Below are 53,915 nucleotides of genomic sequence, written 5' to 3'. Positions count from 1 at the left end.
TTCAGCGGCCGCTTCGACGGGGTCTCGGCGCTGATCGCCATCGGCGCGGGCATCGCGCTGTTCCGCTTCAAGCTGGGCGTGATGCCGCTGCTGGCGCTGTGCGCGGTGGTGGGCCTGGGTGCCACCGCGCTGGGCTTGCGCGGCTAAGCCGTCTGGCCCGCCTCGCGGTCGGGTCCCGGGATAGCGGGCAGCGCCAGGCGCCTGTCGTTGATGGGCATAGCTGGCATCGTGTGCCGCCCACCGGCGCGGCGATCCACGAGGCCTTCGCGCCACAGCTTGGTCAGCGCCGGGATGAGTTCGATGACCACCAGCAGCCAGAACGTGGCCGAGATCGGGTTGCGGGACATCAGGCCCGCATGGCTCTGCTCTATCGTCGCGTTGTCTCGGTAGTACTGGGCCTCGAGGCGGTTGAGCCCGGTGGCCGCGGTGAGGATGTCGATGCTCGAAGGATCCTTGACCTCTTCGTAGGCCTTCTTGGCCTCGGCGATGGCGGTCGTGAGCTGCGCCTCCTCCGAGGGCGACAGCGCACAGTCTGTCGTGACCGAATGCTTGGCCTCGCTGAGTAAGGCCTTGATCCGCTCCGTCTGTGGTCCCACACAGACCTTGCCCGGACAGCCCTGGCTGATGGCCACGTCCAGCTTGGCGCGCAGATCCTCCACGGCCGTCTTGGCTGTCAGGCAAAGCGTGGCGCTCTGTCGATGCGCCTTCGCGTCGTCTAAGCGCTGGCGAGAAACGCTCAGCTGCATCTCGCGCGTGGCACGGGTCTGCTCCTGCTGCTGGACCAGGTCACGCTTGATGGCCCCGTGCATGATCAGCGCCGCGATCGGCACGGCGGTGAACTTGGCGACGATCAGCGCAATGACGATGCGCGCCAACGTCCGCACGTAGAGCGGCGTACGCCGCAGCCAGCTGTGCATGTCGTTGCCAACAACCGCCGCGACGCCATCCGGCGTGAACGGCGCGACGATCGACCGGTCCAGCGCCAGCACCAGCAGGCCATACAAGACAGCACCGACCACGGCCACCAGGACGAGCGCGATACCGTCCGAGCCGAACCCGGCGCCCGAGCTCAGCACCGCATAGCAAAACGCCATCGAGGACCAGATCGACACCGCGATCACCGCCAGCCCCATGTTCAGCTGGTACTTGGCCTGGATCGGGCCGTCCTTGTAACCGGTCTGCAAGCGGCTCAGATCACGCTGGTCGCACAGCGCGCACCACATCAGGATGGCATTCGCCCACCCAACGTGAGCGGCATCGTGAGCATGGGCAGCAACAGGGCCGGCCGGCTTGACGGGTTCGCCAGGCGGCTGTTTCCACTGCCGCCCGACCAGTTCGACCAGTAGTCGCAACAGCGAATTGCCAATCGAGCGGCTCCCAAACATGACCTTCAGCGACGCCGCGAGCGACACCGCCACGAGACCCACGAAAAGCACCGCGTTGGGCGCAAACGGCTTGGCCGCGTCCCAGCCGTCAGGAATGCTGCTGAAGAAATCTCCGGTGTCGCGGACCAGCACGACGAACCACGGCGGAGCGGTGATCACTTCACCGCCCCGCGCCGCTGAATCACCCATGATTTCCCATGGTCTCGCTTGTCGCAGAGCCATGCCCACAGCCCACCTGTCCAGCCCGAGAACTCACGCTTCGCGAGCTACCCGGGGTGAATGGGAACCCAGGCCGCGAGCGCGGGCAACCACGATTTTGTGGAGCAGGCCTACAGCGCGCTCAGCTGTACCAATACGACGGATATGCCCTGCGGCAGGCGCGGTGATACAGCACCGCTACCGCCACCATCACCAGCGCGCCAGACAGCGTCGGGAAGAACAGGAAGCCCCACTTGGGTGCCACCAGGAACACGATGACCGGGTTGGAGCCTGCCGGTGGGTGCATGGTGCGGGTCAGCATCATCACCGCCACCGACGCCGCGGCGGCCAAGGCGAGCGCCCACCAGGCGGGCCCGAACAGCGCCAGCGCCGCCAGGCCCACCGCCGTGCAGATGAAGTGACCGCCGATGACGCTGCGCGGCTGGGCGAAATGGATCTCCGGGAAGGTGAACACCATCACCGCGCTGGAACCGAAGGAGCCGAGCAGCAGCAGCACACCCAGGTTGAACGAGCCGATCGCCAGCACGCCAATGATGATGAACACGCCCACGCAGGCCATGACACCCTGGCTCAGCGTGTAGGTCGGTGCCCGAGTGGGCGGATGCGCGACGGGCGCCGGCGCGGGTGCGCGGGCCACGGCGCCGGGAGCAAGCTCGCTCATGGATGTCCTCGGCAGGTCAGACAGTCCCAGCAAGGAACGCGCCCGACCCAGGGCATAAAAAGAGGGGCAGGCCCGCGGGCTTGCCCCTGACAACGCCACCGACACCTCACAGCGGCGGCGTGGAGATCGTGAAAAGGGTGGGCAGCAGGCCTCAGGCCGGGTTGCTGGCCGGCGTGCCGGGGATGGCGCCCAGTTCGCCCGACTCGCGCGCCTTGCGGCCGTAGAAGAGTTCGAACAGCGGGCTGGCCATCATGGTCGTGACGACGGCCATCAGCACCAGCATGGAGAACAGGGCCGGGCCGATGATGCCCTTCTGCAGGCCGATGTTGATGATGATGAGCTCCATCAGGCCGCGCGAGTTCATCAGCGCACCAATGCCCAGCGCCGTGCGGTTGTCTTCTCCCGCCATGCGTGCGGCCAGGTAGCAGGCGCCGAACTTGGCCAGCACCGACGCAGCCAGCACGCCCAGCGCGATCAGCAGCAGCTGGACCGAATTGATCATGTCCAGCCGCGTGTTCAGGCCCGAGTAGGTGAAGAACATCGGCAACAGCAGGACGACGGCCAGCGGCTCGACCTTCTTCTTCAGCTCCGCAGCGAACAGGCCGCGCGGCATGACGGCGCCGAGGATGAAGCCGCCGAAGATGGAATGGATGCCGACGGCGTCCATGATGAAGGCCGACAGGCAGAACAGCGCCATCGTGATGCCCAGCACCGTCGTGCTCATCTCGCCCTCGCGCTCGACGATGCGGCCCAGCGGCGCCAGCAGCCTGCGGCCGAACAGCAGGATGAAGGCGGCGTAGATGACGCCACCACCGATGGCCAGCACGGCCACGCCGGGACCGGCACCGAAGGCGGCGAGCACCAGCGCCAGCACGCACCACGAGCAGGCGTCGTCGAACGCGCCCGCCGTCAGCGTCAGCGTGCCCAGCGAGGTGTTGGCCAGGCCGCGCTCGTTGATGATGCGGGCCAGCATGGGGAAGGCCGTCAGCGCGATGCAGGCGCCCATGAACAGCGTGGCGTTCGTCGTCGAGATGCCTTCGGCGAACAGCCCCGGCACGGTCAGCAGCAGCGGCGTGATCAGGAAGGCGATGAAGAACGGTGCGGCGATGCCGGCCATGGACACGCCGATGGCGCTCCTGGCCTTGGTCGCGAAGTGGTCCAGCCGCAGCGTCGTGCCGACCAGGAACATGTACAGACCCACGCCCAGCTGCGCGCCGGCGTACAGGACGTTCTTCATCTCCTTGGGGAAGATGGTCGCCTGCGCCTCGGGGAAGAACAGCCCCAGCAGCGACGGCCCCAGGATGACGCCGGCAATCATTTCGCCGACCACCTGAGGCTGCCCCAGGAACTTGCGGCCGGCCCAGCCGACGACGCGGCAGGCCAGCAGGATGATGGCCAGCTGCAGGAAGAAATGGACGCTGAAGTCCGCCGGCGAATAGGTCTTGGCGACCGCCGCAGCCGCGGGGCCGTGCTTGGCGAAGACGTCGCCGAGCAGGTCCAGCAGGTTGATGTCCAGAGCCATGGGTTGTTCCTCTTGATGTTCGCTGTCGTCGTCATCGCCGCCCTGCGCGGGCGTGCTGTACAACGTTGTCTCCGCAGATTGGTGAAAGCGCTGCCAATCTCGCAATGCACTGTGCCAGCAGTGTTTTCTCTGTCCATCCGGACGAGCAGTTGCGAGCCGACGTACCTACATCCCAATTGCAGACTTGCAGGTAGGTAGGTACATTCGCAAGCCTGATGAAGCTCCTCAGCAGCCGCGATTTCAACCGGGACGTCAGCCACGCCAAGCGCGCGGCGCAGGCCGAACCGGTGCTCATCACCGACCGTGGCCAGCCCACCCATGTGTTGATGAGCATTGCCGAGTACCGCCGCCTGACCGGCGAGGGCGAGAGCATCCTGGAGCTGCTGGCCATGCCCGAACCCGTGGCGCTGGACGCCACCGAGGCGGCGGCGGACGGGGCCTGGGACCACCGCGAGAGCGTCGACTGATGTACCTGCTCGACACCGGCATCGTGCTCGAACTGCGCAAGGCCCGCGCCGGCCAGTCCGACCCCGGCCTGGCCGCCTGGGCCGCGGGCATCGCGCGCCAGAAGCTCTTCATGTCGGCGCTCAGCCTGCTGGAGATCGAGAACGCCGCCGCGCGGCTGGGGCGCAAGGACCGCACCGCCGGCCTCGCCATGCGCGACTGGATAGACAACCGCGTGATGCCGGCCTTCGAGGGCCGCGTGCTGCCGGTGGATGCGGCGGTCGTGCGCCGCCGCGCGCAGCTGCCCTACGCCAACACGCGCGACGGCCTGCTGGCCGCGACCGCGCTGGAGCAGGGCCTGACCTTCGTGACCCACCGCGTGTCGGCCTTCCGCGTCGGCCGCGTGAAGCTGCTCAACCCGTCAGGCTATGTCGCCCAGGCCGCCGCGGAGGAGGACGAGGACTGGAGCCACGGCGCCCAGACCGGCCACCAGTGGCTGAAGAACCTCTATACCCGCGCATGACGAACAAGCGACGCATCCTCATCGTCGGCGGCGGCACGGCCGGCTGGCTGACCGCGGCCTACCTGGCCAAGGCCTTGAAGCTGTCGGAGCGCAGCCACCTCGAGGTGACCGTGCTGGAGTCGCCCGACATCAGCAGCGTCGGGGTTGGCGAAGGCACCTTCCCCACCATCCGCACGACGCTGCAATTCCTGGGCATCGACGAGGCCCGCTTCATCCGCGAAACCTCGGCGACGCTCAAGCAGGGCATCCGCTTCGTCGACTGGGCCCGCACGCCCACCGGCGGCCGGCACCAGCAGTTCTTCCATCCCTTCGAGGCGCCCTTCTACGCCGAGGACCTCAACCTCGTGCCCTATTGGCTGCTGCAGGACGAGGCCGGGCGCCTGCCCTTCGCCGAGGCCATGACGCTGCAGGCCCGCGTCGCCGAGGCGCACCGCGCGCCCAAGCGCGCCGGCGAGGCACCCTATGCCGCGCCCTTGAACTACGCGTATCACTTCGATGCCATCAAGCTCGCCAAGCTGCTGGCCGCGCGCGCCCGCGAGCTCGGCGTGCGCCATGTCGAAGGCACCGTGACGGACGTGTCGCTGGACAGCGCGGGGGCGATCGCCCACCTCGACACGGTCCAGCATGGCCGTTTCGAAGCGGAGCTCTACATCGACTGCACGGGCTTTCGCGCCGAGCTGATCGGCCGGGCCCTGGGCTCGACCTTCAAGTCCGTGCGCCACCAGCTCTTTGTCGACCGCGCGCTGGCCTGCAAGGTTCCGCTGGACGACCACGCAACGATGGAGAGCAGCACCATCGCCACCGCGCACGAGGCGGGCTGGCTGTGGGAGATCGGCCTGAACGGCGCGCGCGGCATCGGCTGCGTCTACGCCAGCGACCACCTCAGCGACGATCGCGCCGCCGACATCCTGCGCGCCTACTGCGGCGCGGGCCAGGAAGACCTCGCGATGCGCAGCATCCCCTTCACGCCCGGCTACCGTGAGCAGCAGTGGGTGAAGAACTGCGTTGCCGTCGGGCTGTCGGCCGGCTTCCTGGAGCCGCTGGAGGCGACCGGCCTGGTCCTCATCGAGGCGGCCGTCGGCATGATTGCCGAGATGCTGCCGCACAGCGGCCCCATCCACGCGCCGGCGCGGCGCTTCAACGAGCTGATGACGGCCCGCTTCGAGAACATCATCAACTTCCTGAAGCTGCACTACTGCCTGAGCCAGCGCACCGAACCGTTCTGGCGCGACAACGCCGTCGAGGCCTCCATCCCGGACCGGCTGGCCGGGCTGCTGGAGGAGTGGAAGATCCGGCCACCCGGGCGTTTCGACTTCGTGCTGGACACCGAGACCTTCGCCTTCTTCAACTACCAATACATCCTCTACGGCATGGGCTTCGCGACCGACCTCAGCGCCGGCCGCGACGATTTCCCGCAAGTGGAAGAGGCGCACAAGCTGTTCGCCAAGATCCAGCGCTTTGCGGACCGGGCGGTCGCTGACCTGCCCAGCCACCGCGCGCTGATCCAGCAGATCAACGCGCTGGCGGCGCGCTGAACTGGCGCGCCGCGAAGCGCCACACCATGCGCGACGCATCCGGCCCGTTGGCATCGCTGAAGCGCTGCCGCGCCGCGCCGCCGCTCCACGCATGGCCCAGGCGGTCGACCTGCACCAGCGTCGCGACGAGTTGGCGCGAGCGCTTGAAGTGGGTCACCTGCATCGGGTAGCGCTTGCCGCGCACCTGCGCCTGCGGCTCGCCTTCGCGCGCACCGCCGGCGGCCGACCACATCTGCGCGGCGGCACCCGCGTTGCGGGCCGACACGATGCCGTCGGCGTCGCCATGGATGACCATCAGCGGCGGCCAGGCCACGGCCGGCTCATCGACTGCCTGCGGCAGGCGCCGCCCCTGCATCGCGCCCACGGCGGACACCGGTGAGCTGGCCGTGCCGGGCGGGATGCCCGAGTGCATGGCCAGCGCCTTGAAGCGCTGCGGGTAGCGCGTGGCCAGAAGCGCCGCCATGCTGGCGCCCGCCGACAGGCCGGCCACCGCCACGCGCTCGCGGTCGGCCGCGTACAGCACGCAGACTTGATCGATGGCCTGCATGATCCAGGCCGCCTCGCCGAAGGCGCGACCCGACTGCGTGTCAAACCAGTTCCAGCAACCCTGCGCGTTGGACAGGCGCGGCTGCTCGGGGTACAGCACCAGGAAGCGCTCGCGCGCGGCGACCGCGTTCATGCGCGTGCTGTCGGCAAAGCTCTTGGCGTCCTGGTGGCAGCCGTGCAGCATGACCATCAACGGCAGCCGCTCGCCGAAGCGCGCGCCCGCGGGGCGGAACAGCCAGTAGCGCCGCGGCCCGGCCGGCGCCATGACGACGCCCATCAGCCAGCTGCCCGCGCCGGCCGGTGGCTTGCGATGCTCGCGCAGCGGCTTGGTCGCGCGCTGGAACAGCGCGGCGTTGCGCCTGAGCAGCGACGCCCACGAGGGCTGCTTCATTGGCAACTGGGGTCGTCAGGGGACTGCGAGCAGTCGACCTGCTCCAGGTCACCCGTCGTTGGGTGCTCGCGCAGCATCGCGTTGAGCTGGTCGATCTGACCCACCCAGTCGCCATCGTCCTGGTGCCACTGCTCGCGCAGGAAGGCCACCTGGCTCGCGCTCCAGAACGGCGCCTCCGACAGGTTCAGCGTCTGCGGCAGCGGCCGGTGCTGGCGGATGAACTGGCGGATCTGGGCGGGCGAATCCGGCAACCCCAACTGGGCGAAGAGTGCGGCCAGGTCGTGGTGGGTGGTGGTGTCCATAGCGCATCCTTTCAAGCCATGCCCAGGCGCGCGACGCGTATGCGCCGGCCGGGGCAAGGGCTTCACCTTAGGGCGACGAGGCGGCGCGCGGTGTCAGCGGAAGCCTCGTCCCGCTGCAGTGGCCGTCGATTCAGCGCCCCGTGGCCGTGTCGCGCGGCGCTGCGAGCGACTGCATGTCGGCCTGCGTGACCAGGCTGCCCGGCGCGACGCTGTGGGTCAGCCACACGTTGCCGCCGATGACCGCGCCGCGGCCGATGGTGACGCGGCCCAGCACGGTGGCGCCGGCGTAGATGACGGCACCGTCCTCGACGATGGGGTGGCGCGGCTGGCCCTTGAGCGCATGGCCGTCGCCATCGGTCGGGAAGCTCTTCGCGCCCAGCGTGACGTTCTGGTAGATGCGCACGCGCTCGCCCAGCACCGCCGTCTCGCCGATGACGACCCCGGTGCCGTGGTCGATGAAGCAGCCCGCGCCGATGCGCGCGCCGGGATGGATGTCGATGCCGGTGTCGGCATGCGCCAGCTCGGCGATGACGCGCGCGATCAGCGGCAGGCCCAGGCCGTATAGCTGGTGCGCAAGGCGGTGGCTGATCAGCGCCCGCACGCCCGGGTAGCACAGCAGCACTTCGTCGACGCTGCGCGCCGCGGGGTCGCCCTGGAAGGCCGCGAGCACATCGCTGTCCAGCAGCTCGCGCACGGCGGGCAGCGTGCGCAGGAAGCGGCTGGCCAGCTCGGTGGCATCGGCCGCTGGCACGCCGTCGCCGCGCTGGCGGGCGTCGTGGCGAAGCTCCAGCGCGGCCTGCTGGCGCAGCGTGGCCATGGCCGCGCCCAGCGTGTGCCCGACGTAGAAATCCTCGCCCTCGGGCTGCAGCGTGGGCGGGCCCAGGCGCATCGGGAACAGCGCGCCCGCCAGGCTCTGCACCATCGCGGCCAGCAGCTCGCGTGACGGCAGTTCGCGGCCGTCGTCGCCGCGGCGGTGGGCGTCCCGCCAGCGGCGGCGCGCGGCACGCAGTGCCTCGACGACGGCGGCGAGGTCCTCGCCCGTGGCGGGCGGCGGGGCGGGCGGTGTGGCTTGGGTCATGCGGGCCTCGGAATCAGGCTTGCAATATGCACGAAGTCCGCTCGTCCGTCAGCGGGCCGGGGTTCAGAGGACTCACGGCCCGGCGCGGCCTTGTCCGACAGGCAATCCCCGCTCGCGACCTAAGTTAGGGAACGCGGACACGACAAGCGTGGCCCGCGTTCTCTCAAACTTCCAGGAGCCATCCATGTCGAACATCAATCGAACGGGCAGCAACCAGAACAACCAGAGCCAGCAAGGCGGCAACGCCAGCAACAGCGAGCGCAACCCCAACCGCCAGCAGGAGCAGTCGGGCTCGCCGAGCCACCGCCAGGACCAGCAGGGCAGCGGCAACCAGGCCTCCCGCGAGGCCTCGCCACAAAAGCCGCCCAAGGCCGACCAGCAAAGCCGCAAGGGCAGCTGAGCCCCGAAGGGCTGATGCCTCGTGAACGCCATGGCGCTCGCCCCCGCGGGCGCCATAGCGTTTCTCGAAGGGTCGCGCCGCGACATGTAAGCAGCGCGACCTCCTACAGCCCCGGCCACGTGCAGGGCGCATCGTGGCCCTGGCCTGGCAGCAACCGCTTCGGGCAAGCCGCAACCCATTCCCCAAGCCCCCCGCAGGAGATACACCCATGCCCACCGCACCCCGTTCCAGCACCACGAAGACGACCGGCCGCACGACCACCGCGCCCCGCCGCACGGCCGCCCCCAAGGACGCCGTGGCCATGCTGCGCGAAGACCACAAGACGGTCAGTGCGCTGTTCGAGGAGTTCGAGAAGGCGCGCTCGGTCAGCCGCAAGAAGCAGATCGTCGCCACCATCTGCCACGAGCTCACCATCCACGCGACGCTGGAGGAAGAGATCTTCTATCCCGCGTTCAAGGCCGCGCTGAAGGACAAGGAGCTGGTGCCTGAAGCCGTCGTCGAGCACGCCTCCGTCAAGGAGCTGATCGCGCAGGTGCAAGACCAGGAACCCGGCGGCGAGGACTATGACGCCAAGGTCAAGGTGATGGGCGAGTTCGTCAAGCACCACGTGAAGGAAGAGCAGAACGAGATGTTCCCCAAGGCCAAGAAGGCCAAGCTGGACCTGGTGGAACTGGGCCAGCGCATGGCCCAGCGCAAGCAGGAGCTGCTGCTGGTGCATTGAGTGAGCGGCGGCCCCTGCCGGCCGTCCGGATCACCTTCCCTCGTTGGAGTTCTCATGTCAGACGACAAGTCCAAGAGCGGCGGCCAGGACCGCCAGCGCATCAACGTGCACGAGGCCTATGAGCTGCGCGACTGGGCCGCGAAGTTCGGCGTCACGCAGGAGCAGCTCAAGGCCGCGGTGGCCCGAGTGGGCGATCGCGCCGACGAGGTCGAGCGCTTCTTGAAGCACCCGGGCGGCTGAGCTAGCGCTGTTCCGCCAGCGCGCCGCTCAGGTGGCTCGCGGTGCGGCTGCCTGCCGCGCGCGCGACCTGCTCGGGCGTGCCGCAGGCCACCAGCCGGCCGCCTTCGGCGCCCGCGCCGGGGCCGATGTCGATGACCCAGTCGCAGGCGGCCACGACGCGCATCTCGTGCTCGACGACGACCACCGTGTTGCCCGCGTCCACGAGGCTGTTCAGCTGCACCAGCAGCTTGTCGACGTCGGACGGATGCAGGCCCGTGGTCGGCTCGTCCAGCACGTAGAGCGTATGGCCGCGTTGCGCGCGCTGCAGCTCGGTCGCGAGCTTGATGCGCTGCGCTTCGCCGCCCGACAGCTCCGTGGCCGGCTGGCCCAGCCGCAAATAGCCCAGGCCGATCTGCTGCAGCAGCGCCAGCGGCCGCGCCAGCGCGGCGTCCTGCGCGAAGAAGGCCAGCGCCTCGTCCACCGTCAGGCGCAGCACGTCGGCAATGCTGTGCTCGCGCAGGCGCACCTTCAGCGTCGCTTCGTTGTAGCGCGCGCCGTGGCAGGCCGGGCAAGGCGCGTAGACGCTGGGCATGAAGAGCAGCTCCACGCTGACGAAGCCCTCGCCCTCGCAGGTCTCGCAGCGGCCCTTGGCGACGTTGAACGAGAAGCGGCCGGCGTCGTAGCGCCGCGCACGCGCCGCCGGCGTGGCGGCAAACAGCTTGCGCACATGGTCGAACAGGCCCGTGTAGGTCGCCAGGTTGGAGCGCGGCGTGCGGCCGATGGGCTTCTGGTCGACCTGCACCAGGCGGCGGATGTGCTCGGCGCCGGCGCTGATGCGGCCCTGCGTGACCTCGCGCGACGCGCCCTCGGCGTCGTCCTCGTCGTCCGCCTGCGGCGCCGGCGGCTCGTGGCCCAGCGCCTGGCCGACCAGGTCCACCAGCGCCTGGCTGACGAGGCTGGACTTGCCCGAGCCCGAGATGCCGGTCACGGCCGTGAAGCCGCCCAGCGGGATGTCCACGTCGACCTGGCGCAGGTTGTTGCGCGTGACGCCCGCGAGCGTCAGCCAGCCCTGCGGCGCACGGCGCGGCGGGCGCGCGACCTGCTCGCGCGGGAAGAGATAGGCCGCCGTGCGCGACGCGTGCACGGCCGCGAGGCCTGCGGGCGGGCCGCTGTACAGCACATGGCCGCCCAACTCACCGGCGTCGGGGCCCACGTCCACCAGCCAGTCGGCCTCGCGCATCAGGCCCAGGTCATGCTCGACGATGAGCAGCGAGTTGCCGGCGGCCTTCAAGTCCTTCAACGCCTTCAGCAGCGCCTCGCCGTCGGCGGGATGCAGGCCGGCGGAGGGCTCGTCCAGCACGTAGATGACACCGAACAGGTTGGAGCGGATCTGCGTGGCGAGGCGCAGCCGCTGCAGCTCACCGCTGGACAGCGTGGGCGTGCCGCGGTCCAGTGACAGATAGCCCAGGCCCAGCTCGTTGAGCGTCGTGATGCGCGCCAGCATGTCGTGGGCGATGCGCTGCGCGGCGATCAACTTTTCCTCCGACAGGTTGGGCGTGCGCCGCACGTCCGGCGCGGCCGCATGCGCATGGCCGCCGGCCGCGACGCGCTGCGCCGTGTGCGCCCGCGACGTCGCGCGGCTGACGCCGTGCCCCTGCGCGGCTGCATGCGCCGCGCCGGCCGCCGTGGGGCGCAGCACATCGGCCAGCTCGCGCAGCGGCATGCGCGAGAGTTCGCCGATGTCCAGGCCCTCGAAGGTGACCGACAGCGCCTCGCGCTTGAGCCGCTTGCCGTCGCAGGTCGGGCAGTCGCTGGCCACCATGTAGCGCGCGACACGGCGCTTCATCAGCGCGCTCTGCGTCGTCGCGAAGGTGTGCAGCACGTACTTGCGCGCGCCCATGAAGGTGCCCTGGTAGCTCGGCTCCGTCTTGCGGCGCAGCGCATCGCGCGTCTCGGCGGGCGTGAAGCCGGCGTAGACCGGCACCGTGGGCTGCTCGTCGGTGAACAGGATCCAGTCGCGCGTCTTCTTCGGCAGGTCGCGCCAGGGCTTGTCGACGTCGTGCCCCAGCGTGACGAGGATGTCGCGCAGGTTCTGCCCATGCCAGGCCGGCGGCCAGGCGGCGATGGCGCGCTCGCGGATGCTCAGCGACGGGTCCGGCACCATGGACTGCTCGGTCACCGCGTAGACCCGCCCCAGGCCATGGCAGGTCGGGCAGGCCCCCTGCGGCGTGTTGGGTGAGAAGTCCTCCGCGTACAGCATGGGCTGCCGGGCCGGGTAGTGGCCGGCGCGCGAATACAGCATGCGCAGCAGGCTGGACAGCGAGGTGGCGCTGCCCACCGACGAGCGCGTGCTGGGCGTGCCGCGCTGCTGCTGCAAGGCCACGGCGGGCGGCAGGCCGTCGATCGAATCGACCGCCGGCACGCCGACCTGGTCGATGAGCCGGCGCGCGTAGGGCGCGACGGACTCGAAGTAGCGCCGCTGCGCCTCGGCATAGAGGGTCGAGAAGGCCAGCGACGACTTGCCCGAGCCCGACACGCCGCTGAACACCACCAGCGCGTCGCGCGGGATGTCCACATCGACGTTCTTCAGGTTGTGCTCACGGGCGCCGCGAACGCGGACGAAGCCCGAGGCGAGGGGCGGCTGCTTTTTCAAGATGCCACGAATATGCGCCGTGCCGCACAGCGGGCCTGTAGGACGACGGCGTCAGCGTGACGAGGGCCTGGTCGCCTACGCCAAGGTCCGCGTTGTCCCACCGGTGCGCGGCCCGGGACGGGCGAGCATGTCGCCACTGCCCACCGGAGAACGTCATGTCCAACCCTTGGCTGAAGAAAAACCCGTTCATGAGCATGTGGCTCAGCGCCGCGAACTCGGCGGCGAACACCGCGCGCGGCCACGTCGCTGCCAGCGCCAAGCGTCAGTCCCAGGCAGTGGTGGCCCAGGCCACCCAGGATGTGATGAGCTTCTGGACGGATGCGCTGACCGCCCCGCCCAAGGCGCGGGCGAAGCGCAAGGCCAAGCGCTAGCCGTGGCTGGGCCGCCTCGGCAGCCGACACGGCGTTGGCGCACCTGAAGGCACTGCCCGGGAAGCCCTGAACAAGCCCGCGGCCCCCAGCAGGATGGCGGCCGCGCCCAGCCATTGCAGCGGCGCCAGCTCGTGACCCAGCGCCAGCCAGTCCACGCCGATGGCCACGACGGGGTAGAGAAACGACAGCCCGCCCTGCAGCGCTGTCGGCAGGCGCTGTACGCCGGCATACATCAGCGCGTACATCAGGCCGGTGTGCACGACGCCGAGCACGACCAGCGGCATCCAGCCCAGCGCCGTCCGCGGCAACTGGCCGAACTCGGCAAAGGGCGCCAGCATCAGCACGCCCACGGCCACCTGGATCAACGCGATCAGCGGCGCGGGCATGCCGCTCAGGCGCTTGGCGACGACGGCCGCCACGGCCCACAGCGCCGCAGCGGCGAATGCCATCGCCACCCCCAGCCCGAAGTTGCCGCCGACATAGCCGGCATTCGGGCGCGCCTGCACGATGAGCACCATGCCCGCAAAGGCCAGTGCCACCCAGGCCAGCCGCGCCATGCTGAGCCGCTCGCCGAAGAACACGACGCCCAGGCCCATCAGCATGAAGGGCTGCAGGTTGTAGACCGCCGTGGCCACGGTCACCGAGGCCCGGCTGTAGGCGCCGAACAGCAGCACCCAGTTCAGCACGATGGCCACGCCGCCCAGCGCGGCCAGGCCCAGCTGCCGTGCGCTGGGCCGGCGCCACAGCCCCAGCACCGTGCAGATCAGCGCCAGGGTCAGCAGCCCGAAGCCGCACCGCCAGAACACGACGTCCAGCGGCGGGAGGCCGGACAGCAGCACGAAATAGCCAATCGAGCCCAGCAGGCTCATCGCGCCGCCCATCTCGAGCGCGCCGCGGGTGGTGGGAGACACGGTGCTTCCTTGCCATGACAACGGACGTCATTGTTCCAAGGACATGTCCGCCGCAACATGCTTTTGAAACGGCGAAATAATGGCTAGGCAGAATTAACAACGGCGAATCTCAACTTCCACCGAATCATGATCGACCCCATCGACCGCTTGCTGCTGGCCGCCCTGGCGGCCGACGCCCGCGCACCGCTGAAGGACCTGGCCGAGGCCATCGGCCTGTCACCGCCTGCCACGTCGGAGCGGCTAGCGCGGTTGCGCGAGCGCGGCGTCATCCGCGCCTTCACCATCGACATCGACCCGCTGGCCCTGGGCTTCACGCTGCAGGCCATCGTGCGCGTGCGGCCCATGCCCGGCGCGCTGGCGCTGGTGCAGCAGCGCATCGAGGAGATGCCCGAAGCGCTGGAATGCGACAAGGTCACCGGCGACGACTGCTTCGTGCTGCGCCTGGCGCTGCGCGACATCGAGCACCTCGACCAGGCCCTCGATCGCCTCGCCGACTGCGCCCAGACCAGCTCCAGCATCATCAAGGCCCAGCCCTTGCGCCGCCGCGCGCCGGCGCTGAAGCTGGCCGGCTGAGCCGTTCAGGGTCGGCCAAGGGCCAGGTTGGCCGTGTGGCTGAAGCTTGCGGAATCGTCCATCGTTCGCCTGACGCAGGGCGTCACTGCAAGTCAAACTTCCGGCTCGCCCGACGCTGCCGCGCAGCAGGTGGCGGCGCTCTGCCCGGGCGTCACGACAGGCAAGGCCAGGTCTTCGAGGATGGTGCAATCGAGGGCGGCGCCACCGGCGCAGGCGCTGTCACAGCGACCAACGAACGCGGCCACGCTGCTTTCGAGGGCCTGCAGCGCCGCCAGCTTTTGCCGCAACTCCACCAGGTGCCGGGCAGCCACGTCGCGCACCTCGACGCACGGCCGTTGCGGCTCGTCGACCAGGCCGACCAGCTCGCGCACCTGTTCGATGGAGAAACCGAAGTCGCGGCAATGCCGGATGAAGGTCAGCCGACGCACCGCCGCCTGGCCATAGACCCTGCGCCCGCCCTCCGTGCGCGGGCCCGCAGGTACAAGGCCGATCTCTTCGTAGTAGCGAATGGTCGGCACCGAACATCCGGTCCGTTGGGCGATCACGCCGATGGACAGTGGCAGCGAGGCGTTCATGCGCAACAGCTTATAGGTCAAAGGAGGCCTGAGTCCTCCAGTCGTTCAGCACGCAGTTGCCGGCGCGGCAGGCTGCAGATCCGGGCCTGCCGTCAGGCAGAGGCATCGCGGACCTCCACAGAGCAACGGGTCGGGCAGGCGCATGCGGCGCGCCGAGATGCCCGCCGCCGACGAACCCACCCGACGCTGCCCAGGGCCAGCGCGATGACCAGCAGCACCGTCGCTGTCGGAACCAGCTCATCTGCACACGCGGCCAGCGCAGACCCGAAAGCGGCCAGGCCGGCCGACATGCCCAGCAAGGGAATTGCGCAACAGGCCGCGCAGGCGACCCCCAATCCAACAACGGCTTTCCAGGATTTCATCGGCGTTCCTCGGGGTGGCGATGCACGAAGGATGAAACCTCAAGCCACTTGAGGAGCAAGCGCTTTTCGCTTAGGCCGGCGTCACCACAATGACGGTCATGGAAATCATCAAGACCTTCAGCCTGTTCGTGGCCACCGCGCTGGCTGAAATCGTCGGTTGCTACCTGCCCTACCTCTGGCTGAAGCAGGGCAAGTCGCCCTGGCTCCTCGTGCCCGCAGCCGTCAGCCTGGCGCTTTTTGCGGGGCTGCTGTCCCTGCACCCGACGGCGGCCGGTCGCGTCTACGCCGCCTACGGTGGTGTCTACATCGGCGTGGCCATCTTGTGGCTTTGGCTGGTCGACCAAGTGCCCCCGTCACCGAGCGACTGGGTCGGCGTCGCCGTTTGCTTCCTGGGCATGGCGATCATCATGTTCGGTCCGAAAGTCCAGGGCTAGGTGTCGGTTAGGGCGGCGCGACATGTTCGGCGTGGCGGCAGAGCCAGGCGACATAGGCGATGTTGCCGAGGGGTCTGCTGTAGCGCTGCTTCCTGAACGTCAGCCGCACGCGTCCCGTGTGGGCGGCATCGATGTCGACGCACATTTCGTCGTCGACTGCGCAGGCCGGGTCTGGCAGGGCTTTGCACGCCTGGGCGACGTACAGGCCGGGCACGCGGGCCAGGATGCCGTTGTCGGCATGGGCGCATCGTGACGGCGCGCTGTGGTCGAGGACTTCAATCATGTTCCCCATCGTGCCGCCGGGGAGGCTCACCAAGTGAGCCTCCCGCAAGCGCAACAGCTGCCATGCAGTGAGCGCATGAGCTGTCGCTATCTCAAGGCCTTCGTCGTCAAGCGCGGGTGCGACGCCGTGCGACCAGCCCCATCAGGGCCAGGCCGCACATCAGCAGCGCACTGCTGCTGGCCTCGGGGACTGGGCTCGCCGCGACGGCGCCGGCGACGCGCGCGTTGAGCGTCCACAGGCCCTCCAAGGTCACGTCAGACTCGTTGGGGAGGGTCAACGACAGTAGGCGCCCGTTCGCATCGCTGCACGCGTTGGTGCACGCCATCTGGAACACATCGAAGCGCTCCATCCCGGTGCTCGTGTTCAGCGACAGTTCAAAGACGATCTCGGCATGGTCGCCGGGCCGCAGCGTGGACAGCGCCCCACTCACGTCCACGTGCAGCGACATGGCAGACCACGGCGTGAGTGCAAAGCTCAGCATCTGTCCGTCGGCCAGCATCGCTGCGTGCGCGGCGTACGCCGAGGAAGCGACCGAGGGGCTGTTGACGTCGTGCACGACGCCCGACAGCTGCATCGTTGCACCCAGCGGACTGTTGGCACCGCCGCCGGTGATGGCCGCATGGACTTCGGTGCGGCTCGCGGCCATGTCGACGCCGGTGCCCTGCCACGATCCCGTCCTCGAGCGCCACTGGACGTCGAAGGGGCCCGTCTCCTCGACGGTCGCGGAGACGGCGGCGCCGAACGCCTGGCTGGCGAAGCTGACGTTCGCCGCGACGCCGTCCTCGGGTCGCAGATCGAACACCTGCGCAGTCACCGGACCGGCCGCGGCCGTGGCGCCGCTGCGGACTGCCGCCCACGTCGGCAGCGCGACAAGCAAGGCACAGAGAGCGACGGTGCGTCGGCAAAATTTTGTGGAAATCAGAGACATGGAATTACTCCTTGGGTTTGGGGATCACATTCGGGGCGTGCGACGCCGCCCCAGGGGGGGTCGGGTTGCCGCCATCGCGCGGCAGATGAAATCGTTGAAGGGCTGCTTGGCCGCGCAGGGGCTAGCGCGGCCTGCGGTCGGTGTCGCCGCAGGCGATCACAGACTCGATGTCGCTGCGATCGAGGCCCATGTCCTTGAGCGCCTCGTTGCTCAGCGCGTGAAGCACACGGCGCCTGGCCGCGGCATGGCGGGCTTGCCGCCAGGCGTCGAGGCGCGCGCTCATCCAGTGCCGACACAAGCGTGCTGCCCGCTTCAGGCGTGACGCAGCCGACGGTCGGGTCGGATGGCAAGTTGAAAGACAACTGGCTTGCATGGTTTGCTTCCGGTGGAAAGGGTGGTTCAGTCCGGCTGCGGCCATGACCGGGACAGGCCGGCGTACGCCGATGGCGAGATGCGGCGCCGCGCGATGCCGCGTGCGGCGCTGCGGGCTCGGGCAGACTGGTTCAGATGCGCCGTCAGGTGCCCGACCAGCTCGTCGACGTCCTGGCCAGCGCCGTGGATGAAGCTCGACTTGCGCCGCCGCAGGAAGGGCAGGCCCAGCACGTACAGACCCGGCAGATCGGCCACGCCGCCCTCGTGCCGCAACGTGCCGGCCCGGTCGCGCAGGGAGGCGTCAAGCCAGCCATGGTCGGGACGCATGCCGGTGGCCCAGATCACCGAGCGGAAGTGGCGCTTCAGGTCGAGGACCGTCGTTGCGGTATCGGGCAGACGGGTGGGCGCCGGGCGCGGCTCCACGGCGTCAACGTCTGGCCGCATGCCGTCACCGAGCGCCCAGTCGTCGAAAGTGTCGAGCAACCGGTTCATCTTCAGATCGGCCAGCGCGCAGGCGTTGCGCAGCGAGCCCGAGAACAAGGCGCGCCCGTCGCGGACCTGCGCCAGCCGGCCCGCGACACGCACACCGCCGCGCTGCAGCACGTTCAGGTCCAGCGTGCCGCGCTCCGGCGTGCCGACGAGCTGTGGCGACGGCAGACGCCGGACGCGCCCGACGTCATCGACATCCGCCAGCCGCTGGTCGAGCACGCCGGCGGCGAGCAGCCACCACTGGATGTCACGGCCGCGGTACAGGCGCGGCATGCGCACGTGTTCGCCAACCGCCAGCGTCACCGCGCGCCCGCTGCGCTGGATCTCCTGCGCCAGCTGCAACCCGGTGGCTGAAGCGCCGACGATCAGCACGCCGCCGTCGGGCAACTGGGCCGGCCGGCGGTAGTCCAGCGCACTGAACTGCGCGACTTCGCCGGGCACGTCCGCCGCCGCGGCGGGGACGACCGGGCGTCCCGCCGCGCCGGTCGCGACCACGAGCGCCCGGCACTGCCAGTCGCCCTGCGTCGTCTCGACCCACCAGCCGTCCCCGGTCGGACGGGCACCGAGCACCGTCGTCGCCGTGCGCAGTGGCGCGGCAGCCGTCGCCGCATAGCGCGACAGGAAGCCCGCCACCTCGGCCGACGTCATGTAGCCGTCGGGATCGGCGCCGTCGTAGGCCTGCCCCGGCAGTCGCGTCATCCAGTTCGGGGTGAGCAGGCGCAGCGAGTCCCAGCGCTCGGTACGCCAGGCGTTGGCCACCTCGCCGCGCTCCAGCACGACGTGCCCAATGCCGCGCTGCGACAGGGCCCGGCTCATCGCCAGGCCGCAGTGGCCGCCGCCGACGATGACGACGTCGACGGCATTCGCCCGGCGGCTTGCGTTCACTGCGCCACCTTGTGCACGGTCACGTGCACGTCGGTCGGGTTGGTCAGCGTGTCGAACACCGCCGAACGCTTTTGCGATTGCGCCACCAGCGCGGCGATCTCGTCGGCCGTCGCATCGGCATCGACCTCGAAGTGCACACGCACCGCGCCGAAGCCGTTGCGCACGTCGTCGGCGATGCCCAGGATGCCCTGGATGTCCATGTCGGCCTCGACGCTCGCCGCCACCGCGTGCAGCTGGATCTTGCGGTGCTGCGCGACGGCGGCGATACCGGCCGACAGGCAGCCGGCGAGGCCCACCAGCAGCATCTCGACCGGCGTAGGGCCCTGGTCTTCCGACGCGAAGATTTCCGGGTGGTCGGTGTCGAAGGCGAAGGCCTGGCGGTGCTTCTGCTCGCCGCCCAGGCCGTGGAAGTCGTCGATGGTGGTGCGGCTGTGGGTGCCGTTCATCCAGCGGCTGGTGGCGCGCCAGCGAAAGCGGGCCGCCTGTGGCGCTTCAGTGAGTGCGGCGCGGGCGCCGAGCAGGGCTTCGACGTTGACGCCGTTGTCGATGGGGGTGGATTGCGATTGCATGAGCAGGCTCCAGAGGTTGAGAGAACAGCCGGCATAACCCGGCCCAGCCACTGTGCGCAGCAGGCGTGGATCTCAACGTGGGAACCAGCGTGGTATCGGCGGGGTTCGCGCCCCGGCGCCGATCACCGCCCCCGTGGGGTCAAGGGGCGTAGCGCCGCACCGACACGACGCGTTCGGGCGGCAAACCCGCCTCGCGCTGCGCGGCGCGGATGGCCTCGGCATCCGGCGCCTCGTACAGCGCGATCAGCCTGTGCCCGTCACCCGGCAGATAGCTGCGCAGCAGGCGCACGCCGTGGGCGCTGAGCGCGCCGGCGTCGAGCGCCTGGCGCAGCTCTCGCGCGCCAAACGTGGCGGGCTCGGCGAAGGTGTGCACGACGAGGGCCGTGACGGTGGACGGGTCGCCGTCGCCCTGCACTTCACAGGCCCAGGCAATGCCCGGCGGGGCGCCGGACTGGCGCATCGCGATGCGCACCGACTCGACATCCACGCCGCGGAAATGGCAGAACATCTCCGTGCCGTCTTCCGACAGCAGGCTGCCGCACCACGTCACGCGGTGCAGGCCCAGGCAGCCGTCCAGCATGATGGCGGCGACGCCGCGCATCTCGGCATCGGTCACCTGACGGGGCAGGCGACGCTCGACAAAGACATCACGCATACGCCTCCAGCTTCGCCACGATCTCCTGGGCCCACAACGCCGCGCCCTGGCCGGCCAGCCGCCGCACTTCGCCGAAGTGGTCCTTGGCGCCGCGCCGGTCGCCCTCGCGGGCGCAGTCGCGTGACAGCACCGCGTTGGCCAGCAGCATCTCGGTGGGCCGCTCCAGCAGCCTGGCGTAGCCCAGCGCCTCGGTGGCCCGTCGTTTCGCGGCGGCCGCACGGCCGCGCTCGCAGTCCAGCAGCGCGGCGCGCGTCAGCACGTAGGCCAGCCGGTGCTTGGCATCGGCCAGGCGCAGGTCGGCCAGCGCGGCGTCCAGCCGCTGCGCGTCGTCGTCGATCGTGTAGTCGCACAGGCCGGCCATGGCGCGCGCAAAGGGCTCCTCGCTGCCTTCGCGCAGCTTGTCGCCAAGCGCCAGCAGGTCGCCGCTGCGGGCGCGCGCGTCGTCGAGGCGGCCGCGCTGCAGATGCAGCATCACGAGGTATTCGGTGGCCTGGTACTCGGCAAGCCGGTCGCCGGCCGCCTTGCACATCGTGCGCGCCTCGTCGAAGAAGTCGGCCGCCTCGTCCAGGCGGTTGCCGTGGAAGCGCAGCATGCCCAGACCCGCGGCGATGGCATGGTGGCTGAAGCCCTTGCGCGCCGCCAGCACGCTGGCCTCGGCCAGCATGGCGTCGGCCTGCGGCACGTCTCGCTCGATCATGGCCAGGCACTTCGCGGTCTCGGCCATGCCGACGATCTGCGCGTCCTCCTGCCCGCCACGCACCGCGCGCACCGCCTGCAGCGTCTGCTCGCGGGCCGCGCTCCAGTGGCCTTGCGCCCAGCGCACCGTGGCCGCCATGTGATAGCCCAGGCGGGCATGGGCCAGCGCGCCGTGGTCCAGCGCGCGCTCGGCGAGGCGGGTGTATTCGTCGGCCGCCGCGGGGTCCAGCGGGCGGGCCGCCAGCAGGATGTCGTGCAGGTCGATCTCGACGGCGATGCGCTCGGCATCGCGCAGCGAAGCCGCCAGCTGCAGGCCGCGCCGCGCGATGGCCGCCGCTTCATCGTTGGCGAAGAAGCGCAGGCTGAGCCGGCCCGCGGCGACCAGTGCCCGCGCCGCCAGGGCCGGCTCGGCGCTTTGCGTGGCGTGGTGGGCCAGGTCGGCGGCGCGCGCCAGGTCCTGCGCGGTGTCGCGCTCCAGATGCTCGGCAATGCGCCGATGCATGACCTGCCGACGCAGCGGCGAGATGTCGGTGTAGATGGCGCGGGCGATGAGGTCGTGCGCGAAGTGCAGGCCGCGCTCGCCGCTGCGCAGCATGCCGTGGCGCTCGGCGAGGTCCAGCCCCGCGGCCACTTCCGTCGTATCGATGCCGGACACGCTGGCCAGCAGGCCGAACTCGATGCGCGGGCTGAGCACCGCGGCCCAGCGCAGCACGTCGACGCCGGTGCCGCAGTGCAGCGCCAGGCGGTCGCGCACGAGTGCATCCAGCGGCCCGGCCGCGCTGCCGGCCCGCTCGGCGCGCGCCAACTCCAGCGCGAGCAAGGGGTTGCCGCCGCCGTCCGCGCTCAGTCGCTGTCCATCCGCACCCGGTACTTGCAGTTCGATCAACCGCGCGAGATCGGCTTCGGGCAAGGGGCCGAGCGTGATCTCCTGCAGCAGGCCGTCGCGGGCCAGCCCGCGCCGCACCTGCTGCAGCGGCAGGCTGTCGCGCAGCTCGGCATCACGGGCGGCGAGCACGGCGAGGACGGGCCGACCCCGGTTCATGCGCGCAACGTAGAGCAGCGCGGCGGCGCTCGATTCGTCGCACCACTGCGCGTCGTCGAGCAGCAGCACGACCGGGCGCTGCGCGGCCTCGTCGGCGACCAGCTGGCTCAGCTGCGCGAACAGGCTGTCGCGGTCGTTGGCCGCGGCGCCGCGGAAGACGGCGTCATGGCGGGCGGCGCCCTGCTGGCGCAGCGCATCGGTCCAGAACGCGAATGGGCGGATGACATCCGACTCGTAGGCGCTTGCCTGCAGCACGAACGCCCCGCGTGCGCGCGCCAGCGCCAGCGTGGCCTCGAGCACGCGGCTCTTGCCGATGCCCGGTGCGCCGACCAGCAGGACGACCGCCGCCCGCGGCCCCTGCTCGACATCGCGCAGCGCCTGCTCGATCTGCGCCATCTCGGCCTCGCGGCCTACCAGCCGGCGGTCCACGACGGCAGCGGTGAAGTCCGGCGCGGCGGCCGGCGCGCGCAGCGCCGGCGCATCGATGCGCGGCTTGCGCCGGGCCGCCAGCAGCGCGCCCGAGGTTTCGACGCCAGCCTCCTTCAGCATGCGCAGGCCGAGCTGGTACTGCTCCTCGGCCTCGGCAGCCTGGTGCGCCGCGTTCAACAGGCGGATGAGCACCGCGCGGTGCGCCTCTTCGTAGGGGAACAGCCCGACCAGGGCGCGCGCATGCGGCAGCGCGCGCGCCGGCTCGTCGGCCAGGCGCTTGAGCAGTTCCGCGAGGACGGCCGCGCGGTCATGGAGGGCTTGCTCGCGCTCGGCCATGCACCAGGCGTGGAAGTCGTGGAAGCTGGTGAACTCCAGGCCTTCGAGAAAGCTGCCGCGATGGCGAGCGGCGGCCTGCTCCAGCACCGGCGTTTCCGCGTGGGCCAGGCCCTCTCGCGCCAAGGCGCGAAGTTCCAGCACGTCGACGGCCACGCCCGCCGAATCCATCGCCACCGTGGTGCGGTCCGCCACCAGGCGCTCACGCGCGGGCTCGTCCACCAGGCGGCGCAGCTTCGACAGGCTCCAGCGCAGCGACCCGAGCGGATCGTCCGGCGCATCCCACAACAGCGCGCTCAGTTGCTCGCGCCGGAAGCGCCGCGGTTGCAGGCACAGGTAGGCCAGCAGCGCACGCGTCTTGCGCGACGGCGGCAGCGGCTGCTCCACCCCGTCGCGGTGAACAGCGAAGTCGCCAAGGAATTGGAGTTCGAGGCCAGCCATGAGTCGTGTCGTGCGAAGGCGCGACTCTAGAGCGACGCGTTGGCCCCGACAACCGCCAATAACACCGGAAGAAATACCACGCTCGCTTCCACGCTGGCTACTGCGGTGGCCGCGCATCGTGGCGGCCTCTCCTCACAGATTCCACGGAGCCCTCATGGCACGCCACGACAACATCCTCGAAACCATAGGCCACACGCCGCTGGTGCGGCTGCAACGCCTCGCCCCTGCGGGCGTGAACGTCTGGGTCAAGGTCGAATCCTTCAACCCGCTCGGCTCCGTCAAGGACCGCATGGCGCGCGCCGTCATCGAGGCGGCCGAACGCTCAGGGGCGCTGCGCCCGGGCCAGACCGTGTTTGAGGCCACCAGCGGCAACACCGGCATCGGGCTGGCCATGGTCTGCGCACAGAAGGGCTACCCCCTCGTCGTCACGATGGCCGAAAGCTTCAGCCTCGAACGGCGCCGGCTGCTGCGCTTCCTCGGGGCCCGGGTCGTGCTGACACCGGCCTCCGAGAAGGGCACGGGCATGCTGAACAAGGCCATCGAACTGGCCGAGCGGCACGGTGGCTTCCTGTGCCGCCAGTTCGACAACGAGGCCAATGCCGACGTGCACACCCGCACGACGGCGCAGGAGATCCTGCAGGACTTCGACGGCGAGCGTGTCCATGCCTTCGTCAGCGGCTTCGGCACTGGCGGCACGCTGCTGGGCACCGCACGGGGCCTGAAGGCCGCCGATGCGCGCATCCGCATCGTGGCCGCCGAGCCCGACAACGCACCACTGCTGGGAGGTGGCATTGCCCAGGTGCGCGACGCGTCGGGCTGCCCCAGCGCCAGCCATCCGCACTTCCGCCCTCACCTGATGCAGGGTTGGAGCCCCGACTTCATCTCGTCCCTGACCGAACGCGCACGCGCCGAAGGGCTGATCGACGAGATCGTGCCGGTGGCGGGTCAGGAAGCCCTGCGCCTGGCGCGAGCGCTGGCCACACAGGAAGGCATCTTCGCCGGCACCTCCAGCGGCGCGACGCTGGCGGCGGCGCTGGACGTGGCGCGGCGCAGCCCGCACGGCGCCCACATCGTCTGCATGCTGCCGGACACCGGCGAGCGCTATCTGTCGACACCGCTGTTCGATCACGTCGCCAACGAGATGAACGACGAGGAACTGGCGCTGTCCCGCTCGACGCCAGGCGCCCGCTTCGACGGCCCCCGTCCGGCCCAAGCAGCGGCCCCTGCGCCGCAACCGGTCGACCCGCCCGCGGCAGATGCCGACGCCGACGCCTTCGTTTCGCGCGTCATCCGTGAGCAGCCCGTCGTCATGTTCGCGCTCGAGTGGTGCGAATTCTGCTGGGCGGTGCGCAAGCTGTTCGCGCACCTGGGCATTGCCTGTCACAGCGTCGACCTCGACAGCGTGGCCCTGCAGACCGCCGACCTTGGCACCCGGCTGCGCACGGCGCTGCGCCAGCGCACGGGCCAGTCGACCATCCCGCAGATCTGGATAGGCGGCGCCCACGTGGGTGGCGCGACCGAGCTGCTCTCGGGCTGGCGCCAAGGGCACACACAAGCCCTGCTGGCTGCCGCCGGCATTGCCTTCGACACCCGCGTCGACATCGACCCCGACGCCTTCCTGCCGCGCTGGCTGCACCCGCGCGCCACGTCCTGACTCTCCTTCAACAGCACCATGAAAACCTCAACATCCCTGATCGCCCTCGCCACCACGCTGGCGCTTGCGGCCTGCCAAACGCCCGGTCTGCCGCCTGTGCTGCCCTCCGGTCTGGCGGTGAAGCCCCAGGAAAGCTGGGTCAACACCTTGTCGGCGCGCGGCGTGCAGATCTACGAATGCCGCGACGATGGCGCCCAAGCCCGCTGGACGCTGATCGGGCCCGATGCCGACCTGTTCGAAAGCAACGGCCACCTGTTCGGGCACCATGGCGTCGGCCCCACCTGGAAGGCCGAAGACGGCAGCCTCGTCGTGGGCAAGGTGATCGCCCGCGCCGATGCGCCAGTCTCCGGCGCGATTCCCTGGCTGCTGCTTGAAACGCGCGCCAACACCGACAAGGGGGCGCTTGGCGCCGTGACGCGCATCCGCCGGGTCAACACCCGCGGTGGCGCCGCGCCGGACACCGGCTGCAGCGCCCAGTCGCACGGCGCACGGGTTCAAGTGCCCTACACCGCCGACTACGTGCTGCACAGCGGCCGCGTCACCGAGGCGCAAGCGCATGACGTGACGGACCTGCCGTCCTTGCGCCGCGCACACTTCTGACCCTGGCCCCTGATCATCATGGAATTCATCCGCACGATCGCGCCCGACGAAGCCACCGGCGACGTCGAGGCCATGTACAGGCGACAGCAGTCGGCATGGGGCTATCTGCCCAACTACGCCAAGGTGTTCTGCCACCGTCCCGAGGTGTTGGCGCGCTGGGGGCAACTGCTCGCCGAAATCCGCAGGCCGATGGAGACGCGGCGCTTCGAGCTCGTGACCTTCGCGGCAGCGCATGAGCTGCGCAACTCCGCCTGCACGATGGCCCACGGTTCGAGGCTGCGCGACTTCCTTCGCGACGAGCAGATCGCGACGCTGGCCAACGGGGGCTTCGTCGAGGCCATCACGCCACTTGAACGGGCGGCCATGCGCTTTGCCCGCCAGATCGCCAGAGACGCTGCGGCCGTGACGGCGAGCCAGGTCGACGACCTCAGGGCGTTGGGCCTGTCCGACGCGGAAATCTTCGACATCGCCGCCGTCGCCGCCGGCCGCGCCTTCTTCGCCAAGCTGCTCGACGCGCTGGGAGTCATGCCCGATTCGCCTTTTCTGGCGCTCGACCAGGCCTTGCGCGAGCCGTTGACCGTCGGACGCGCCATCGACCCACGGCCCTGCGTGAACATGCGCGAGCATCATGTCGATCAAGCCACCAACCCCTGACGCTCAGGCCGCGTCCAGGAGCATGTCGATCCCGGCGGTTCGCATGTCATACGGTCGGATGCTGATCCTCGCCCAGCGGCGGTTCGCCCGAAGCGAGGCCGCGGCACGAAAGCAAGTGGCGGCTGACCTGGGTCGGGGCGGCGATGATCGAATCTCAAGTTGAGCGCAGGGCCGATGTCGGACCTGCTGGCAGCTCAAACCGAGGTGCCGCGTGACCAACGACATCCAAACGCCCGCCTTTGGGAGCCCCTTACAGCGCCCATCAAGAATTCCCTACAGCCCAAGGTGATTGCGCTACCTAGAGTGTCGCAACGGGCGCTGGCCATTCGGCGCGCGTTCACTGACGGGAATTGACCGATGCTGAATCAAATGCGCCTGCGGGCCAAGCTCATGCTTGGATTTGCGCTCCTGGCTGCCATCGTGCTGGTGGTCTCCGCGCTCGCTCTGAATTCGTTGATTCGGGCGAACGATCGATTCACCGGCTATCTCGCTGGCGTGGGCGACCGGGAGAACCTGGCAACCGAAGTTCGCGGCGCGGCGACGCGGCGCGCGATCGCCGCCCGCAACCTGGTGCTCGTGATCACCCCGTCCGATCGAGAAACGGAGAAGGGTGCCGTGACCCTCGCCCATGAGGATATGCAGAAGGCGATTGCCAAACTCAGGGATGCCGTTGCAAAGGGCTCCGACGTCGGCGAGCGAGACAAGGCCATGGTTGGCGAGATCGAGCGTGTCGAAGCCCTGTACGGCCCGGTTGCGCTGTCCATCGTGGGTATGGCGCTGGATGGCAAACGCGATGAAGCCATCGCGAAGATGAACGCCGAATGCCGGCCGCTGCTGGCTTCCCTGCTGAAGGCGGCCAACGAGTTCATCAGCTACGAGGGTCAACAGACGGCGGCGAACACCCGCGACGCTGAAAGCTCGTTCCATCGTGACCGCATTCTGTTGCTGCTGGCCTGCGCCGGCGCGATCGCCGCCGCCGTCGGGTTGGGTTGGGCGCTCAGCAATGCCGTCACCCGACCTCTTGAGCGCGCGGTGCGGCTGGCCGAGGCGGTTGCCTCGGGCGACCTCAGCTCCGACATCGTCGTGGACCGCCAGGATGAAACCGGCCAGTTGCTCGCCGCGCTCAAGCGCATGAACGACGGCCTGGTTGACATGGTCGGGCGCGTGCGTTCGTCGGCCGACAGCATTGCCACGGCTTCCCAGCAGATCGCAAGCGGCAATCAGGACCTCTCCAGCCGCACCGAGCACCAGGCCAGCTCGCTGCAGCAGACCTCCGCTTCAATGCAGCAGATGACGTCGATCGTCCAGCAAACGGCCGAGAGTTCCCACCAGGCCACCCAACTCGCCAGCGCCGCGACAGAAGTGGCAGGCCGGGGCGGCGATGTCGTGCAGCGCGTCGTATCGACCATGGGTGACATCAGTGATGCCAGTCGCAAGATCGCCGACATCATCGGCACCATCGACGGCATCGCCTTCCAGACGAACATCTTGGCGCTCAACGCTGCCGTTGAGGCGGCGCGTGCCGGCGAGCAAGGTCGTGGCTTCGCGGTTGTGGCGGGCGAAGTGCGGGCCTTGGCCAAGCGCAGCGCCGACGCCGCGCGCGAGATCAAGACGCTGATCAATGCCAGCGTCGAGAAGGTCGCCGCGGGCAGCCAACTCGTTGGCGAAGCCGGCACGACGATGAGCGACATCGTCGGGCAGGTGCGACGCATGACGGATCTGATGGCGGAAATCAACGCTTCGGCCACCGAACAAAGCAGCGGCATCGTGCAGGTCAACCAGGCGGTGGCCTCGATCGACCAGGGCACGCAGCAGAACGCCGCGCTGGTGGAACAGAGCGCAGCAGCAGCCGAGAGCCTGCAACAGCAGGCCGCCGGCTTGCTGGATGTGATCGGCCAGTTCAAGACCGCTCGCGCCTAGGTTTGCTGCCCGGCTTGTCGTCAGGGTCAAGCCAAGCCCTGCGGGGTGCCCATCGCCTGAAAGACGCACCGCTGGGCCGGCCACCGTCGTGCCGAAGGCCGACACGAATGCCGCTTTGGGCGGCGCATCAGACGCGCGGGACCTCGCTGTCATCGCCAGCGATTCGTGAGAGTCAATCATGAGCGATGGGACTATGCTGCGGGCAGGGACGAACCGAGCCAAGAGAGCGAATGCTCCGTCACGGCTGCGTTCAAGAAGAACGCCAGAAGGGGATCCCGATGCCAAGCAGAGAACTATTGCTGGCGGCCGTCGCCATCCAGAGGGAGGCGACCGGGCTTGGACTGAACCTCGGCGGGCTGATGGGCCTCGTTGCCCGACGAACCACTGGGCTCGTGGGACCTGCCGGCGAGATCGCCGAGTTGGCACGGCGCGCTGACGTGGTCCTTCCCTGATGATCCATTCAGAGTCCACCCGCCTGCACCGGCGCGTCGCGAGCCTCGTCGCCGCAGGCCTGGTGGCCGCGGGGATGGTGTTGACGCCGCTGGCAAAGAACCCGCTCCCGGCCGTGCCCAGCTACATGCTGGCCTTCGGCTTCGCGATGATCATCACCAACCTGCTGCTGGCCGGGTTGATGTTCAGCCGTGGGGTCAGCGAGCGCAGCAAAAGCTCGGTCGAGTTGGGCACGGCCTACTGGTTCGTCGCCGTTCTGTTCTTGCCCCTCATTGCCGCGTTCCCGGACGCGGTCCTGCCTGGCGGCTCCTTGATCGGCAGCAAGATCAGCGCCGTCTGGCTGTGGTCGTTCTGGCATGTCGGCTTTGGCGTGTTGGTGCTGCGCCATGCGCTGGCCGCTCGAAGGCGCGAAAGGATGGAGCCGCATGCGGCGCTGCCACGGACCGACGAGGGCGTCTCGCGGCAGCTCGGCCTGGAAATCGCGCTGTGCTGCGCTGCCGTGGGTGCGCTTGCCTGGCTGGGCACGGCGGGTCTGCCCTTACTGCCCGCCATCTTCATGGGGCCGCAGGGACTTTTCGGCGGAGCGGGCATCCTCTCGCCCGCGGCGAGCCTGCTCATCGACATCGCGTGCGTCGTCGTACTGGCGCGCCTGAAGCGCCCGAGCAACGAGCAGATCTGGCTGTGCGTCGGCATGGTGGCCGCATGCTTTGACGTCTGGCTCACCTACCAGGGCACCGCCCGGTTCTCGGTGGGGTGGTACGTCGCCAAACTCGGCAGTCTCTTCACGACGTTGATCGTGCTGGTGTCCCTGTTCGTCGAGCTGACCGCGCTCTACCGGCGTACCGCCGACATGAACCTCGTGCTGGACCAGCACGCCCACATCGACGGCTTGACGGGGCTGCCCAACCGCCGTCGCTTCGACCAGGCGCTTGAAAACGAATGCGCCCGCGCCGGGCGCGGTGGTCATCCGGTCTCGCTGCTGCTGATCGACGTCGACTTCTTCAAGCGCTACAACGACCGCTATGGTCATCTCGCTGGGGACGATTGCCTGCGCCTGGTGGCCCAGGCCATCGAGTCATCCATGCGCCGGCCAAGCGACCTGCCGGCCCGCTACGGGGGCGAGGAATTCGCAGTGATCCTGCCGATGACGGCACTTGAAGGCGCGCTGTTGATGGCCGAGCGCGTCCGGGAGAGCATTGCAACGCTGGGCGTCACCCACGCCGACTCCGCTTGTGGCCACATCACGGTCAGCATTGGCGCGGCCACGACGAGGGCGACGCGGGCAGATCAAGGGCCAGCGTTGATTGCTGCGGCCGACCGTGCGCTGTACCAGGCCAAGGCGCAGGGCCGCAACAAGACGTGTGAGGCGGCGCCCGACGCCGAAGCGACTGGGGCTGCGGCGGCTGGCGTCCTGGCGGCTTGATCTGGGTGACTCGCAACGCCGGCGGCCTGCGCCATCTGGTCACCCGCCGGGCTTGGGCGCTGCTGCCTGGCTAGCCAACGAACCGCCCGGGAGAGAAAGCCGCCGCCTCCATGTACGGCAAGCCGCCTTCCATCTGGTCGGCGATCAGCCTCGCACTGGCCGGGCCCAGCGTGAAGCCCTGGTGTCCGTGGCCGCAGTTGACCCAAAGGGCGCGATGACGCGGCGCGGCGCCGATGAGGGGCTTCATGTCCGCACAGCAGGGGCGGCCGCCCAGCCACGGCTGCGCTTCCACCGCATGCCCGAGGTCCATCAGCTCGCGTGCTTCCTGCGTGGCACCTTCGAGCTGGCGCGGCGACGGTGGCGCATTCAGGCAGGCGATCTCGGCGCCGCTGGTGATGCGCAGGCCGCGCCGCTGCGGCGCCAGCACGTAGCCGCGCTCGGCGTCCAGCGTTGGCACGTTGAGAGTCGCGCCGCCAACGAAATGGCGGTGGTAGCCGCGCTTGACGAAGAGCGGCCAGCGATAGCCCAGCCGGCGCATGAAGGGGCCCATCCAGGGGCCCAGCGCCAGCACGGCCTGGCTGGCGTCGACCGGTCCGTCGAAGCTGTCCGCCTGCCAGCGCGAACCCGTGTGGCGCAGGCTGCTCGCATCGCCATGCACCATGCGTCCGCCGCGCTGCTCGAACAGCCTGGCGTAGCGCTCCACCAGCGCGCCGGGGTCGCTGACGCTCCAGGAGTCCGGCCAATGGATGGCGCCCGCCAGCGGCAGGCGAAACGCGGGCTCCGCGGCCGCCAGGGCGCTGGCGTCCAGGGGCGTGTGGGCAATGTCGTGGTCCTGCGCCAGCCGCTGTGAGTGAAGCAGCGCTTCCTCCAGCGCGCGACCGCTGCGGTAGATCATGCGCAGGCCGCTGCGCCGCACCAGGTCGCGCGCGCCAGCCAAGTCCATCAGCCGCTCATGCTCCTGCGTGGAATGAGCGATCAGCGCTGCGTACTGCCGACCGATGCGGCGATGCTCGACCGGGGCCGAGGCCCGCCAATAGCCTAGCAGCTGGGGCCAGGCCTGGAGGAGCCCGCGCAGGTGGTAGTTCACGTCCAGGCCGCGCCGCAAGGCGACGCGCAGCAAGGCCCGCCAGTCGCGCGGCATGGCGTAGGGCTCGACGGCCTCGCGCTGGATGATGCCGGCGTTGCCATAGGACGTTTCCTGCCCGGGGGCACGGCGGTCCAGCAAAGTGACGCGGTGCCCGCGCAGCTGCAGTTCCAGCGCGGTGCAGGTGCCCACCATGCCGGCGCCCAGCACGAGGATGTCCTGCCTCACGATGCCGCAGCCACAACGGCTGTCACGGTGATCTCCACGTCGGCCTGCGGCAGCGCCAGCGCGGCGACGACGGTTGTGCGGGTCGGATAGGGCGAGGCGAAGCGCCTCGCATAGGTGGCGTTGAACTCGGCAAAGTCCTGCGCGCGGCGCAGGTAGACGGTGGCCTGAACGACGTCGGCCAGGCTGAGGCCTTCACTGGCCAGCGTGGCGGCGATGCGGTCCAGGGTCAGGTCGGTCTGCGCGGCAATCCCTGCGGGAATGGCGCCTGCATTGCCGATCGGCAGCTCTCCGGACAGGAAGAGCCAGCCTCCGGCGCGACGCACTTTTGAAAACGGCAGATTGGCGGCAACGGACATGGCAACTCCAACGGGCATGGGGAATGAGGGAAGGTGCAGAGGCCGCTCACGCCTCTGGCCGTGGTGGCTAAAGCAGAGGGCGCAGCTCGATCAGCAGCCGCTCGATGTCCGCATCGGTGTGGTCCGCGAACGCGGCAATGCGCAGCACGCCTTCAGGGCCGGCTCCCACGTAGGTGGAGTAGGCGATGAGGATGCCCCGGTCCATCAAGGCCTGCTGGATGCGCGCCATGTCGGCGGCGCCGCCGTGCTTGAAGGTCGCCAAGGGGCCTTCGTGCTCCGCAGGCTGGAGGCCCAGTGCCCGAAGCCCTTGCCTGAGCAGCCGCACGTTTCCGCGCAGCCGCTCCAGCAGTGCGGGGTTCTTCTGGACATGGCGCAGGCCTGCCGCCGTCATCGCGGCCCCAGCGGAGCATCCAAGCGCCGCGCCACGCGCGGCGGGCGTCTTCCAGAGCCGTTCAATCAGCGAAGCGGCGCCGATCGCGAGTCCACCATGGCCGCCGATGGCCTTCGCCATCGATCCCCCGGCCAGCACGCGGTCCCGCGCAATGCCGGCCAGTTCGACCGCCCCTCGCCCTCGCGGCCCCACACATCCGAAGGCATGCGATTCGTCCACGACCAGCCAACCATCGCGCTGGGCGAGCAGGTCGGCGTACGCCTTCAAGGGTGGGATGGCGCCCCACGTCGGGAACATGCCGTCTGTCGCCACCAACGGCCGCCCCGAGTCGCCAAGCTCGCGTGCCATCACCAACGCCAGATCGCTGGCGTCGCAATGGCGGAAGGCATGCACGGGCAGGCCGCTGGCCATGGAGGCGTCCCGAAGGCTGTAGTGCGCACTCTCATCGAGGAAGATGGCGTCGCAGCTCGGCGCCAGGCCCGAGACCCCGATCAGCCCAAACATGTATCCGGTGCCGAAGAACATGGCGCCGTCCACCTCGAAGAACTGCCGGGCAGCGTCTTCGACCTCGAGGTTGGCCACCAGGCTGAATCCGGCGCTGCGCGCCAGCTGAGAATGCGCGCCATAACTGCGCAACGCCTTCACGCCGGCCTCGATGATCTCCGCGTTGGCGCCAAGGCCCAGATAGCCCGATCCTCCAAAGCTCAGCACCGGCTGCCCGTCCACGATGACCTGGGCCGCACTGGCGGACTCCACGCGGCGAAGCCGCTTGGTCGAGTTCAGCGCGCTCATGACAACGCCGGCGCCGGGTTGTCGACGGCCGGGAAGAAGTTGGGGTTGCGCTTGCGGTAGGGCAGCCGGGCGAAGTCCATGGACAGCGCTGCGCCGGTTTCGACGATGCGGCAATCGCTGGAGAGCTTGGAGAACTCCGCGTGGTAGTGATGGCTGGACTTCACGCCGATCACGCGGGCCTCGTGCAGCGGCACGCCCAGGCGGGTGAACGCGGTGGGCGACAAGGTTTGCGTGCGCCGGCTGATCAGCACGACGTCCACGGGGCCGCAGCGCACCCAGGCGGCGGCGCCGAGCAGGTCGGTGAGGTGGCCCACCTGCTGGGCGTGGTGTTCGGCCAGCCCGAGCACGGTGGCGTCGACCGTCAGCGGCGAGCCCGAGGTGTCGCCGGCCTTGCCGCCGATGCGCAGCGTGAGCGAATTACCAATGCCTGCCGCCCAGCAGGCCTGCACGGCTTGCGGGTCCCAGAGCATGCCCATCGCGCTGCGCAGCTGGGGGCGCGCCAGCAGCGCGGCAAGCATGACGGTGTGGTCGCAGGGCGCGCCGCCGCCGGGGTTGTCGCCCGCATCGGCCAATATCCTTGGCGCACCGCTCGCCGGCAGCCCCTGGAGTGCCTCGTGCATCGTTTCGAGCCTGGGCACCAGCGCATGGCGCAGGCGGTAGAAAGAGCGCGCCAGCTCCTGCGCCGTCTGCTCGGCCAGTTGCCGGTCGCCATCGGCAATCACCAGCACCTTGCTGCCGGTATCGGCGACATCGCCCCAGGGGAATCCGTGCACCAGGCTGGCCGAGAGGATGCCCGGGCGGCGCTCCATTTGCGCCAGCGCGTCGACCAGGCCGCGCATGGGCTGCGACGTCGTGGGATAGAACCCCACCAGATGGCAGTCGACAACGGCCATCGCCGGCCTGGTGCTGCCGACCGCTGCGGCGCGGCACAGGCGGAACAGCTCGGCGGCCCGCTCCGCATAGTCCGTGTGCGGGTACTCGCGCATCAGCACGATGGCGTCGGCCCCCCGCGTCATGGCCTCGGTGAGATGGCAATGGGGGTCCAGTTCCACGCCGATGATGCAGCGCGCGCCAACGATGTCGCGCACGGCGAGGATCAGGTCGCCTTCGCAATCGTCCGCGCCTTCAGCCACCATGGCGCCGTGCAGGAAGAGCAGCACCACGTCCAGCGGCATGGCCGCCCGCACGGCGTCGAGCAACTCGGAGCGCAGCTGGGCGTAGTCGGCCGCGCGCACCGGCCCGGCCGGCTGGGCGATGGCGTACAGGCCTTCGTGCAGCGTGTCGCCGTGCTGAGCGGCGAGGCCGCGCCATTGCGCCGCCACCTCGCCCACCGAGCCCAGCGCACCCCGCGGGATGGTGCCGTGCACGATGCCGAACTCTTCGAACGATGCCAAGGTCGTCTCGAAGCGGGAAAACGTGTTGGTCTCCGTCATGAGGGCCGTGCTGAAGAGCTTCATGGCCGGGCCTCTCAGGCGGTTTGCGCGCGAAGACGCGCGGTGAGCGGGAACAGCAGCAGCAGCGCAGCCAGCAGCGTGACCGCGGGCGCGCCGATCCACAGGGCCTGCAAGCGCGCCAGCGCCTGCAGCGGGGGCGCCTCCTGCAGCGGGCCCACCCAGTCCAGGCCCAGGCCCAGGGCCACGCCGCCCAGCGACTGGCCCAGCTTCTCGGCCGTGAACAGGATGCCGAGGTAAAGCCCCAGGCTCTCGCCCTGCTTGGCGAAATGGGTGGCCGACTCGATCGCCAGCGTCGAGATCATCACGGTCAGCACGCCACTGGCCAGACCGAACACCGCACAGCCGAACGCGATGGCACCGTTGCCGCGCGGGGCCAGCGCCAGCCAGGCGATGCTGCCCAGCGCCAGGATCAAGGCGCCACCCAGCACGACGGTGGGGCGGGCGCGCCGCGCCAGCCAGGGCGCCGCGGAGATGCCCAGCAGCACCGTCAGGAACAGCGGCGTGAGCAGCACGGAGAGGTTGTCCGGCCCGGCGTGCAGCAGGTGCTTGTTGACGTAGGGCAGGCCGCTCAACAGGGCGGTCGAACTCAAACCCAGCAGCACCAGCAGGCCGGCGATGCAATAGAACGCCTGGTTCCTCAGCGTGTTGCGCAGCGCATGCCACAGGTGGGTGGGTTGGCCGGCCTCCACGCCTGCGCTGAGCTTCACCCGCCGCACAGCGAGCCAGCAGGCCGCCAGCGCCAGCAAGGCCGCACCACCCAGCACGGCGGCCATGCCCAGGTATCCCGCCTGGCCGGCGCCGAACGTCGCGACCAGCTGCGGCGCGGCCACCGACACGGTCAAGCCGGCGAGGGTCTGGCCCATGGCCCGGGCGGACATCAGCGAGCTGCGCCCGTCGACGCCCTTGGCGATGTCGCTCGCCAATGCCGTGTGCGCCACGGTGTAGACCGTCAGCATCAGCGACTGGAACACCAGCAGCACGGCCAGCAGGCCCACCCGCGCTGCCAACGGCAGTGCCTGCAGGGGCACGAACAGCAGCACCAGCAGAGCTGGCAGCACCACCATCCCCAGGGCCAGCAGCCCCCCGCGGCTGCCCATGCGCCGCGCGACGGCATCCGTGCGCCGGCCAATCCACGGGTCCAGCACCATGTCGGCCAGCTTGGGCACGGCCAGCAACACGCCGGCGGTGGCCGGCGGTACTTTGGCGAACTCGGTCAGGTAGAACAGGAACAGCAGGGGCACCGCGCCAAAGCTGAGCGACGTGCCAAGCGCGCCCGCGCCGAAGCCCAGCTTCAGCAGGCGCGGGTGTTTGACGGCTTCAAACACGGGACGTGGCTTCCAGCAGCGACAGGCAGCGGGTGCGGGAGGTGTCCAGCACGATGCGCCGGCTGCCCGGGCCGCCGCTCAACCGCAACGTGCCGTTCATCGGCACGTTCGGGTCCACGCTCGTCAGCAGGCAGGCGTCGGGCAGCAGCGGTTCGAGCTTGAACCGGGTGCTGCCGTACAGGCCAGAGACATGCACCGCGTCCGGCTCCGCGGCGCCGATGGTGATGTCGGCCCCGAGTTCCTCGCTGCGCCATTGGCCGGCGAACGGCGCCAGCGTCTGCGCGGCCTTGGCTTGCGGATCGACGCGCTCGCAACGGTGCGTGCGCCCCTGCTCGTGCACCTCGATGGCTGAGACCTGGCCTTCCCGGTCCCGTACGGCGCTCACCTCCATGGCGATGACCGACAGCAGGTTCACGCGCAGCTGCCCGTCCTCGGTCTGCGTGAGCGGCAGCGGCATGCCGAAGCTCTTGAGGAAGGCCTTGCCCTCCATCACCGCGACCGTGAAGAAGCGGCCGCTGGCCGCGCAGTAGTAGTCGCCGCTCATGCCGTCCACCAGCGCCGGGTCGGCAGCGGACGCAGCGGGCGTCAGCGACGCCTCGGTCAGGGCCGCCAGGGCCTTCTCGGCCAGGTCCGGTGCGCTGGTGTCGCTGCGGTTGGTGATGACGATGATCTGGATGCCATGCTCCGGCGCCGCCAGCATCTGGCAGTTGCCGCCCATCACGCCGCCGGCGTGGTGGAAGATGCGGATACCGCGCCAGGTCTCGGCGATCAACCCGAAGCCATACGGGTTCACGAAGCCGTTGTTCAGCGTCGTGGGCGCCATGAGCGCATCGCTGAGCGGCTGCGGCCACAGCGTGGGCGCGCCAAGGTGAGACAGCCAGCGCTGCATGTCGTCCACCGTGGACGCAATGCCGCCCTCGCCCAGGATGACGGCCGGAAACACGCCTTTGCTGAACCCGCCCGCCGGCAGCGCCATATGGGTTTGCGCCGCGCCCTGCAGGGGGTCGAGGTCGCTGGCCCACAGAGAGGTGTCGTGCATGCCCAGCGGCTCGAACAGACGCTCACGCATCGCTTGCGCCAGCGGCATGGCCAGCACCCGTTCGATGACGAGCGACAGCATGCGGTAGCCCCCGTTGTTGTAGATGAACTGCTCGCCCGGCGCGAAGTTCTCGCCGTCCTGGCGGCACTGGTACTGGTAGGCGCCTTCCGCGGGCACGATGGCCATGCCATTGGAGAGCAGCGAGAGGTCGAGGTAGTCACGCGTGCCACCGGTGTGGTTCATGAACTGCCGCAAGGTGCGATTGCCTTGGCTCGCGGGCAGCTCGGGCAGCCAGCGGGCCACCGGCTCATTCACCGACAGCAGGCCTTCGGCGTCGAGCATCAGCGCCAGCACGCAGGCGAAGTGCTTGGTGGTGGAGCCGATGCGCATCTTGGTCGCGGGCGTGTTGACCAGGCCCGATTCCAGGCTCGCCACGCCGTAACCCCTGCGCAGCAGGATCTTGCCGTGCTGCTTCACGCAGACGACGGCACCGGGTGCGTCGTCGCGGTGCAGGCTCTCGAAGAGAGTCTCCAGCTTCTGGGTATCAAGCTGCTTCATATTGCCTTCTTTCGTCATAACATTAATGAATTGAAATTCGTTTTAAGTTCAGCCCATGCCCAAGCGAGACGAGAGCCACATGGCAGCCGTGAGGCAGCAGATCCTGGACGCCGCACGCACGGTCTTCGACCGCAAGGGCGTGGCGGATGCCGTCATCAGCGACGTGGCGCAGGAGGCTGGCCTGTCGGTCGGCTCGATCTACGTGCACTTCCGCTCCAAGGAAGACGTGCTGAAGAAGCTCATTGAGCAGGCCGACACCAACGTCACCCCGTTCGAGGCGTGCCGGTCGGCGGCCGAGCTTCTGGGCGTCGTCGAGACCATCCTGAAAGCCCAGGACGGCGCCAGCCGCGCCAACCAGACCGCGCTGGAAGTGGCCACCATCGCGCGCCGCAACCCGGAGATCCAGGCCATCGTCGCCGGCAACTTTGCGCTGCTGCGCGCGGCGGTGCTGGACGCAGTCGCCCGCCTGGGCGCCGCCAACGCGCTTCTCGACAAGGCGGCCTTGCGCGCCATCGGCGAGGGGCTGCTGTCGTTGCTCGTGGCGGCGCAGGCCGAAGCGCTGATCGGCGTGCCGCCGCAGACTGAGGGCAAGATCAAGACGGCGCGCTGGATGGTGGCGGTACTGCACGGCGCCCCCGTCAAGCCAAGGCGCTGACCGGCGACTGGCGCAGCGGCACGGCAGCGGCCAGCTCGGCGCTGTCGAAGCTGACGCAGCCGCCTGCATAGCGGGCCGCCGGCTCGCTGTCCGTCGCCACGATCAACGGCCCGTCAAGGTCGGCAAAGTCGGCCGTCTGGGCCGCGATGAAGGCCGGCAGGATGGCCATGGACGTGCCGCCCATGCAGCCGATCATCACCTGCATGCCGCGCTGCCGGGCCGCGCTCGCGAGCGTGAGAGCCGCGCTGAGACCACCGCATTTGTCCAGCTTGATGTTGGCCACCTGGTAGCGCCTGGCGACGTGGTCCAGGTCGTCCAGCGTCTGCAGCGACTCATCCGCCGCGAGCGGGATGGGGGACTGGTACAGCGCCAGCGCGGCGTCGCGCGAGGCGGGCAGCGGCTGCTCGATCAGGTCGACGCGATGGACCAGCAGCGTGCCCATCATGTGGTCGAGGTGGTCCATGGTCCAGCCCTCGTTGGCGTCGATGGCCAGGCGCACGTCCGGGCGCTCACGCCGCACCGCCGCGACGCGGTCGACGTCTTCCAGCGTGCCCTCCAGCTTGAGCTTGAGCGTGCGCGCCGTCGGGTAGGCCAGCGCCGCCTCCGCCATGCGGGACGGGTCGGCCAGACCCAGCGTGATCATGGTGGGCACGGGCTGCAGCCGGGGCAGGAACGCCAGCTCATGCACCGGCTGTCGCCGCGCACCGGCCACGAGCTGCCACATCACCCAGTCCAGCGCGTTGCGGGCACCGCCGGCAGGCATGGCCTGCACCTGGCCCCAGCGGGCATGCAGGTCATCACGCTCATCAAGCAGGCGTGGCAGCACCTCCTGCACCTGCCGCTGCATGCTGTGCCCGGTGTCGCCGCGATAGAAGATGCCGGCAGCTTCGGCGTGCGCTTCGAATCCCCCGTGCCGCGCCTTCACGCGCAGCACGGACTGGCCGGTCAGGGTGCGACCCGAGATGGAGAAGGGTTGCTTGAAGGGGATCTCTTCAACCCAGCTGTCGATCTGCATGGAGGTACTGCTTTGCACAGGTAAGTCAGGAGAAATCGGCGCTCAGCTGCACGCCAACGGTGCGCGGTGCGATGAGGTTCACGCGCGCGGGGCCGCCGGTGATGCTGAGCGACGTGTCGGCCGCCGCCTGCCCGTGGCGGTTGGTGAGGTTGCGCACGAAGAAGTCCAGGCTCGCGCGGCCGAACGTGATGCCGCCGCGCAGGTCGATGGCCGTGTACGCCGGCAGCCGGTACTGCGGGTTGCCCGGCGCAGCCTTGAAGGCGTTGAAGCGGTCGCCCGTGTAGCGCCACGTGAAGCCCACGTGGGCCGGGCGGCCCAGCCACTCGAAGTCGCGGTCGGCCTGCAGGGCGGCAGAGGTCTTTGCGGTGTCGGGCATGCGCTCGCCGGCAAGGCCACCGAGGTCGGGGCTGTCGTCCACCAGCTTCGCGTCGATGAGGCTGAGCGCCGTCGAGAGGCGCAGCCCCTGCATGGGCGTGGCGCGCAGCGTCCACTCGACGCCCCGGGACCGCGCCCGGCCGGCGTTGCCGATGCCTGAGAAGCCGGCGGCGGACGTGAAGACCTGGATGTCGTTCCAGTTGATCTGGTACAGCGCCAGTTCCGTCGACAAGCGGCTCGGGATCAGCGTGGCCTTCCAGCCCAGCTCGTAGGTCCACAGCGTGTCGGACTGGAAGAAGGGCTTGTTCAGCGGCTTGCCAGTCACAGGGTCCATGACGACGGGCAGCGGGCCACCGGGCCGGTAGCCGCTGGCGGCACGGGCGTACAGCGCCTGCTCGCTGCTCGGGCGCCAGCGCGCCGTCAGCAGCCAGGTGGTGACGTTCTCGCTGGAGTCCGACGCCGGCTGCGGTGGCGGCGCGAAGAGCCCGGTGAACTGCTGATCGAGGTGCTGCTGGTTGCGGGCCCGGCGCACACCCAGCGTCAGGTCCGTCTGCGGCGTGAGGTAGTAGGTCGCCGTGCCGAACACGGCCGCCTCGCGGTAATGAGACGGAAAGCGCGCATCGGCCAGCAAGGGCGGCACGGGCTGCCGCTGCAGGTCCAGCGGCATCAGGTGCTGCGTCTTCTCGCCGCCCTCGTTGGCGTAGAACGCGCCCACCAGCCACTCCAGCTCCCGGCTGCGCGCCGAGGTGAGCCGGAACTCCTGCGAGAGCTTGCGGTTGTAGAAGGTGTAGTCCAGCGCGTAGCCCGGGTTGACGATGCCGATCTGGCCGAGGTAGGGCACGTACAACGCGGATGGGTCAGAGCGCCCCTCGGTCGTCGAGCGCTGCCAGCCGGTGATGGACTCGAACGTGGCCCACTTGACGTCGGCCTTCAGCGCCGCCGTGACGAGGTCGTTGCGCACAACGGTTGGCTCGCCGACGAAGAGGCGCTTCGTGGCGCGTGCGTCCTTGGGCAGCCCCGTGGCGATGTCGACGTCCTCCTGCGCGGAGCCATCTCGCTCCAGGCGCTGCGTCATCGCGGTCAGGCGCAGGCTGACATCCTTGGTGGGCTTCAGCAGCAAGGCCACGCGCCCACCGTCGGTTCGCGAGCCGTCCACCACGCGTCCAGCGTGGCTCAGGTCGCGGATGAAGCCGCCCTCGGTGCGCTGGTAAAGCGTCACCCGCAAGGCCGCCGACTCCTGCTGCAACGGCGCGTTGACCAGGCCGCGCAGCACATGGCCCATGCGCCCGCCCTTCACGCTGGAGAGCTCGGCTGTCGCCTGCCCGCCGAAGTAACCCGCCTCCGGCTCCGCGGCGACGTACTTGATGAGGCCGCCCATGGCGCTGGCGCCGTAGAGCGTGCCCTGCGGGCCGCGCAGCACCTCGACGTTCGCAAGATCGAACAGGCCCAGGTCCAGCGCTGCCGCGCCGCCGCCCGCGTAGGCGGAGCTGGACCCATACGGCACGTCATCGACATACATGCCCACCGTGGCGCCAACCTGTGCACCCGTCGAGACGCCGCGCATCGTGATCTGGCTCTGCCCCGAGGCCGTGCCGGCCGCGCTGAAGTTCAGGCCCGGCAACAGCGCCGCAACGTCGCGCAGCGACTGGTAGCCGCCGCGCTCCAGCGCCTCCCCCTTCAGCACATCGGCCGTCAACGGCACTTCCCTCGCGGGCTCGCGGCGCCTCTGCGCCGTGACAACGACGAGGTCGAGCGACTCAACCGCGCTCGCCGCCGGTGCGGCGGCGAGCGCTTGGGCCTGAGCACCACCCGAAAGGTGCAGCCCTCCATAGATGCCCAGCACCGCAAGGCGCATCGCAGACAGTCCAAGCCGGCCGTGCCGGCCACCGCGCTGAGGTCTCATCGCTCGCTCCAATAATGAATGATGATTCATTTTTTATTCATTATGGGCGTCGACGTCACGCGTTTCAAGCCCCCTCGCGCCACGCGGAGCGCTAGGAGAAACCATGAGGCGCAGACGGGGCCAACCAGGACCCGTGGCCTGCAGCAGGGCACGTCGATCGGCTTGGCAGGGCTACGCATCCCGCGCAGCTCATCCCCCCGAATCTGCAGTCTGTCGCCCGCGCCTTGGGCGCACCGGGGGGTGGAGATATGGTGTGCTACATCAGCAACACACCAACACGGAGCTCCCATGACTCCCACCTGGACAGACCAGGCGCCGATCTACCAGCAGCTTGCCGACCGACTGGCCGTGCAACTGCTCGACGGCAGCCCCTCGGAAGGCGAGGCCCTTCCCTCGGTGCGCCAGCTCGCCAGCCAGTACGTCATCAACCCGTTGACGGTCACTCGCGCGCTGCAGGCGCTCAGCGACCACGGCCTCATCGAGTCGCGCCGCGGCCTGGGCATGTACGTGATGTCCGGCGCCCGGGAGCGGCTGCTGCGCCATGAGCGCGAGCAGTTCCTGCAGAAGGACTGGCCGGCGCTGCGCGCCAAGCTCAAGCGCCTCGGGCTGACCGCCAAGGATCTGAACTGGGAGTCGACATGAACCTCATCGAAGTCAAGAACGTCACGCTGCGCTACGGCAAGAAGACCGCGCTGGACGACGTCTCCATCAGCGTGCCGAAGGGCCGCGTCGTGGGCCTGCTGGGCCACAACGGCGCCGGCAAGACCTCGCTGATGAAGGCGCTGGTGGGCCTGCTGCCGGTGCAGGGCGAGATGACCGTGCTGGGCCTCAAGCCCACGCAGGACCGCCAGACGCTGCTGGAGCAGCTGAGCTACATCCCCGACGTGGCGGTGCTGCCGCGCTGGGCGCGCGTGCATGAGCTGATCACGCTGATGGCGCGGCTGCAGCCCAAGTTCTCGGCCGAGCGGGCGCGCACGCTGCTCAAGCGCACCAGCGTCAGCGAGGGCGACAAGGTCAAGAGCCTGTCCAAGGGCATGGTGGCCCAGACCCACCTGGCGCTGATCGCCGCCATCGACGCCAAGCTGATGATCCTGGACGAACCCACGCTGGGCCTGGACGTGGTGTCGCGCAAGAGCTTCTACGAGATGCTGATCGACGAGTGGTGCGACGGCGAGCGCAGCGTGCTGATCTCGACCCATCAGGTCGAGGAGGTCGAGGCGCTGCTGTCCGACGTCATCATGCTGGACGAGGGCCGTGTGGCGCTGTCCATCAGCCTGGAGGACATCGACCGCCGCTTCGTGGCGCTGAACCACGACCCGGCCGCTGCCGATGCGATGGCGGCCGCACACCCGCTGCTGCGCTACCGCGAGCAGGGCCGCACGACGTCGCTGTTCGACGGCGCGCCGCCCGAGCACATCACCAGCCTGGGCCAGCGCGTGCGACCCAGCCTCGTGGACCTTTTCATGGCGCTGACCCGCAACCCGGCGCTGAACAGCAAGCAAGCCTGAAAGGAATTGCCATGAACAACCACCTCCCCACCCTGCTGCTGCGCGAATGGATGCAGCACAAGCGCGGCTGGCTGATCGCCGCCTTCGCGCCGCCGCTGCTCTTCCTGGCCATGCTGCCGTTCGGCCATGTGACGGGCCTGCCGACCGAGCAACCCGAGCTGGTCTCGCTGGCCATGCTGGTCGTCAGCGCCTGCGTGGGCTACGCCATCTGCCTGCTGGTGGCGCTGTTCCAGCTGCCGGGCCTGGCGCGGCGCGACACGCAGGACCGCTCCATCGAGTTCTGGCTGTCGCTGCCTGGGCGGCCCAGCGAGAGCGTCGCGTCCACGGTGCTGGCCCATGCCTGGCTGGCGCCGCTGGGTGGCGCCGTCGTCGGCACGCTGTTCGGCCTGCCGATCGCGATGAGCGTGCTGACCGCCAAGGCCGACTTCGGCATGGCGATGTCGGTGCACTGGGGCGAGGTGATCGCCGCGGCGGCGCCCATCCTGCTGCGCGGCCTGGCCGGCACGGTGCCGTTGATGCTGTGGCTGGCGCCCGTCATCTTCACGCTGATGGCCGCGTCGGCCTGGTTCAAGCGCCTGGGCGTGCCGCTGGTGTTCGTGGGCGGCGGCGTCGCGGTGGCGGTGCTGTTCAAGGCCTACGACATCGTCTGGCCGCTGGAAGCGCTGCAAGGCCTGAACGCGCACATCAACCAGTCGCTGATCCACAACGCCAACGGCCTGAAGGACGCGCTGATGAGCGACGCCAACCTGTGGACCTGGTTGATGCAAGACCTGGGCGGCACGCTGTCCGAGCTGGCCTCGCTGCAGTTCCTTGGCTGGATGGCCGTCGCCGCCGCGGGCTTCGCGCTGGTGGTGGCGAAGCGCTCGCGCGGCGGCTGAACGTTCAGGCCGGCTTGCCGGCCAGCGCTTCGGCGGAGGCGGCGCTCGCCAGCAGGCGAGCCGCCATTTCCTTGCGGAAGCGGTTGAGCTCCTGCACGGTCGCGAAGCTGCGGTCCATCAGCAGGCTCATGTTGTGCAGGATGCGCTCGACGACCTTGTTCTCCCACACGGCGTCGAACTGGATCTGCTTGTCCAGCCAGTGCTCCAGCCACTCGGGGTCGGGCAGGCGGCTCTGGATGGTGTCGCGCGGGAACAGCTTGGTGTTCACGTGCAGGTTGGTCGGGTGCAGTGCCTGCGCCGTGCGGCGGGCGCTGGCCATCAGCACGCCGACCTTGGCGAAGGCCGCACGGGCCTCGTCGCCGAACTTGGTCATCGCGCGCTTCATGTAGCGCAGGTAAGCGCCACCGTGGCGCGCTTCGTCGCGCGACAGCGTCTCGTAGATCGCCTTGATGACCGGCTCCGTGTGCCACTCGGCCGCGCGACGGTACCAGTGGTTCAGGCGGATCTCGCCGCAGAAGTGCAGCATCATCGTTTCGAGGGCCGGCGCGGGGTCGAAGTCGAAGCGCACCTCGTGCAGCTCCTGCTCGGTGGGCACGAGGTCGGGGCGGAAGCGCCGCAGGTATTCCATCAGCACGAGGCTGTGCTTCTGCTCCTCGAAGAACCACACGCTCATGAAGGCGGAGAAGTCGCTGTCATCGCGGTTGTCGCGCAGGAACATCTCGGTGGCCGGCAGCGCCGACCACTCGGTGATCGCGTTCATCTTGATGGTCTGGGCCTGCTCGTCCGTCAGCAGGCTGACGTCGAACTTGTCCCAGGGGATGTCCTTGTCCATGTTCCAGCGGACGGCTTCGAGTTGCTTGAACAGTTCGGGGTAAAGCATGGCGGGTCCTCGTTAGAGAGGGGATTCTAAAAGTTTGCGCCAGCGCGCCACTTCGGGTGCGATGGCGGCCAGCCCATCGAGGCAGTGCACACCGGCAGGACCACTGGGCAAACGCAGTGCCCGGCTGCTGCCACCGGCCCAGATCTCGACGCGCGCGGGCAGCAGCTCGCGCAGCGCGGCCAGGCCCTCCAGCACGACGCGGTTGGGCAGCTGGCCGCTGAAACTCAGCGCGACGACGTCGGCCCGGTGCACGGCCGCGGCGGTGGGCAGCTGGGCCAGCGGCGTCTGCACGCCCAGCGACAGGCAGGTCGCGCCCTCCAGGCTCAGCAGCGCCTCGGCCATCATCAGGCCCAGCGCATGGCCCTCGCCGGGCAGCGTCGTCAGCAGCACGCGCGGCCCGTGGCCCTCGCTGGCCGGCAGCGCATAGACGGCCTGGCGCAGCACCAGCTGCAGGCACTCGCTGTAGATGTGCTCCTCGAAGATCTGCAGCTCGCCACTCATCCACAGCTCGCCGACGCGCGTCGTCAGCGGCGCGAACACCTCGGCAATGCCGCCGGCGAGGCCACGGCGCAGCACGGCCTGGGACAGCGCGCGGCGCAGGCCGTCGATGTCATGGCCCTGCAGCAGCGCCGTACAGGCCGCGATCTCGGGCGCCTCCGGCGCTGCCGCGGCCAGCCCAGCCATGGGGGCGACGGGCTGCAGCAGCGACGACAGCGCCTGCGGCGACGCGGCGACGACGCGCCCGGGCCGATGGCCGGCGTCCAGCAGCCGCTTGACCAGGCGCAGCCGCTGCACCTGCTCGGGCGGGTACAGGCGCTCGCCGGCCGCGTCCCGTGACGGCGCCGGGAAGCCGTAGCGACGCTCCCAGATGCGCAGCGTCTCCTTGCTGATGCCGGTGTCGCGCTCGACGGCCGTGATGCCGATGCCGCCGTCGGTGGCCGCATCCGCCACCCCGTTGCCGGCGTAGACCGAGAGATCAGACATGGTGCAACTCCGCCCCCTTGGGGCATGAAAGCGGCCGATCTTGGCCAATTTGTCCTGGACAAAACTGATACAACATTCGATTCTTGGCCTAATATAGCCCTGCGACCTTAGTTTGAGCAGGACAAAACATCAACAACCCGCTTCCACCCTCTGCCCTGACAGTGCCACCTGCGGCACTGTTTGCAAACCGGGGCCAGAGTGTCGAGGCAGTGCCGGACATCCAACCATGACGACAACAATCGTCGCCCGAACCCGGTACAGCGCAGCGGAACTTCATGCTGCGGGCCCGCTCTCAAGCTACACACACAGTGAAAACCCCAGCCCTGCTCGGCTTCGGGTTTGTTCTTTCAACCAAGAATTTAGGTCGCGCAACCTCTCTGAGACCAGAGCAGCAATCTCGGAGCCGTTCTCCTCCTCCTCCCTCCCTCCCTCGTTGGCTTCGAGGCGTTCTGCGGCCACTTTTACAAACCGGGCCCGTGTCGATGACGCGGGCCCTTCCTTTTCCGGTGCGTCCGGGCCGGGCGCGGCGCACGCGGCCGGCGTGCTGGACCTGCTGCGCGGCCGTCAGCACCCACAGGCACCGGGTGGGCAGACGGGCAAGCGCATCGCCGTCGTCGGCGCCGGCATCGCCGGCCTGTCCGCAGCCTGGGCGCTGAGCGACCGCGCCCATGTGACGCTGTTCGAGGCCGGCGCCTACGCCGGCGGCCACACGCACACGGTGGACGTCACGCTGGACGGCATCACCCACGGCGTCGACACCGGCTTTCTCGTCTTCAACGAACGCACCTACCCGCTGCTGATCCAGCTGTTCCAGCAACTGGGCATCGCCGTCGCGAAAAGCGACATGAGCTTCTCCGCGCAGGTCGCGCACGACAACATCGAGTGGAGCGGCACCAGCCTGGCCACCGTGTTCGCGCAGCGCCGCAACCTGCTGCGGCCCGCTTTCTGGGGGATGCTGGCCGACCTGCTGCGCTTCAACCGGCTGTGCACGGCGCTGGCGGCGCGTGGCGAGGAAGCGGCGCTGGCCGAGCCCATAGCCTCCTTCCTTCAGCGCCACCGTTTCGGTCGGGCCTTTCGCGAGTGGTACCTGCTGCCCATGGTCGCCTGCATCTGGTCCTGCCCGACGGCGCAGATGCTGCAGTTCCCCATCCGCACGCTGATCCGCTTCTGCCACAACCACGGCCTGCTGCAGGTCAACGAGCGGCCGCAATGGTGGACGGTGGCCGGCGGCGCGCGCCACTACGTCCAGGCCATGCTGCCGGCCATCCACGACGTGCGGCTGAACACGCCCGTGCAAGCCGTCTTCCGCCCCTCGGCAGGCGGCGAGGTCGTGCTGCAGAGCGCGCGCGGCCGCGAGCACTTCGACGCCGTCATCCTGGCCGGACACAGCGACCAGAGCCTGGCGCTGCTGGACGAACCAACGACCGCCGAGCATGCCCTGCTGGGCGCCATCCGCTACCAACCCAATGTGGCGGTGCTGCACACCGACGCCAGCCTGCTGCCGCGCCGCCGCGCAGCCTGGGCGGCCTGGAACTACGAGAGCGGTGGCCAGACCGAGGCCGGCCACTCCGTCTGCCTGCACTACTTGCTCAACCAGCTGCAGCCGCTGCCCTGGCACCAGCCCGTGGTCGTGTCGCTGAACCCGCTGCGCGAGCCCGACCCGGCGCGGGTCATCGGCCGCTACGGCTACGCCCACCCGGTGTTCGACGAGGCCGCCGTGCAGGCCCAGGCCCGCCTGCCCGAGATCCAGGGCGTGGGCAGCGTCTGGTACGCCGGTGCGTGGACACGCTACGGCTTCCACGAGGACGGGCTGCTGTCGGGGCTGACGGCGGCCCGGCATGTCATCGAACAGGTGTTGTCGTGAACACGCCGATGCTCGGCATGGGCCAGGTGCGCCACCGCCGGCTGCGCCCGCGCGAGCACGCCTTCGCCTACGCGAGCTATTTCCTGTGGCTGCCGATGCGCGCGCTGCGCGACGCGGCCTGGCCGGCGCTGAACCGCAACGGCCGTGGCTGGCTGAGCTTTCACGACGCCGACCACGGCGACGGTGGCGCCGACGCGCTCGCGTGGCTGGAGGCGTTGCTGGCCGACGAAGGCATCGCGGACGCCGACGGCGAGGTCTGGCTGCAGACCTACCCGCGCGTGCTGGGCTATGTGTTCAAGCCGGTCAGCTTCTGGTTCTGCGAGCGCGCCGACGGCTCGCTGGCGGCCGCCGTCGTCGAGGTGAACAACACCTTCGGCGAGCGCCACTGCTATCTGCTGCGCGGGCCCGAGCTGGCCTGGGGCCGTGAGCAGCTGGCGGCCAAGGTCTTTCACGTATCGCCCTTCTGCCGTGTCGAGGGGCGCTACCGCTTTCGCTTCCTGCGCGCCGACGACCGCGTCGTCTCGCGCGTGGACCACGACGACGCGACCGGCGCGCTGCTGCACACCAGCCTCAGCGGCCAGCTGCAGCTGCTCACCCCACGCAGTGCGCGCGCCGCCTTCTTCGCCGTGCCGGCACTGACGCTGATGGTCGTCGCCCGCATCCACTGGCAGGCGCTGCGCCTCGCGCTCAAGCGTGTGCCCTTCTTCTCCAAACCCCAGCCGCCAGAACGCTTCATCACGCGCTGACCGCCATGACGACAACGACCTCCTTCTCCGCCCTCGCGCCCACGCTGCCCCGCCATGCACGCCGCGTGCTTGCGCTGCTGGGCCAGCTGCGGCACGGCAGCCTGGATCTGCAGACGCCCGAGGGTGAACTGCTGCACTTCGGCGACCAGCGCCAGCCGCGCGCGGCGCTGCGCATCGTCGACTGGGCCGTCTGCGCGGCGGCGCTGAAGTCTGGCGACGTCGGCTTTGCCGAGAGCTATGTCGACGGGCAATGGACCAGCCCCGACCTGCGCGCGTTGCTGGAGCTGCTCATCCGCAACCGCACCGCCCTGGAAGGCCTCGTCTACGGCGGTTTCTGGGGCGGCCTGCTGCACCGCGTGCGCCACCTGCTGAGGCGCAACACGCGCCAGGGCAGCCGCAAGAACATCCACGCCCACTACGACCTCGGCAACAGCTTCTACAAGCTCTGGCTGGACCCGACGATGAACTACTCCAGCGCCTGGTTCGCCGGCGCGCCGGAAGGCTCCCTGGACGCCGCGCAGCAGGCCAAGATGCGCCGCGCGCTGGCCGAGGCCGGCGTGACGGCCGGCAGCCGAGTCCTCGAGATCGGCTGCGGCTGGGGCGCCGTCGCCGAGGTGGCCGCGCGCGACTTCGACGCCAAGCTCACCGGCGTCACGCTGTCCACCGAGCAGCTCGCCTGGGCGCAGCAGCGCCTGGGCGATGCGGGCCTCAGCGCCGACCTGCGCCTACAGGACTACCGCGACATCGCCGACGAACCCTTCGACGCCATCGTCTCCATCGAGATGTTCGAGGCCGTGGGCCACGAGTACTGGGATGGCTACTTCCGCGCCGTGCGCGAGAAGCTCAAGCCCGGTGGCCGCGCCTGCATCCAGAGCATCACCATCCGCGACGACTTGTTCGACCGCTACCTGCGCTCCACCGACTTCATCCAGCAATACATCTTCCCCGGCGGCCTGCTGCCCAGCCCCAGCCAGTTCCGCAAGCATGCCGAGAAGGCCGGCCTGCGCGTCGTCAACGAGCTGGCGTTTGGCGCCGACTACGCCGAGACGCTGCGCCGCTGGCGCGAGGCCTTTCTGCACCATGAGGGCCCCGTGCGCGAACTGGGCTTCGACACGCGCTTCCTGCGGCTGTGGGAGTTCTACCTGGCCTACTGCGAGGCGGCCTTCGCGGCGGGCAACACCGACGTCATGCAGTTCACGCTGGTGCGCGACTGACATGCGCCGGCGCATCGTCCTCGCCGCGTTCGCGCTGAGTGCCATGGCCCAGGCCGCGCCCGAACTCGCCGGGCTGAGCTTGCGTGGCCAGGGCCGCCTGCGCTTCCTCGGCCTGGCCATCTACGACATCCGCCTGTGGTCGGCCGCACCCGTCAGCGCCGAGCGCTGGGCCGAGCTGCCGTTGACGCTGGAGATTGAATACGCCCGCAGCCTGGACGGCAGCGAGATCGCCAAGCGCTCGCTGAAGGAGATGCGCCGCCAGGCCGACATCAGCGATGCGCAGGCCACGGCCTGGCTGGCCGAGATGCAGGCCGCCTTCCCCGACGTGAAGGCCGGCGACCGCATCAGCGGCAGCTTCGAGCCCGGCGTGGCCGCACAGTTCTTCGTCAACGGCCAGTCGCGCCGGCGCGTCGCCGACGCCGCCTTCGCCAAGCTGTTCTTCGGCATCTGGCTCAGCCCCCAGACCTCGGAGCCCGCGCTGCGCCAGCAGCTGCTGGGCAGCCATGCAGGCCGCTGACGGCCTGCGCTACGGCGCGCTGGGCCTGGCGCTGTCCTTCGTCGCGCTGCCGTTGTACGTGCACCTGCCGGCCCACTACGCCACCGCCTTCGGCGTGCCGCTGGCCAGCCTGGGCCTGCTGCTGCTGGCCGCCCGCGCGCTGGACGCCGTCGTCGATCCCTGGATAGGCCGGCTCTGCGACCGCGCGCTGGGACGCGCTGGGCTGGCCTGGCAACTGCCACTGGCCGCGCTGCTGCTGGCCGCCGGCTTCACGGCCCTGTTCTTCCCGCTGCCGCGCGGCCCGGCGGCGCTGCTCGCCTGGGCCGGCGCCGGGCTGGTGCTGACCTACCTGGCCTACAGCTTCCTGGCCGTGATGCACCAGGCCTGGGGCGCGCGCCTGGGCGGCGGCGCGACGCAGCAGAGCCGTATCAATGCCTGGCGCGAAGGGTTTGCCTTGGTCGGCGTCGTGGCCGCCAGCCTGCTGCCGTCGGCGCTGGGGTTCACGGCGACCGCCGCCGTTCTGGCCGCGTGCCTGGCGCTGGGCCTGGCGTTGCTGCGCCTCGCGCCGCGGCCGGCCGCCAGCGAGGCGGCAGCCGCGCCGCTGGCGCTGGCCTGGCGCGTGCCCGAGTTTCGCCGTCTGTTGGCCGTGTTCCTGCTGAACGGCATCGCCGCCGCGGTGCCGGCGACGCTGCTGCTGTTCTTCATCGACGACCGGCTGCGCCTGCCCGAATCCCAAGGCCTGTTCCTGGCCAGCTACTTCGTCGCAGCGGTCGTGTCGCTGCCGGTCTGGCTGCGCGTCATCGCCCGGGTGGGCCAGCCGCGCGCGTGGGCGCTGGGCATGGGCCTGGCGGTGGCGGCGTTCGCGTGGGCAGCCGCGCTGGGCGAGGGCGACCGCGTCGGCTTCCTCGCCGTCTGCATCGCCAGCGGCGCGGCGCTGGGCGCCGATCTCGCCATCCCCGGCGCGCTGCTGGCCGGCGTCATCGCGCGCGCCGGCCTGGCCGGCCGCGCCGAGGGCGCGTTCTTCGGCTGGTGGAACGCCGCCACCAAGCTCAACCTCGCGCTGGCCGCGGGCCTGGCGCTGCCGCTGCTGCAGGCCCTGGGCTACGCACCGGGCCAGCGCGACCCGCAGGCGCTGCAGGCCCTGACCATCGCCTATTGCCTGCTGCCCTGCGCGCTCAAGCTCGCGGCGGCAGCGCTGCTCTACCGCCACTTCATCGCCACGCCATGAACCACCGCCGACTGCTGCTGTTGACCACCTTGCTCGCCGGTTGCGCAAGCACGCCCACGCCGTCCGACTACGCCGCCGAGACGCCGACGCTGGACCTGAAGACCTACTTCAACGGCCCGCTGACCGCGCACGGCCTGTTCACGGACCGTGCCGGCAAAGTGCAGCGCCGCTTCGTCGTGCAGTTGCTGGGCCGCTGGCAGGGCGACGTCGGCACGCTGGAGGAGGACTTCCGCTACACCGACGGCAAGACAGAGCGCCGCGTCTGGACCATCACGGCGCTGGGCAACGGCCGCTACAAGGGCACCGCGGCAGACGTCGTCGGCGAAGCCCAGGGCGAGGCGCGCGGCAACGCGCTGCGCTGGAGCTACACGCTGCGGCTGCCGGTCGGCGACACCACTTACGACGTGCAGTTCGACGACTGGATGTACCTGATGGACGGCAAGGTCATGCTGAACAAGGCGCAGATGAGCAAGTTCGGCTTCCGCGTGGGGGAAGTGACCCTGTCATTCCAGAAGCCATGAGCCTCAACCCACGACTGCGGGACTGGCAGGGCAAGACGGTCTGGCTGATCGGCGCGTCCACCGGCATAGGCCGCGCCACGGCCAGCGCACTGCATGCGGCCGGGGCCCGCGTGATCGTCTCTGCGCGCCAGGCCGCGCTGCTGCACGAGTTCACCGCGTTGCACCCCGGCAGCCACGCGCTGCCGCTGGACGTGATGGACGTGCCGGCGCTGCACGCCGCCGTGGCACAGATCGGCGTGCCCGACCTGAGCGTCTACTGCGCCGGCTACTACCGGCCCATGAGCGCGACGAGCTTCGACCTGGCCGACGCGCGACGCCATCTCGACATCAATTGCATCGGCGCGTTGAACTTGCTCGATGCGCTGCTGCCCCTGCTGCTCACCGCCGGTCACGGCCACCTGAGCCTGGTCGCCAGCGTGGCCGGCTACCGCGGCCTGCCCAAGGCCTTGGCCTATGGCCCGAGCAAGGCCGCGTTGACGCACCTGGCCGAGGCGCTGTATCTGGACCTCCACCCGCGCGGCATCGGGCTGTCGGTCATCCACCCCGGTTTCGTCACGACGCCGATGACGGCGCAGAACGACTTCCACATGCCCGCCGAGATCAGCCCCGAGCAGGCCGCCCACGCGATGCTGGCCGGCTGGGCCGCGGGCGAGTTCGAGATCCACTTTCCCAAGCGCTTCACACGCTTCATGAAGGCGCTGCGGCTGCTGCCCGACAGCCTCTACTTCCGCCTCGTGAGCCGCGCCAACCGATGAGCCACGCCGACCCCCGCGTCGCCGCCCTGATCGCGCTGTACGAAACGCTGCAGCCTGCAGAACTGGACCGACTCGTCGCGCGCTACGCCGAGGGCTGCCGATTCAAGGACCCGTTCAACGAGGTGCAGGGCCGGGCGGCGGTGCGGCGCATCTTTGCGCACATGTTCGAGACGGTGACCACACCACGCTTCGTCGTGAGCACAGCGCTGGCGGAAGGCGACCAGTGCTTTCTCGGCTGGGACTTCCACGCCGGCGACTTTGTCATCCGCGGCGCCAGCCACCTGCGCTTCGACGCGGCCGGCCTGGTGGCCGAACACCGCGACTACTGGGACGCGGCCGAGGAGTTGTACGAGAAGCTGCCGGTGCTGGGCGCGCTGATGCGCCTGCTGAAGCGCCGGCTGCGCGCTACTTGAGCCAGCCCTTGCGGCGGAAGTAGATGAAGGGTGCTGCCACCGACAGCAGCATCAGCACCAGCGCGAACGGGTAACCCCACTGCGACTCCAGTTCCGGCATGTTCTTGAAGTTCATGCCGTAGATGGACGCGATCAGCGTGGGCGGCAGCAGCGCGACGCTGGCCACCGAGAAGATCTTGATGATCTTGTTCTGGTTGATGTTGATGAAACCGACGGTCGCATCCATCAGGAAGTTGATCTTGTCGAAGAGGAAAGCGGTGTGTGAATCGAGTGAGTCGATGTCACGCAGGATCTGGCGCGATTCCTCGAACTGCTCGGCATTCAGCATGCGGCTGCGCATCATGAAGCTGACAGCGCGGCGCGTGTCCATCACGTTGCGGCGGATGCGACCGTTCAAGTCCTCCTCGCGCGCGATGGCCGACAGCACTTCGCCGGCCTCGGCGTCGGTGACCTCGCTCTTCAGCACGCGCACGCTGACCGCTTCCAGCTTGTCGTAGATGCCCTCCAGCACGTCGGCCGAATACTCGGCGTCGGCGTCATAGAGCTTGAGCAGCACGTCCTTTGCGTCCTCGATCAGCGCCGGGATGCGGCGCGCACGCAGCCGCAGCAGCCGGAACACCGGCAAGTCCTCGTTGTGGATGGAGAACAGCACGTTGTTGAACAGGATGAAGGCCACGCGCACGTTGCGCGCCGGCTTGCCCTCACCGCTGTCGTCGCCCTCGATGAGGAAGTCGGAGCGGATGTGCAGCTCGCCGTTGTCCTCTTCGTAAAAGCGCGCCGACTCCTCCAGATCCTCGTCGACGATGTCCTCGGGGATGGTCAGGCCGAAGCGGTCGTGGATCCAGCCCTTCTCTTCAGCGCTGGGGCTTTCCAGGTCGACCCAGATCGGGCGCGACAGGGCCAGGTCCTCGGCGGTCTCGATTTCTTCCTGGAACAACCCGCCCTTCAGGCGGCCGTTGTCCAGCGTGAACACATTCAGCATGCATCGTCTCCAGCAGCGCTGGCAAAGGGACGACGGCTTCGCGCCGTCCGGGGTGGCGGGATTCAGGTCAACCGTCTCACTCCGGGCGGGACGCGCAGCTCAGCGCGCGTGGCGGGAGTGGACGGTCACCGAGGGTGATCGCTGTCCAAGAAGGTCTCCGTAGGGGGAATAGCCGCGGATTATTGCACCGGCTCAAGGCGTGAAAGAAGCCGCGAAAACGAGGCCCCGAAGGCCACAAACCGTCACCGTCATCCCCTTGTCATGCAGCGCCTTCGCGCGCAAACTGCGCTCGTCGATTTCCCCACTCCCACCCACCTCCGCTACCTGTAAACACCCCTCCCTCCTCCTCCCCTTCGTCTCAGTTTTCTCAGTTTTCCGGTTCGTTTCCCGACCCATTCCTCTGAAAGGAGGCTTTATGAATCTGACGATCAGTGGCCATCACCTCGAAGTCACGCCAGCCCTGCGCGAGTACGTACTCACCAAGCTGGATCGTGTGACCCGCCACTTCGACCAGGTCGTTGACATCAACGTCCTGCTGACCGTGGAGAAGCAAAAGGAGAAGGAGCGCCGCCAGCGCGCTGAAGTCACGCTACACGTCAAGGGCCGCGACATCTTTGTCGAGC

Annotated in this window: 56 protein-coding genes (2 of these 56 cut by a window edge); 28 read left to right on the top strand and 28 right to left on the bottom strand. The window is 69.4% G+C overall.

From position 1 onward, the window contains the following. On the top strand, positions 1 to 147 hold the final stretch of the coding sequence (chrA, locus tag AC1D29_RS17750) for a chromate efflux transporter (RefSeq protein WP_477899760.1). The gene continues 1,203 nt to the left of window position 1, outside the view; 147 of the gene's 1,350 nt are visible here — the last part of the coding sequence; its start codon lies off the left edge, out of view; its stop codon occupies positions 145 to 147. On the opposite strand, the gene AC1D29_RS17745 is transcribed toward chrA, so the two are convergent. The 3 genes from AC1D29_RS17745 to AC1D29_RS17735 form a co-directional block, all read right to left on the bottom strand. Beyond that, positions 144 to 1,574, bottom strand: coding sequence for a DUF4407 domain-containing protein (locus AC1D29_RS17745; RefSeq protein WP_477899758.1), 1,431 nt, complete (start codon positions 1,572 to 1,574; stop codon positions 144 to 146). The two genes, chrA and AC1D29_RS17745, sit on opposite strands and share 4 nt — an antisense overlap. 151 nt (positions 1,575 to 1,725) lie before the next feature. Continuing rightward, positions 1,726 to 2,265: an HPP family protein gene (locus AC1D29_RS17740; protein WP_477899756.1), complete on the bottom strand. Its 540-nt coding sequence runs from the start codon at positions 2,263 to 2,265 to the stop codon at positions 1,726 to 1,728. A gap of 151 nt (positions 2,266 to 2,416) precedes the next feature. Then, entirely contained in the window at positions 2,417 to 3,787 is a 1,371-nt protein-coding gene (locus tag AC1D29_RS17735) for a cation:proton antiporter (RefSeq protein WP_477899754.1), read from the bottom strand. A 215-nt stretch (positions 3,788 to 4,002) separates the two neighbouring features. On the opposite strand from AC1D29_RS17735, the gene AC1D29_RS17730 reads away from it, so the two are divergent. Genes AC1D29_RS17730 through AC1D29_RS17720 form a run of 3 tightly spaced genes read left to right on the top strand, consistent with a single transcriptional unit; the run spans position 4,003 to position 6,289 of the window. After that, positions 4,003 to 4,254, top strand: a complete 252-nt coding sequence (locus tag AC1D29_RS17730; protein ID WP_477899752.1) for a type II toxin-antitoxin system Phd/YefM family antitoxin — start codon at positions 4,003 to 4,005, stop codon at positions 4,252 to 4,254. Further along, entirely contained in the window at positions 4,254 to 4,754 is a 501-nt protein-coding gene (locus tag AC1D29_RS17725) for a PIN domain-containing protein (RefSeq protein ID WP_477899750.1), read from the top strand. The genes AC1D29_RS17730 and AC1D29_RS17725 overlap by 1 nt, the downstream gene beginning before the upstream one ends. Next, positions 4,751 to 6,289 (top strand): tryptophan halogenase family protein, encoded by a 1,539-nt coding sequence (locus AC1D29_RS17720; RefSeq protein ID WP_477899748.1) that lies wholly within the window; start codon positions 4,751 to 4,753, stop codon positions 6,287 to 6,289. Before AC1D29_RS17725 ends, AC1D29_RS17720 begins: the two co-directional genes overlap by 4 nt. On the opposite strand, the gene AC1D29_RS17715 is transcribed toward AC1D29_RS17720, so the two are convergent. The 3 genes from AC1D29_RS17715 to epsC form a co-directional block, all read right to left on the bottom strand. Then, entirely contained in the window at positions 6,267 to 7,226 is a 960-nt protein-coding gene (locus AC1D29_RS17715) for an extracellular catalytic domain type 1 short-chain-length polyhydroxyalkanoate depolymerase (protein WP_477899746.1), read from the bottom strand. The two genes, AC1D29_RS17720 and AC1D29_RS17715, sit on opposite strands and share 23 nt — an antisense overlap. Further along, complete coding sequence (locus AC1D29_RS17710) at positions 7,223 to 7,528, bottom strand: DUF2789 domain-containing protein (RefSeq protein ID WP_477899744.1); 306 nt, start codon at positions 7,526 to 7,528, stop codon at positions 7,223 to 7,225. Before AC1D29_RS17710 ends, AC1D29_RS17715 begins: the two co-directional genes overlap by 4 nt. A gap of 130 nt (positions 7,529 to 7,658) precedes the next feature. Beyond that, positions 7,659 to 8,606: a serine O-acetyltransferase EpsC gene (gene epsC, locus AC1D29_RS17705; protein WP_477899742.1), complete on the bottom strand. Its 948-nt coding sequence runs from the start codon at positions 8,604 to 8,606 to the stop codon at positions 7,659 to 7,661. A gap of 184 nt (positions 8,607 to 8,790) precedes the next feature. Between epsC and AC1D29_RS17700 the strand changes: the two genes are divergently transcribed. From AC1D29_RS17700 to AC1D29_RS17690, 3 genes are all read left to right on the top strand, one after another. Then, positions 8,791 to 9,006 (top strand): hypothetical protein, encoded by a 216-nt coding sequence (locus AC1D29_RS17700; RefSeq protein WP_477899740.1) that lies wholly within the window; start codon positions 8,791 to 8,793, stop codon positions 9,004 to 9,006. A 208-nt stretch (positions 9,007 to 9,214) separates the two neighbouring features. Beyond that, on the top strand, positions 9,215 to 9,727 hold the full coding sequence (locus AC1D29_RS17695; protein WP_477899738.1) for a hemerythrin domain-containing protein: 513 nt from the start codon (positions 9,215 to 9,217) through the stop codon (positions 9,725 to 9,727). Positions 9,728 to 9,781: 54 nt separating this feature from the next. After that, on the top strand, positions 9,782 to 9,967 hold the full coding sequence (locus AC1D29_RS17690; RefSeq protein WP_477899736.1) for a DUF3606 domain-containing protein: 186 nt from the start codon (positions 9,782 to 9,784) through the stop codon (positions 9,965 to 9,967). Position 9,968: 1 nt separating this feature from the next. Here AC1D29_RS17690 and AC1D29_RS17685 read toward each other — a convergent pair whose 3' ends face one another. Beyond that, positions 9,969 to 12,599 (bottom strand): excinuclease ABC subunit UvrA, encoded by a 2,631-nt coding sequence (locus tag AC1D29_RS17685; RefSeq protein WP_477899734.1) that lies wholly within the window; start codon positions 12,597 to 12,599, stop codon positions 9,969 to 9,971. A 155-nt stretch (positions 12,600 to 12,754) separates the two neighbouring features. On the opposite strand from AC1D29_RS17685, the gene AC1D29_RS17680 reads away from it, so the two are divergent. Continuing rightward, positions 12,755 to 12,970 carry a hypothetical protein gene (locus AC1D29_RS17680; protein WP_477899732.1) on the top strand — a complete coding sequence of 72 codons (216 nt, stop codon included), beginning with the start codon at positions 12,755 to 12,757 and terminating at the stop codon, positions 12,968 to 12,970. On the opposite strand, the gene AC1D29_RS17675 is transcribed toward AC1D29_RS17680, so the two are convergent. Beyond that, a complete protein-coding gene (locus AC1D29_RS17675; protein ID WP_477899848.1) occupies positions 12,967 to 13,851 on the bottom strand; it encodes a DMT family transporter in 885 nt (294 codons plus the stop codon). The genes AC1D29_RS17680 and AC1D29_RS17675 overlap by 4 nt on opposite strands. A 156-nt stretch (positions 13,852 to 14,007) precedes the next feature. Between AC1D29_RS17675 and AC1D29_RS17670 the strand changes: the two genes are divergently transcribed. Beyond that, positions 14,008 to 14,454 (top strand): Lrp/AsnC family transcriptional regulator, encoded by a 447-nt coding sequence (locus tag AC1D29_RS17670; RefSeq protein WP_477899730.1) that lies wholly within the window; start codon positions 14,008 to 14,010, stop codon positions 14,452 to 14,454. A 92-nt stretch (positions 14,455 to 14,546) separates the two neighbouring features. On the opposite strand, the gene AC1D29_RS17665 is transcribed toward AC1D29_RS17670, so the two are convergent. Both AC1D29_RS17665 and AC1D29_RS17660 read right to left on the bottom strand, forming a co-directional pair. Then, positions 14,547 to 15,029 (bottom strand): MerR family transcriptional regulator, encoded by a 483-nt coding sequence (locus AC1D29_RS17665; protein WP_477899728.1) that lies wholly within the window; start codon positions 15,027 to 15,029, stop codon positions 14,547 to 14,549. Between the two features lie 92 nt (positions 15,030 to 15,121). Further along, entirely contained in the window at positions 15,122 to 15,391 is a 270-nt protein-coding gene (locus tag AC1D29_RS17660; RefSeq protein ID WP_477899726.1) for a hypothetical protein, read from the bottom strand. A 98-nt stretch (positions 15,392 to 15,489) separates the two neighbouring features. On the opposite strand from AC1D29_RS17660, the gene AC1D29_RS17655 reads away from it, so the two are divergent. Further along, a complete protein-coding gene (locus AC1D29_RS17655; RefSeq protein WP_477899724.1) occupies positions 15,490 to 15,825 on the top strand; it encodes a YnfA family protein in 336 nt (111 codons plus the stop codon). A 7-nt stretch (positions 15,826 to 15,832) separates the two neighbouring features. Here AC1D29_RS17655 and AC1D29_RS17650 read toward each other — a convergent pair whose 3' ends face one another. The 7 genes from AC1D29_RS17650 to AC1D29_RS17620 form a co-directional block, all read right to left on the bottom strand. Then, the gene (locus AC1D29_RS17650) at positions 15,833 to 16,108 is read right to left on the bottom strand and encodes a hypothetical protein (RefSeq protein WP_477899722.1); all 276 of its coding nucleotides are present in this window, start codon (positions 16,106 to 16,108) and stop codon (positions 15,833 to 15,835) included. 106 nt (positions 16,109 to 16,214) lie between these two features. Further along, positions 16,215 to 17,036 carry a PEP-CTERM sorting domain-containing protein gene (locus AC1D29_RS17645; protein ID WP_477899720.1) on the bottom strand — a complete coding sequence of 274 codons (822 nt, stop codon included), beginning with the start codon at positions 17,034 to 17,036 and terminating at the stop codon, positions 16,215 to 16,217. 121 nt (positions 17,037 to 17,157) lie between these two features. Then, positions 17,158 to 17,319, bottom strand: coding sequence for a YjiS-like domain-containing protein (locus tag AC1D29_RS17640; protein WP_477899718.1), 162 nt, complete (start codon positions 17,317 to 17,319; stop codon positions 17,158 to 17,160). 116 nt (positions 17,320 to 17,435) lie between these two features. Further along, positions 17,436 to 18,782 (bottom strand): NAD(P)-binding domain-containing protein, encoded by a 1,347-nt coding sequence (locus AC1D29_RS17635; protein ID WP_477899716.1) that lies wholly within the window; start codon positions 18,780 to 18,782, stop codon positions 17,436 to 17,438. Beyond that, on the bottom strand, positions 18,779 to 19,351 hold the full coding sequence (locus AC1D29_RS17630) for an OsmC family protein (protein WP_477899714.1): 573 nt from the start codon (positions 19,349 to 19,351) through the stop codon (positions 18,779 to 18,781). Before AC1D29_RS17630 ends, AC1D29_RS17635 begins: the two co-directional genes overlap by 4 nt. Positions 19,352 to 19,490: 139 nt before the next feature. Next, a complete protein-coding gene (locus tag AC1D29_RS17625; protein WP_477899712.1) occupies positions 19,491 to 20,006 on the bottom strand; it encodes a nickel-binding protein in 516 nt (171 codons plus the stop codon). Beyond that, positions 19,999 to 22,947 (bottom strand): ATP-binding protein, encoded by a 2,949-nt coding sequence (locus tag AC1D29_RS17620; protein WP_477899710.1) that lies wholly within the window; start codon positions 22,945 to 22,947, stop codon positions 19,999 to 20,001. Before AC1D29_RS17620 ends, AC1D29_RS17625 begins: the two co-directional genes overlap by 8 nt. A 154-nt stretch (positions 22,948 to 23,101) precedes the next feature. Here AC1D29_RS17620 and cysK point away from each other — a divergent pair, with 154 nt between their 5' ends. The 5 genes from cysK to AC1D29_RS17595 all read left to right on the top strand — a co-directional run bounded on the left by cysK (position 23,102) and on the right by AC1D29_RS17595 (position 29,648). Next, entirely contained in the window at positions 23,102 to 24,601 is a 1,500-nt protein-coding gene (cysK, locus tag AC1D29_RS17615) for a cysteine synthase A (protein WP_477899708.1), read from the top strand. 18 nt (positions 24,602 to 24,619) lie between these two features. After that, positions 24,620 to 25,201, top strand: coding sequence for a DUF3455 domain-containing protein (locus AC1D29_RS17610; protein ID WP_477899706.1), 582 nt, complete (start codon positions 24,620 to 24,622; stop codon positions 25,199 to 25,201). 18 nt (positions 25,202 to 25,219) lie between these two features. Next, entirely contained in the window at positions 25,220 to 25,855 is a 636-nt protein-coding gene (locus AC1D29_RS17605) for a carboxymuconolactone decarboxylase family protein (protein ID WP_477899704.1), read from the top strand. 357 nt (positions 25,856 to 26,212) lie between these two features. Next, positions 26,213 to 27,775: a methyl-accepting chemotaxis protein gene (locus AC1D29_RS17600; protein ID WP_477899702.1), complete on the top strand. Its 1,563-nt coding sequence runs from the start codon at positions 26,213 to 26,215 to the stop codon at positions 27,773 to 27,775. Between the two features lie 451 nt (positions 27,776 to 28,226). Beyond that, a complete protein-coding gene (locus AC1D29_RS17595; RefSeq protein ID WP_477899700.1) occupies positions 28,227 to 29,648 on the top strand; it encodes a GGDEF domain-containing protein in 1,422 nt (473 codons plus the stop codon). Positions 29,649 to 29,718: 70 nt separating this feature from the next. Here AC1D29_RS17595 and AC1D29_RS17590 read toward each other — a convergent pair whose 3' ends face one another. From AC1D29_RS17590 to AC1D29_RS17565, 6 genes are all read right to left on the bottom strand, one after another. Beyond that, positions 29,719 to 30,960 (bottom strand): NAD(P)/FAD-dependent oxidoreductase, encoded by a 1,242-nt coding sequence (locus AC1D29_RS17590; protein WP_477899698.1) that lies wholly within the window; start codon positions 30,958 to 30,960, stop codon positions 29,719 to 29,721. Next, positions 30,957 to 31,316 (bottom strand): RidA family protein, encoded by a 360-nt coding sequence (locus tag AC1D29_RS17585; protein ID WP_477899696.1) that lies wholly within the window; start codon positions 31,314 to 31,316, stop codon positions 30,957 to 30,959. The genes AC1D29_RS17590 and AC1D29_RS17585 overlap by 4 nt, the downstream gene beginning before the upstream one ends. Before the next feature lie 67 nt (positions 31,317 to 31,383). After that, a complete protein-coding gene (locus tag AC1D29_RS17580; RefSeq protein ID WP_477899694.1) occupies positions 31,384 to 32,499 on the bottom strand; it encodes an aminotransferase class I/II-fold pyridoxal phosphate-dependent enzyme in 1,116 nt (371 codons plus the stop codon). Next, positions 32,496 to 33,956, bottom strand: coding sequence for a M81 family metallopeptidase (locus AC1D29_RS17575; RefSeq protein WP_477899691.1), 1,461 nt, complete (start codon positions 33,954 to 33,956; stop codon positions 32,496 to 32,498). Before AC1D29_RS17575 ends, AC1D29_RS17580 begins: the two co-directional genes overlap by 4 nt. 11 nt (positions 33,957 to 33,967) lie before the next feature. Beyond that, a complete protein-coding gene (locus AC1D29_RS17570) occupies positions 33,968 to 35,278 on the bottom strand; it encodes an MFS transporter (protein ID WP_477899689.1) in 1,311 nt (436 codons plus the stop codon). Continuing rightward, positions 35,271 to 36,875 (bottom strand): serine hydrolase domain-containing protein, encoded by a 1,605-nt coding sequence (locus AC1D29_RS17565; protein ID WP_477899687.1) that lies wholly within the window; start codon positions 36,873 to 36,875, stop codon positions 35,271 to 35,273. The genes AC1D29_RS17570 and AC1D29_RS17565 overlap by 8 nt, the downstream gene beginning before the upstream one ends. A 55-nt stretch (positions 36,876 to 36,930) precedes the next feature. Between AC1D29_RS17565 and AC1D29_RS17560 the strand changes: the two genes are divergently transcribed. Beyond that, the gene (locus AC1D29_RS17560) at positions 36,931 to 37,530 is read left to right on the top strand and encodes a TetR/AcrR family transcriptional regulator (protein ID WP_477899685.1); all 600 of its coding nucleotides are present in this window, start codon (positions 36,931 to 36,933) and stop codon (positions 37,528 to 37,530) included. Here AC1D29_RS17560 and AC1D29_RS17555 read toward each other — a convergent pair. After that, positions 37,514 to 38,545, bottom strand: coding sequence for a dipeptide epimerase (locus tag AC1D29_RS17555; RefSeq protein WP_477899683.1), 1,032 nt, complete (start codon positions 38,543 to 38,545; stop codon positions 37,514 to 37,516). The two genes, AC1D29_RS17560 and AC1D29_RS17555, sit on opposite strands and share 17 nt — an antisense overlap. Positions 38,546 to 38,570: 25 nt before the next feature. After that, complete coding sequence (locus AC1D29_RS17550) at positions 38,571 to 40,823, bottom strand: TonB-dependent receptor (protein ID WP_477899681.1); 2,253 nt, start codon at positions 40,821 to 40,823, stop codon at positions 38,571 to 38,573. Between the two features lie 288 nt (positions 40,824 to 41,111). On the opposite strand from AC1D29_RS17550, the gene AC1D29_RS17545 reads away from it, so the two are divergent. The 3 genes from AC1D29_RS17545 to AC1D29_RS17535 are packed head-to-tail and all read left to right on the top strand — an operon-like array spanning position 41,112 to position 43,209. After that, complete coding sequence (locus AC1D29_RS17545; protein WP_477899679.1) at positions 41,112 to 41,465, top strand: GntR family transcriptional regulator; 354 nt, start codon at positions 41,112 to 41,114, stop codon at positions 41,463 to 41,465. After that, a complete protein-coding gene (locus AC1D29_RS17540; RefSeq protein WP_477899677.1) occupies positions 41,462 to 42,331 on the top strand; it encodes an ABC transporter ATP-binding protein in 870 nt (289 codons plus the stop codon). The genes AC1D29_RS17545 and AC1D29_RS17540 overlap by 4 nt, the downstream gene beginning before the upstream one ends. Before the next feature lie 11 nt (positions 42,332 to 42,342). Beyond that, positions 42,343 to 43,209, top strand: coding sequence for a hypothetical protein (locus AC1D29_RS17535; protein ID WP_477899675.1), 867 nt, complete (start codon positions 42,343 to 42,345; stop codon positions 43,207 to 43,209). Positions 43,210 to 43,213: 4 nt separating this feature from the next. Here the strand turns inward: AC1D29_RS17535 and AC1D29_RS17530 are convergent, their stop codons facing one another. Beyond that, the gene (locus AC1D29_RS17530; protein WP_477899673.1) at positions 43,214 to 44,089 is read right to left on the bottom strand and encodes a ferritin family protein; all 876 of its coding nucleotides are present in this window, start codon (positions 44,087 to 44,089) and stop codon (positions 43,214 to 43,216) included. A gap of 12 nt (positions 44,090 to 44,101) precedes the next feature. Beyond that, complete coding sequence (locus tag AC1D29_RS17525) at positions 44,102 to 45,073, bottom strand: MerR family transcriptional regulator (protein ID WP_477899671.1); 972 nt, start codon at positions 45,071 to 45,073, stop codon at positions 44,102 to 44,104. A 541-nt stretch (positions 45,074 to 45,614) separates the two neighbouring features. On the opposite strand from AC1D29_RS17525, the gene AC1D29_RS17520 reads away from it, so the two are divergent. From AC1D29_RS17520 to AC1D29_RS17485, 8 genes are read left to right on the top strand one after another with little or no spacing between them, the layout of a single operon-like run. Further along, positions 45,615 to 46,937 carry an NAD(P)/FAD-dependent oxidoreductase gene (locus AC1D29_RS17520; RefSeq protein ID WP_477899669.1) on the top strand — a complete coding sequence of 441 codons (1,323 nt, stop codon included), beginning with the start codon at positions 45,615 to 45,617 and terminating at the stop codon, positions 46,935 to 46,937. Between the two features lie 8 nt (positions 46,938 to 46,945). Further along, positions 46,946 to 47,683: a DUF1365 domain-containing protein gene (locus AC1D29_RS17515; RefSeq protein ID WP_477899846.1), complete on the top strand. Its 738-nt coding sequence runs from the start codon at positions 46,946 to 46,948 to the stop codon at positions 47,681 to 47,683. 5 nt (positions 47,684 to 47,688) lie between these two features. After that, on the top strand, positions 47,689 to 48,897 hold the full coding sequence (locus tag AC1D29_RS17510) for a class I SAM-dependent methyltransferase (RefSeq protein WP_477899667.1): 1,209 nt from the start codon (positions 47,689 to 47,691) through the stop codon (positions 48,895 to 48,897). A gap of 1 nt (position 48,898) precedes the next feature. After that, on the top strand, positions 48,899 to 49,414 hold the full coding sequence (locus tag AC1D29_RS17505; RefSeq protein ID WP_477899665.1) for a chalcone isomerase family protein: 516 nt from the start codon (positions 48,899 to 48,901) through the stop codon (positions 49,412 to 49,414). Beyond that, on the top strand, positions 49,401 to 50,621 hold the full coding sequence (locus AC1D29_RS17500) for an MFS transporter (RefSeq protein WP_477899663.1): 1,221 nt from the start codon (positions 49,401 to 49,403) through the stop codon (positions 50,619 to 50,621). The genes AC1D29_RS17505 and AC1D29_RS17500 overlap by 14 nt, the downstream gene beginning before the upstream one ends. After that, positions 50,618 to 51,142 carry a DUF3833 domain-containing protein gene (locus AC1D29_RS17495; RefSeq protein ID WP_477899661.1) on the top strand — a complete coding sequence of 175 codons (525 nt, stop codon included), beginning with the start codon at positions 50,618 to 50,620 and terminating at the stop codon, positions 51,140 to 51,142. The genes AC1D29_RS17500 and AC1D29_RS17495 overlap by 4 nt, the downstream gene beginning before the upstream one ends. Beyond that, on the top strand, positions 51,139 to 51,897 hold the full coding sequence (locus tag AC1D29_RS17490) for an SDR family NAD(P)-dependent oxidoreductase (protein WP_477899660.1): 759 nt from the start codon (positions 51,139 to 51,141) through the stop codon (positions 51,895 to 51,897). The genes AC1D29_RS17495 and AC1D29_RS17490 overlap by 4 nt, the downstream gene beginning before the upstream one ends. Continuing rightward, positions 51,894 to 52,310 (top strand): nuclear transport factor 2 family protein, encoded by a 417-nt coding sequence (locus AC1D29_RS17485; protein ID WP_477899659.1) that lies wholly within the window; start codon positions 51,894 to 51,896, stop codon positions 52,308 to 52,310. Before AC1D29_RS17490 ends, AC1D29_RS17485 begins: the two co-directional genes overlap by 4 nt. On the opposite strand, the gene corA is transcribed toward AC1D29_RS17485, so the two are convergent. Beyond that, positions 52,303 to 53,292, bottom strand: coding sequence for a magnesium/cobalt transporter CorA (corA, locus tag AC1D29_RS17480; protein WP_477899658.1), 990 nt, complete (start codon positions 53,290 to 53,292; stop codon positions 52,303 to 52,305). The genes AC1D29_RS17485 and corA overlap by 8 nt on opposite strands. A gap of 415 nt (positions 53,293 to 53,707) precedes the next feature. Here corA and hpf point away from each other — a divergent pair, with 415 nt between their 5' ends. After that, a protein-coding gene (gene hpf, locus AC1D29_RS17475) for a ribosome hibernation-promoting factor, HPF/YfiA family (RefSeq protein WP_293500614.1) crosses the window boundary here: on the top strand, positions 53,708 to 53,915 show its 5' portion. The gene runs 134 nt beyond the window's last position; the window shows 208 of its 342 coding nt (coding positions 1–208); its start codon is at positions 53,708 to 53,710; its stop codon lies beyond the right edge, outside the window.

It is taken from the genome of Roseateles sp. P1_C6 (assembly GCF_056406315.1).
The sequence above is the reverse complement of the archived record's forward strand: the minus strand, read 5'-3'. Positions and strand labels throughout refer to the sequence as shown.

What these genes read in the sequence shown, in the direction of transcription:
- AC1D29_RS17745 (WP_477899758.1), bottom strand. Translation starts at nt 1,574, where the DNA reads ATGGGTGATTCAGCGGCGCGGGGCGGTGAAGTGATCACCGCTCCGCCG.
- AC1D29_RS17740 (WP_477899756.1), bottom strand. Translation starts at nt 2,265, where the DNA reads ATGAGCGAGCTTGCTCCCGGCGCCGTGGCCCGCGCACCCGCGCCGGCG.
- AC1D29_RS17735 (WP_477899754.1), bottom strand. Translation starts at nt 3,787, where the DNA reads ATGGCTCTGGACATCAACCTGCTGGACCTGCTCGGCGACGTCTTCGCC.
- AC1D29_RS17730 (WP_477899752.1), top strand. Translation starts at nt 4,003, where the DNA reads ATGAAGCTCCTCAGCAGCCGCGATTTCAACCGGGACGTCAGCCACGCC.
- AC1D29_RS17725 (WP_477899750.1), top strand. Translation starts at nt 4,254, where the DNA reads ATGTACCTGCTCGACACCGGCATCGTGCTCGAACTGCGCAAGGCCCGC.
- AC1D29_RS17720 (WP_477899748.1), top strand. Translation starts at nt 4,751, where the DNA reads ATGACGAACAAGCGACGCATCCTCATCGTCGGCGGCGGCACGGCCGGC.
- AC1D29_RS17715 (WP_477899746.1), bottom strand. Translation starts at nt 7,226, where the DNA reads ATGAAGCAGCCCTCGTGGGCGTCGCTGCTCAGGCGCAACGCCGCGCTG.
- AC1D29_RS17710 (WP_477899744.1), bottom strand. Translation starts at nt 7,528, where the DNA reads ATGGACACCACCACCCACCACGACCTGGCCGCACTCTTCGCCCAGTTG.
- epsC (WP_477899742.1), bottom strand. Translation starts at nt 8,606, where the DNA reads ATGACCCAAGCCACACCGCCCGCCCCGCCGCCCGCCACGGGCGAGGAC.
- AC1D29_RS17700 (WP_477899740.1), top strand. Translation starts at nt 8,791, where the DNA reads ATGTCGAACATCAATCGAACGGGCAGCAACCAGAACAACCAGAGCCAG.
- AC1D29_RS17695 (WP_477899738.1), top strand. Translation starts at nt 9,215, where the DNA reads ATGCCCACCGCACCCCGTTCCAGCACCACGAAGACGACCGGCCGCACG.
- AC1D29_RS17690 (WP_477899736.1), top strand. Translation starts at nt 9,782, where the DNA reads ATGTCAGACGACAAGTCCAAGAGCGGCGGCCAGGACCGCCAGCGCATC.
- AC1D29_RS17680 (WP_477899732.1), top strand. Translation starts at nt 12,755, where the DNA reads ATGTCCAACCCTTGGCTGAAGAAAAACCCGTTCATGAGCATGTGGCTC.
- AC1D29_RS17675 (WP_477899848.1), bottom strand. Translation starts at nt 13,851, where the DNA reads ATGGGCGGCGCGATGAGCCTGCTGGGCTCGATTGGCTATTTCGTGCTG.
- AC1D29_RS17670 (WP_477899730.1), top strand. Translation starts at nt 14,008, where the DNA reads ATGATCGACCCCATCGACCGCTTGCTGCTGGCCGCCCTGGCGGCCGAC.
- AC1D29_RS17665 (WP_477899728.1), bottom strand. Translation starts at nt 15,029, where the DNA reads ATGAACGCCTCGCTGCCACTGTCCATCGGCGTGATCGCCCAACGGACC.
- AC1D29_RS17660 (WP_477899726.1), bottom strand. Translation starts at nt 15,391, where the DNA reads ATGAAATCCTGGAAAGCCGTTGTTGGATTGGGGGTCGCCTGCGCGGCC.
- AC1D29_RS17655 (WP_477899724.1), top strand. Translation starts at nt 15,490, where the DNA reads ATGGAAATCATCAAGACCTTCAGCCTGTTCGTGGCCACCGCGCTGGCT.
- AC1D29_RS17650 (WP_477899722.1), bottom strand. Translation starts at nt 16,108, where the DNA reads ATGATTGAAGTCCTCGACCACAGCGCGCCGTCACGATGCGCCCATGCC.
- AC1D29_RS17645 (WP_477899720.1), bottom strand. Translation starts at nt 17,036, where the DNA reads ATGTCTCTGATTTCCACAAAATTTTGCCGACGCACCGTCGCTCTCTGT.
- AC1D29_RS17640 (WP_477899718.1), bottom strand. Translation starts at nt 17,319, where the DNA reads ATGAGCGCGCGCCTCGACGCCTGGCGGCAAGCCCGCCATGCCGCGGCC.
- AC1D29_RS17630 (WP_477899714.1), bottom strand. Translation starts at nt 19,351, where the DNA reads ATGCAATCGCAATCCACCCCCATCGACAACGGCGTCAACGTCGAAGCC.
- AC1D29_RS17625 (WP_477899712.1), bottom strand. Translation starts at nt 20,006, where the DNA reads ATGCGTGATGTCTTTGTCGAGCGTCGCCTGCCCCGTCAGGTGACCGAT.
- AC1D29_RS17620 (WP_477899710.1), bottom strand. Translation starts at nt 22,947, where the DNA reads ATGGCTGGCCTCGAACTCCAATTCCTTGGCGACTTCGCTGTTCACCGC.
- cysK (WP_477899708.1), top strand. Translation starts at nt 23,102, where the DNA reads ATGGCACGCCACGACAACATCCTCGAAACCATAGGCCACACGCCGCTG.
- AC1D29_RS17610 (WP_477899706.1), top strand. Translation starts at nt 24,620, where the DNA reads ATGAAAACCTCAACATCCCTGATCGCCCTCGCCACCACGCTGGCGCTT.
- AC1D29_RS17605 (WP_477899704.1), top strand. Translation starts at nt 25,220, where the DNA reads ATGGAATTCATCCGCACGATCGCGCCCGACGAAGCCACCGGCGACGTC.
- AC1D29_RS17600 (WP_477899702.1), top strand. Translation starts at nt 26,213, where the DNA reads ATGCTGAATCAAATGCGCCTGCGGGCCAAGCTCATGCTTGGATTTGCG.
- AC1D29_RS17595 (WP_477899700.1), top strand. Translation starts at nt 28,227, where the DNA reads ATGATCCATTCAGAGTCCACCCGCCTGCACCGGCGCGTCGCGAGCCTC.
- AC1D29_RS17585 (WP_477899696.1), bottom strand. Translation starts at nt 31,316, where the DNA reads ATGTCCGTTGCCGCCAATCTGCCGTTTTCAAAAGTGCGTCGCGCCGGA.
- AC1D29_RS17580 (WP_477899694.1), bottom strand. Translation starts at nt 32,499, where the DNA reads ATGAGCGCGCTGAACTCGACCAAGCGGCTTCGCCGCGTGGAGTCCGCC.
- AC1D29_RS17575 (WP_477899691.1), bottom strand. Translation starts at nt 33,956, where the DNA reads ATGAAGCTCTTCAGCACGGCCCTCATGACGGAGACCAACACGTTTTCC.
- AC1D29_RS17565 (WP_477899687.1), bottom strand. Translation starts at nt 36,875, where the DNA reads ATGAAGCAGCTTGATACCCAGAAGCTGGAGACTCTCTTCGAGAGCCTG.
- AC1D29_RS17560 (WP_477899685.1), top strand. Translation starts at nt 36,931, where the DNA reads ATGCCCAAGCGAGACGAGAGCCACATGGCAGCCGTGAGGCAGCAGATC.
- AC1D29_RS17555 (WP_477899683.1), bottom strand. Translation starts at nt 38,545, where the DNA reads ATGCAGATCGACAGCTGGGTTGAAGAGATCCCCTTCAAGCAACCCTTC.
- AC1D29_RS17550 (WP_477899681.1), bottom strand. Translation starts at nt 40,823, where the DNA reads ATGAGACCTCAGCGCGGTGGCCGGCACGGCCGGCTTGGACTGTCTGCG.
- AC1D29_RS17545 (WP_477899679.1), top strand. Translation starts at nt 41,112, where the DNA reads ATGACTCCCACCTGGACAGACCAGGCGCCGATCTACCAGCAGCTTGCC.
- AC1D29_RS17540 (WP_477899677.1), top strand. Translation starts at nt 41,462, where the DNA reads ATGAACCTCATCGAAGTCAAGAACGTCACGCTGCGCTACGGCAAGAAG.
- AC1D29_RS17535 (WP_477899675.1), top strand. Translation starts at nt 42,343, where the DNA reads ATGAACAACCACCTCCCCACCCTGCTGCTGCGCGAATGGATGCAGCAC.
- AC1D29_RS17530 (WP_477899673.1), bottom strand. Translation starts at nt 44,089, where the DNA reads ATGCTTTACCCCGAACTGTTCAAGCAACTCGAAGCCGTCCGCTGGAAC.
- AC1D29_RS17525 (WP_477899671.1), bottom strand. Translation starts at nt 45,073, where the DNA reads ATGTCTGATCTCTCGGTCTACGCCGGCAACGGGGTGGCGGATGCGGCC.
- AC1D29_RS17515 (WP_477899846.1), top strand. Translation starts at nt 46,946, where the DNA reads ATGCTCGGCATGGGCCAGGTGCGCCACCGCCGGCTGCGCCCGCGCGAG.
- AC1D29_RS17510 (WP_477899667.1), top strand. Translation starts at nt 47,689, where the DNA reads ATGACGACAACGACCTCCTTCTCCGCCCTCGCGCCCACGCTGCCCCGC.
- AC1D29_RS17505 (WP_477899665.1), top strand. Translation starts at nt 48,899, where the DNA reads ATGCGCCGGCGCATCGTCCTCGCCGCGTTCGCGCTGAGTGCCATGGCC.
- AC1D29_RS17500 (WP_477899663.1), top strand. Translation starts at nt 49,401, where the DNA reads ATGCAGGCCGCTGACGGCCTGCGCTACGGCGCGCTGGGCCTGGCGCTG.
- AC1D29_RS17495 (WP_477899661.1), top strand. Translation starts at nt 50,618, where the DNA reads ATGAACCACCGCCGACTGCTGCTGTTGACCACCTTGCTCGCCGGTTGC.
- AC1D29_RS17490 (WP_477899660.1), top strand. Translation starts at nt 51,139, where the DNA reads ATGAGCCTCAACCCACGACTGCGGGACTGGCAGGGCAAGACGGTCTGG.
- AC1D29_RS17485 (WP_477899659.1), top strand. Translation starts at nt 51,894, where the DNA reads ATGAGCCACGCCGACCCCCGCGTCGCCGCCCTGATCGCGCTGTACGAA.
- corA (WP_477899658.1), bottom strand. Translation starts at nt 53,292, where the DNA reads ATGCTGAATGTGTTCACGCTGGACAACGGCCGCCTGAAGGGCGGGTTG.